This is a genomic window from Alloacidobacterium dinghuense, from assembly GCF_014274465.1.
GTDB lineage: Bacteria > Acidobacteriota > Terriglobia > Terriglobales > Acidobacteriaceae > Alloacidobacterium > Alloacidobacterium dinghuense.
The window spans coordinates 807400-865070 of record NZ_CP060394.1 but is presented as its reverse complement, the minus strand read 5'-3'; the positions used below and the strand labels follow the sequence as shown (position 1 = coordinate 865070).

Sequence of the window (57671 nt, the reverse complement as noted above, 5' to 3'; positions counted from 1 at the left end):
CCCATCCAGGAATATCGGGGAATGAGCCAGAGATTAATGACAACGTTAAAGAGCGCCACGCCGGCCTGAATACCGCTACGCAGCCCCTGGTGTCCTGCGCCGGTGAGTGAATCAGCCAAAAAGTAATGCGTTGCCTTCAACAAAGGCAGCGGCGAGAGCCAACGCAGCGCGACGGTTGTCTCTGCATACTCAGGTCCGAGCACATAGGGAACACCGCCGGCGCATAGAAGCAATCCACAGGCGATGAGCGCCGCGTAACCCATAGCGCGGCCCATCAGCGCCTTCGCATAGGAGTAGCTGGAATTGATTCCTGCGCTTCCCTTGCGAAAAAAATTCGGATAGGCCGAATAGAGCAAAGCCAGCACCGGCGAGAAACTCACATCGATGATCCGATACGCTGCGCCGTAAATTCCCGTCGCACTCAACGTACTGAAGCGCGTTAACATCGTCTTATCGATGTCGTTGTAAATAGTTTGCGCGCTGAGCGTAACCGAAAAATGAAATCCGTGCCACAAGGCGCGCATTGATCGCCGCAACCGCAGTTGCGGAAATCCCAGTCGAAAGCAGGTCATCGCAATGGAGATCGTCGCGGTAACCGCCGTGCAGATCAGATAAACATAGCCCCATTCGAGCGCTGTCGGATGACTGCGCAGCATAACCAGCAGCAGCGCCCCCAGCAGCCGGTTGACGCTAGTGAGCAGGGTGATGAGCGCCAGCCACTTCATATGCTCGAACGACTGAAACGCCTGTCCGGCGATCGTAATCAGGCTGACTCCAGGAATGTCCGCGATCGCGACCACCAGCACCAGGTTCACGGGAATCGTGCCCGGCAGTAAGGTTCGCGAGATCAAGAGAACAAATGCGATCAGCAAGGTACTGCAGATGGCTGTTGTCACCAGGGCGTCTCCCCACGCCGTTGGGAACTCGGTCTTGTTGCGAGCTACTGACCGCACCAGCAGATGACCACTGCCGAGCGCGCCGAAAGGGTAGACGATACCCACCAGCGCCGCCACGCCCACAAACGACCCGTAGTAATTTGCGCCAAGCGTCCGGGCGATAATCGTGAAATACGTAGCCTGAACTAAAAGTCGAAGCCCCTGTCCCAGGGACATCCACAGCGTATTTCTCCCAAGCTTGCTCTTGATCAGCGCCCTCAACATATCCTTCCGCCGGTCGGATGTATTCTGCCGTCCGCCTGTATCCCATCATCCGGCAAGAACCTCTTCCACCGGTAGTGTTCCCTCTGTGGCAAAACGCGACAGCCGTGATGCCTGGAGTGCAACAAGAAAAAGATACGCTGGATTCAGATAAAGATAACGTCGCCACAACCGTTTCGGCTCTGCGCAAAGGCGGAATAGCCATTCCAGGCCACGGTCCTGCATCCACGCTGGCGCCTGCGCCAAACGCCCGGCAATGAACGGAAATGCCGCACCAACCGCCAGCACCGGCATGGAAAGCGCGTCGCGAAATTCGTAGGCAAAAATCTCTTGCCGTGGGCAGCCCATCCCCACAAAGGTGATTGCGGCACCCGAACCCACAATGCGCTCAGCGATCTCCTCCTTTTCTTCCGTCGTGAGTCGCCGAAACTTTGACGGCTCGCTGCCCGCGATCCGAATTGCGGGAAACCGTTCCTCGAGCGATTTCCTCAGCGCGGCCAGCACCTCTGCCGTTGAACCATAGAGATAAATTGGCAAACCCTCAGCCGCGGCACTCACGCACACCCTGAGAGTCAGATTGGGGCCGTAGACCCGATCGTCGAGTTTGGTCTGGTGCAGCCAGTTCAACACCCAGCGCACAGGCTGGCCGTCAGGGACGAGCAGATCGAAATGATTGAGACGGAATTTCTGGGCGGGATCGAGCACCCCTGTCATCACGCCGTGCACTGCAAGCGCGGAAACCGCTGCAGGTCGCCGTTCATGCGCGGCGCGCAGAATGAAATTCACACTCGCTTCGTAATCGACGGCGTCAATCAGGATCCCAATGACATTTTTCTTCCCTAACTGACGCATAGCTCACTCCAACGCTCCACGTTCAACTGATAGATCTCGTTCAGTATTCTGGGAACGTCAAAAGTGACTTTCCATTCGGGATAATGAGACTGAAACCGGCGCAAGTCACTGACCCACCAGATGTGATCGCCACGCCGGTTTGCTTCGACATATTTACAGTTGAACTGTTTTTGCGAGATCTGCTCGCACAGCGAAATCGCCTCCTGCATCGAACAGTTGCTATGCCGGCCCCCGCCGATGTTATAGACCTCGCCGGGGCGCGGATTCCTGAATACACTGTCGAATGCCCGCACCAGGTCTATAGCATGGATGTTGTCGCGAACCTGTTTCCCTTTGTAGCCGTAGATCGTATAGGGAGTTCCTGTAACGGCGCATTTCATGAGATACGCCAGAAAGCCATGGAGCATGGTTCCAGAGTGATTCGGACCCGTAAGACAGCCGCCGCGGAAACAGATTGTCTTCATGCCGAAATAGCGCCCGTATTCCTGGACAAGGATGTCGGCCGCAATCTTCGAAGCGCCAAACAGGCTGTGCAGCGTGCCATCGATCGACATCGTCTCCGGAATTCCGCACGCGTATTCGTGGCTTGGATCGATCTCCCACCGCGTCTCCTGTTCGATCAGGGGCAGTTCGTTGGGCCGGTCTCCGTAGACCTTGTTTGTCGACATGTAGATGAAAACCGCGTCGGGCGCGCACATACGCGTCGCTTCCAGTATCGTCGAAGTGCCGTTCGCGTTTACGCTGAAGTCCGTGAAGGGGTCTCCGGCCGCCCAGTCGTGCGAGGGCTGAGCCGCCGCATGAATGACGAGTTCGATGTTTCTGCCGTATTCCTCGAAGATGCGGTTGATGCTCTCCACATCACGAATGTCCGCATCGTAATGCCGGAATCTGGGCAGATCCTTCTTCAGCCGCTTCGTCATCCAGTGCGTGGATGCCGAATCGCCGAAAAACTTCGCTCGCATTCCGTTGTCTATTCCAACAACGTCCAGTCCTACTGATGCAAAACAGCTGACAGCCTCTGATCCGACCAACCCCGATGATCCGGTTATGATGGCGACGCTCATGAAAGCTCCTTTTGTTGTTTTTCGATAGGAAGCCGACAAAGACCTTGCGTGTCAGCTTTGGCGCAAGAACATAGAAGACCACGAGGAGGCGCGGAAGAATCGCCTGCGGGATCAGGCAGCCCCGGCTCCCCGAAAAACGGCGGGAACGGTACGAGTCAGAATTTTAAGATCGAGCCACAGCGACCATTCGTCCAGATATTTCAGATCAAGCTCCATCCACCGTTCGAAGGACAGATCGCTGCGACCCTGCACTTGCCACAGGCACGTGATGCCCGGTTTAACACTGAAGCGCCGGCGCTGCCAGTCTTCGTGAAATCCGTCAAAGTCGCGCACGGGCAATGGGCGGGGCCCGACAAGGCTCATATCGCCCGCCAGCACATTCAGCAGCTGCGGCAGCTCATCGATGCTGCTCCGGCGCAGCAGCTGGCCAACCGGGGTGATCCTGGGATCGTTCCTGATTTTGAAAACTGGACCGCTGGCTTCATTCCACTTCTCGAGCGCCGGCATCAGCGCCTCGGCATGGTGAACCATCGAGCGGAACTTCAGCATTTTGAATCGGCGCTTATTCAACCCGATGCGTTGCTGGCGAAAGAAAATCGGCCCGGGCGAGCTTAGCTTCACCGCGACCGCTGTAAGCGCGAAGACCGGGAGCAGGGCGACAAGTGCTAAGCTAGCGACCACGATATCGAAGACGCGTTTCAAAGTTCGTGGCCAAAGTTCGCTTGCCGAGGTGTAGGTCGCAATGTATTGGTCGCCTTCAAAATCCTCGGGTCGCCAGCGGGTGGACTTGACTCCAAAGATGTCGGCGTGGATCCGCATCGTAATTCCGTGCTGCTGGCAAAGATTGGCCACATGGGAACAGTGCTTATAATATGAGCCCAGTGGTAAATAGATCGCGACTTCGTCTACCACGTTTCGACGCAAATACTCTTCCAAGCCTGTATAGTCACTGACTACCGAAAAACCGACTCTTTTCAGCGCATCGAGTCCCGGCCAATCATCGTCCACGAATCCAAGCAGGCGATATCCGCGTTCGCGGCTGACAAGGATGCGGCGCGCAAACTCGATCGCGCGCCCGTTGGTACCCAGAATCAGCATGTGGCGCTGATCGCGTCCCTGTGTCCGCACATGATCGCCCACAATCCGCAAAATGAATCGGGAGGCGACCAGGAAGCATGTTGTCAGGACCCAGAACTCCGCCAGGAATGCAATAGTGATCATCCGGATCGAAAACACAACGCTTAGAGCCAGAAAAAAAGGGATGTACGTTGTCGTAGCACGCAATAGGTCCAGCGCTTCGCTCTTGCGACCGGTCAACCTGCGCGACTGGTACAGTCCGTACATCGTGAAGATTACGTGGCAAACGACAACGGCGAAGAGAATGATGGCGAGATTCGATATCTTGGCGCGCATTGAGAGGAACTCGCCGAGTGTTACTGTGTGCTCGGCTTTCACGCGGCTTATCGTGGTCAATGCAAACGCCAGCACGACCAGGACGAGATCGAATACCTTCAGAAGTCCAATTATCAGCCTATGGTGATCATTCATGCGAGTTCTCCGCGGTTTTCTGAGGGTGGGGAGTGCGATGGCGCACGATCAACGACAAAGAAAGTGAAGCTTGTAAGACGGGGAACGAGATTGGCTACGAATTACGAGGCCGAATTGAGAGATTAGGCTCACAACACGAGCGTTTCATTCAAGCTGGCTTGCGCAGAAGGTGGGAGAGTTCGTGGGCGTTTTTTAGAGGATCTTGTAGATGGGCTCAGGAATGGGGAAAGTTCGTTTGTTTAGCACCGCGGCCAGAATAGGCACTTTGGCCGCCTGCAGATTCTCTGTTACCGCGGCTGCTGCCTCACGCCGGGTTGTGTTGGCTTCAATGACCAGGACAAGACCGTCGGAGAGCTGTCCGAGCACGATCCCGTCCGAATAGCGATTCAGCGGGGGCGCATCCACAATGACGAAATCAAACTCCTGCCTCAGTTCGGCGATGCGTGTGCGCAGTTGCACTGAGGAAAGCAGACTGGGCGAATCCACCGCCAGCGTGCCGGACGAAAGCAGCCAGAGATTCTGTTGGGGAAGAGGCTTGGCGAACTGGCTTACTGCTTCGTCGCGCAGCAGAGCCTCGGTCAGGCCGAAGTGGTTCGGCACGCCGAACATTCCCGGCAATGCCGGAGAACGGAAGTTAGCTTCGACAAGGCACACGCGCCCGCGCTTGTTCTTGGCTAAGGTCTCGGCGACGTCTGCGCAAATGCGACTGCAGCCATTGCCGTGATCAATTCCCGCGAAGGTCACCACCTGCGGCGGTTCTTTAACTTGGAAAACGAACAATTGCTGGACCAGACGCTGCGCTTCGTCGCTTGCCCAAAGGCTCTCGGAATGATTGCCATTCCGCGTGAAATCCGAGAACGGAATCCGGGAGTCGGACACCTCTTGAACCCGTTCCTTCTCGATCTGCTGCATCAGTTCAAAGTGCTTGCTCATAACTTCCCTCTTTCCCCTGAGGCTGATGAGTCTATCCGCCGCTCGGCTTTTGACGGTCGACTTCCGGCGAGGTTGCAGCTTCGGGCATGATGATTATGTTGCCTTGCTTGATGTGGTTGGGATCGGCGAGTAGCAGATTGAGCTCGATGATTCGCTTCAGAAGTGCGGGCTCGCACCGCCCAAATTGTTCGGTGCACAAGTCGATCAGTGATTGTGTTCTGTGCGCTTCTACGAGGCGGATCTTGTTGCCCGCAGTCACCGGACGATCCACGAAACCGGCGGCGGTTCTCTGCATATGAGTGTCCTTGTTCCCACGAGCCAGAGGTGCCGGAGAGGATCCTTTCTGTTTGTCGACCTGGGTGGGCGGCGTGGCTTTCGCCGGGTCGGCGGCAGGAGTTGAAACTGGCATCTGCTTCGGGGTTACGGTTGGAGTTGCCTCTGGAATCTTGGTACCGGTCGAGGGCGGCGCAACGACTGGAACAAGCTTCTGAAGGTTGGCATGGGTCGAGGGCGGGTGCGTGCTGATCGTAGCATCACGGTGAATTTTGTCTGTCCCCGCGTCGCCGGAACTGGCTAGAACCAATACGTAAGCCATGACGGATACAACGAAGAACACAGCTGCGAATCCAGCGACGCGCAAACCAAGACCTCCTTCGCGCTTGGGCAGTGGAATGATCGGTCGTGCGTCGGTCGCTTGGGTGATGGTGATAGGCTCGCTCCGTTCCGCCTTCTGCACCTTGAGGTCGCCGATCACCTCGCGAATGATCTCTGCCTCAATGCATCGTTTGCCTAAAGCGCACCCAATCGTAAGCGCGTTGAAACAGATGTTGTTGATGTTTCGCGGAATTCCGCCACTATGCCGGGCAATCATTTCCATCGCACCGTTGGTGAACAGCGGTTTTGCGTTCTCGTAGCCCGCGACCTTAAGCCGATGCTGAATGTAATTCGCAACTTCGGTTGTCGAAAGCGAGTGGAGACTGGCAAAGATCGAGATCCGCTGACGAAGCTGCAAAAGCTGCGGTTCGGCGAGCCGGTCGCCGAGCTGCAGCTGTCCGCAAAGAACGATTTGGACCAATTTCAGGCTCGGCGTTTCGAAGTTGGACAACATGCGTACAGCTTCGAGCACCGCGAAGTCGAGATTCTGCGCTTCGTCCAGGACCACAATGAGCTTCTTGCCTGTCTTGTTTTGCTGCAGCAAAATCTCGTTGAGGCGGGTTTCGAGGTCGACCACACTTCCCTGCGGATTTTTCTCACCCAGATCGATCAGCAAAGCACGAAACAGGTCGAGGGGAGTCTGAATCGACTGGAACAGGAAGACGGTTCGCGCCGTATCGCCTAGCTGCGCTAGCGCTTCGAAAAGAATTGTCGTCTTGCCCATCCCCGGGTTCGCAATCAGCGATACGAATCCTAAACCCGCTTCGATTCCGTACCGCAGCGCAGCCAATGCTTCACGATGGGTCGCTGTCGCATACAGAAAGCGTGGATCCGGCGTAACGCCGAACGGCTGCTCGCGAAGATTGAAATGGCGCAAAACCATGGTCTTCCTAAGCGGTTTTCTTTGACATGGGAACGACCACCGGGATTCCCAGCATGTCCACCACCTCGGCTGGCGAATGGAACGAAGAATCGAAGTGGTCGAAGGCGAAGGCAGTCATGATGCTCAAAAATGCTGCGACCACAAACGCCAGTAGTACCACCATCACTGGTGACATGATCGGGAGGACTGGAATCGTCGGCGGGATGGCGATGTCGACGTTTTCAATCTTCGTCTTATCCAGCGCCTCTGAACTCCTTGCCTGTTCGCGCTTGGCCAGGTAGAGCAGATAATTATCCTCATTGGTCTTCTGGTCCCGCGCCAAATCAGTAAGATCCAGGTTTTTTTCGGCCAGATCGCTCATCTTTGACTGCAGGTTGTTGATGCTTGCCTCGTTCGCGGCGAGACTGGCCTTCTGTGCAGCAAGATCGGACTGCGTCTTGGCCGACTCTTCACGTAACAGTTCGTAGGTCGGGTCCATATTCGTAGCCTCGGTTACGTATTTGGTGTTCTCCGCCTTCTCGAACGCTGCCTTAGCCTGTGCAACCTCATCATCCGCTTCCTTTACCAGTGGGTAACTCGGGTCGTATTTCAACAGCAATTGCGTTCGCTTCGTTTCCGCTGCCAGCAGCGCCGTGCCGAGATTCTGCAACAGCATGTCCGGTGGAGCAGACGACAACTGTGTCGTTATGCGCGGCGCGATCGTCTTCATCTGGGCTTGATCGTTGCGGATGCGCATTTCATCCGCAGCAATAGCCTGCTGCGTAGCATGCAGTTGGCCGATAGAAGTGGTCAGTTGTTGATCGAGGTCGGCACGCTCGACGTCCGGAGCGGCACCGCCAGAGGTTTGCACAAAGGTGCGCAGCTTCGCCTCCGAATCGTCGAGGGCCTCTTTGTAGCTGTTCGTTTGTGCGGCGAAAAACTCGTAGGACCCCTGCGGGCGATGCACTTCCGCGTGTTTCTCGAGGTAAAACCCGGCCAGCGAATTCAACACGGCATAAGAGAGCTTCGGGTCGTGCGAGCTGTACGAAACGTCGATGATGTTCGCCTTGGTGGAGGGCCTCACCTTGATCTTCCGCGCCAGCGTTTTCACTGCCTGAGCAATGCGGTAGGACTCGTCATGCCCGGGAACAAGATTACTTAGCGAGAAGCCTCTGTCCTGCAGGTGATTGGCGATCACGACTTTTTCTAGAATGTCCCGGCTGAGGAGAAGTTCGGCCTCGGAATTGATCTCCTCCTCGGCAACTGCGATCTGCTCGGTGATTGTCTGGTTCGGCACGCCTGTGGTGACAGGTGAATCAACGCGCTCGTGATTGACCAGAATTCCCATCTGCGACCTGTACTTGTAAAGGAAAAGCAGTCCCAGCGGAACCAGTACGACAAATGAAGCCACGAGCGTGATAATGAGAATCCGATTTTGTCGGAAAAGAGGCGCGACCAAATCGCGCAGTGAGACACCTTCTTCTTCCGGAGTCGGACGGCGTCGAGCGTTGATCCTTTGCATGATGCAACTCCTTTTTTATTACCAGCGGAGCGCCGGACGGCGATTAGAAGTGCGCGACTACGGCACCCCATACCAGCCGGCAACCGCGTTAACCGAGTACGGGACGTACTTCTTGAACTTCGCAATGAACTTCTCCGGCACATAGATCATGTCGCCGGGCATAATCATTGCATCCTCGTTCACGTTCTTTCCGTTCAATACGTCCTTGAGATTTACTTGTTTCACTTCCATCCAGTCCTTGGAGGTACGGTGAAACAGAAAGACCTGAGCCTTTGCGGTTGGCATCGTCATGCCTCCGGCCACAGCGATCGCCTCTGCCACCGTGATGTCGGAGCGCAACTCATACTGCCCCGGCTTGCCAACCTGGCCCGACACGGTGAAAAGCGGCTTCTGAAAATCCTGCACGTCGATATTCACGATCGGGTCATGAAGAATTCCTGCGTAACCCTTCTTGATGGCCTCGACTAGTTCCGGAGCCGTAAGCCCTTGCGCGTATACGCTACCCGCATTTTGTAGGTTGATGTAACCGTCCGGTTGGATCGTGACCGTCTGGTTCAGCTCCGTCGAAAGCGGAAAGCTGACCAGCAACACATCTTCCCGCTGTAGGATGTAGCGCGGATGCCTCTGCTCGAGGACCGGGCCTGAACCGGCCGTGCTTTGCGCCTGGCAAACTGCTTGTCCCGCGAGCAGACCAAACACTATGGCGCAGAGCGCGAACACAACGCTCGAAAGAATTTTCCGCATCTTCATCGAATACTCCTTTTCAAAGCTCCGAACTGATGAGCGAAAGCCCGAACCTACGCCGGCACTTTCCCCCAATGACCACGCTCACGAGGCTACCGCGCAATCTTCGAATCGCTCCACGTCGTCCCGATCCACGTGTGCCGCGAGGGAACGATGGATCATGCTGATCGAGATCACTAGCCGCGCTACGGAATTCATTCGGACCAGTCGCCCTTCTATACCTGCAAGCGGCCCCCGAATCACGCGCACCCGGTCTCCTTCTTCAAGAAGCGGGTGGATTGTGCACTCAACCCTGCGCTCGACCACGGTGCGAACCGCCTCGATTTGGTCTTCCGGAATGGGCGATGGTCCATGGCTATTGCCCACAAAGCCCGCTACTCCCGGTACCTGGAGAACCAGAAGCTTGTTACCATCCGAAAGGCTCATTCTTACGAAGAGGTATCCACTGAAAAGCGGCACATTGACCGTTTGCTTTCGATCACTCCACTGGCGCGACTCCGATTTCAGCGGAAGAAAGTTTGTAATACCGAGGGACGCAATCATCGCGGCCACAGTCTTCTCCTGGCGCGACTTTGTCCACACAGCAAACCAGTGGGTTCCGCAAAGGTAGTCGCGCGACGAATTCTCAATTGCGCTCGTCCTTTCGATTACGCGAGAAAAGTTTCCCCCGGGTGGAAATACGCCGACAGACATAGCTTCGCCTCTTCGGTCACAAGTCCGATTTTTTAAAGTGGGTTATCGATTTCAAGGTTCCGTGGGAACGGAAGGAGGGATATCCAAACTCTTATAGATAATCAACAAGCCCTCCTGGGAAACAAAGCACTCGAAGCATTCAACTATCGTGATTCAGCGCGTGAGCAATCGTGCAGTCTCTCTTGGGAGAGTAATTGAAACATTTTCAGTGTGAGGATAGCAATGGTGAAATAAGCGTAGCCTAGAAAAATTACAAACTAGAACGACCCTTCTGATCTTGTAGCACGCTGCAACAAGTTGTTGTTACGGAGGTATTGCGAGGATCCTTCGACGGTGACGTTTGATCAATGCGGCACTTGGAATCCAACCTGTGCGATTTCGGTTCCCTGCAGGTGAAGAGCCCGGATTATCTGTTTTGCATCAGCTAGATTTTGGAACCAGTGCGCAGCCGGACACTCGGCCCGGAAAGTTCCATTAAACGACTCGACGAAGGCATTATCTGTCGGCTTACCGGGCCGCGAGAAGTCGATTTTGGCCCCGTTGCTGTAAGCCCAAAGATCCATCACTTGACTGGTGAACTCAGCTCCGTGTCACAGAACAACACCCTCGGCACACCACGCTCCAGCTTCAGCCGATTCAACACTCGCACCACGTCTTCTCTCTTCAGGCTTTGTCCCGCTTCGATAGCAAGGCTTTCTCGGGTATAAACATCGAGGAATAGTCAACGCACGGAAGCGTCTTCCATCGCTGAGTTGATCGGAGACGAAGTCTATGGCCCACGCCTGATTGATTGAGGATGTGCGATGGTGTCAGCGATGATCCTCTCATCATCAGCAACGATCACCTTTTTCCACTGCTCGAGCTCAGTTTTTTGGGCTTGGCATTCGGATAGAGTTCACCGCTTCGCGTATGCCGCGCGTGATGTCGTAAAATGCGGTGTCTTGGTCTCTCCAGTGAGTCACCGCCTGTCCACCCGTTGGCAAGGCTTGAAGCTGCGAGAACAGGGCTCGGTGCCATTCGCACGGTCTGAGGATGATGGGGATCACGCGCACCTTGCCGGACTCGTGGAGTTCTAGAGCGCGTTTGACCTCGATGTCATAGCAATATTGTGAAGAGAGGAAGTCAGAGCTTACAAGCAGAAGAACGACGTCTGCTTTATCGAGCACGTCATGGATTCTGATGACCTGCAAGATATTGAACAGTGCGTAAGTCGACGCCAGCCTGCACAAGACGTGTTATGAAAGTATGACGAAGGCAGTGCCAAGTGAAATCCTCGATCTTGGCTTCTTTTAAGGCGTTTTCGAATGCCTTCTTGATGTCGGCAATGGGCCGTTTTTTGTATCGATCTGACCGAAACACGCGGTCGTCATCGGGACGACTCTTGTTAAGGTTTTCGATAACTGCGAAGCAAGTTTCGTTCATTGTGATCTCTCGCGATCGATTGTTTTTCGGGTGCGGAACAATGATCACTTTACGGTTCATATCAACATCGCCCCAGCTCAATCCGAATTGTTCCGACTTGCGCAGGCCGGTGTGCAACGCGAAGACCAACGCAGGCATGTGCCCGGGATAACGTCGTGCGATTGCCACTTTGAGCCTGACTTCTTCCTCAGGTCGCAGATAACGTATTCGACCGTCTCCTTCATTTCTGCGCTCAACTGAGCGGACCGGATTCCGGCTGACTCTGTCGCCACCAAGTCCAAGTTGGTACGCTTTACTTAATACGGTCTTGTATCTATTCTTGGTGGCCGGACTCCACTCCGAATGACCGCTTAGCCAGTCGTCGATCTCCTTAGGCTTTACGGAGTCTGCTGGGCGACTCCCTAATTCTCTGATGATCAGGTCCATCCGACCGGTGAAAGTTCGAAGATCTCGTTTGCCGTGGTCTCTGTACCACTTCTTCGCATCCTCTCCGAGTTCGAGGATGCTGACACCAGCTTGATTTTGTGGAGAAATTTATCTGCTTAAGTGATTGATTTTATGGTGACCCTGGGAAGATTCGAACTTCCGACCTGCGGTTTAGGAAACCGTTGCTCTATCCACCTGAGCTACAGGGCCACTCCCACATTCTAACCTGCTCTCTAAATGCTTGAAAAATGCCACAAAATCGCGCTTAACCCCGCCTTGAACGCCACAAATTGCCGCTTAAAAGCTACTGTCATCCTGAGCGGAGCGCATTAGCGCGGTGTCGGAGAGCCTGTCCTGAGCTTGCCGAAGGAACCCGCACGAGCAGAGCGAGTGCGAAGCCTTTGCAAGCAAGGCCGTCTTTCCTGAGCAGCAGCACGACGAAGGGTGTGCCATCTTTTCCCAAAAGAGACCGCCTGAACTCGCCAAAGGGGGTGAGAAAGCACAATCCAACCCAGCTCGACCGAAAGAGGACACCATGAAAAAGGGTCGGAAACCACGACCTCCAACCTAGCCAAACCGAAAGAGGTGCGAAGCACCTCCAGGTAAAAGCACCGGGCTTTAGCCCGGTGAATAAGATCAATACAGAAAGAGGGGGCTTAGCCCCGGGCTTTGTCGCTGTCAAGAGGGTAAGCCGACCAAATATTCCTAAAGCCAAGACCGCCAAAGATATTCGTTGCAACGACAAGTGGCGTACTATTCCTCGAAAACTGTTATTCTGGAGATAGAGAAAAAAGGCCCGCAATGAGCGGGCTTTTCCCTTTTTGACAAATGCGGACCCCCCAGCTAAGCCATTGAAAACACTCAAACGACCTTAACCAACTGCAGAATCAATAAGATAGCGGGGGATGATCCCCCGCTATCTTATTGAAAACACATAAAGGCAAGCCCAACTCCCAAGGGGGAGGGGGATCCGGCCTATGGCACGTTCAGCGGCCGCATCCCGGTAATCGGGAAGAGCCCTGTCGGACCGTTCTCTTCGAGCATCGGTTGCGGACGGAAGAGGTACCGCACATAAAAGCCGCCCTTGCTGCTGGCATAATCCCGCGTGTTGTTGAAGCTCATGTAGCCGCCAACGTACCAGTGCTCGGCAATGGCGTAAGCGCCCTCACCCTCGAAGCTGTAGTTGGCGCTGACGCTCGTGGCCTCGCTGTAATAAGGATTATTCCTCGCGTACTGAATCGTAGGATCGAGCGGATAGTAAGGTGTCGCGGCCTCGTCGAACGCCTGCAGACCGAAACTGCCGAGCACCCGGTAATGAAACCGCGCGCCATGATGCCCATTGAAGGTCACAGGCACGCCCGCAAGGATGTACGTATCGGGACTGAAATAGCCACCCTGCCCGTAGGTGAAGTACCGCAGGTTGTGATCGTAGTGCATGCCGAAAAAGTTCATGCCCACGGTCAGGTTTCCGTAATCGGGATGATGCACCACCGCCCAGTAAGCCCCGGCGTCGCCGTCCAGGCGCGTGTTGTCCTGAACGTGGCGGCCGCTGATGTATTGCCCTCCGCCCTGGATGTACCAGCCGGATTGCGCGCTGCCAAAAGCCAATTGGAATTCTCCAGCATTGGTGACGACGCCTCCCCAGGTGTTGCCCTCATAGGTCGGCCCCCTGCTGCCGAGATCGCGCAAACCGGCATAGGAAAGCTGCGTGTCCGTGATTGGATCGCGCGCGAACGTCAGCGTGAAATGCGAGGTTGGAGGATGGACATAGATTCCGCCAATGATGTTCTGAACGAGGAAATCGTAAGGCGTATAGCCAATGTTGGCGGCAAACGAAGCCGTCCGCAACTGGAACTCGCCGCCAATGCCCGCCGCCGACTGCAGGTACGGTGTCGCGCCAGCCGGTAATGTTCCCTGCTGGAAGGTAGCCGTCGTCGTAGCTGTGCCCGAATCAAGCAGTACCGGACGCGTGATGACCGTGCCTCTCACGCCTGGCCCAAGCATGCTCGAAGCCTCAATCTGCCCCGTGTAGGCGGAGAGCTTGTCGTATCCCGGCTGACCGCTGCGGTAGTCGATGCCGGCATTGCCGCCAACCCATGGGCTCGATGCCCCCTGGATGATGGCCAGCTGATCCTCAATCTGCTCGCGCGGGGTCTTCGCGCGCACCACGTGCACACCCGGCCCGGTGAGCGGCGGTAACGCCGGCGCCTCAGCCCGCGCCGTCTCCGGCAGCGCATTCAGCGGCACTGGCGGTGGCGTAGCATCCCGGCTCCCCTCCCCGATTGGCGGCAGCCCGGTATCCGTCGACTGCGGATCCTGCACTCGACCGTTCATTTCGCGCACAGCCGATTGCAGCCTGCTCGCCGGATTCAAATCGTTCGCGTCAAGAAAATGCGCCGACTTGGATGTTGGTGCGAAAGAAACCGGCGGGTTTTGCGGCGCAGGTGTGGTCAGCGGTCGCGCAGGCACTTTCATCGTCACCGGTTCCAGATAGTCCATCGGTGCCGAGACCTGATCCTGCTCGACCGCCTGCTCGACTGGAGGAGCAGAGTGTCGCCGCGTGACCTTCGTCGGTCGCACATAAGCCTCGGTCGGAGGCACATAGCGATCATTGGTTGGAGTCAACGCATCATAACGACTTCCGTAGTCACCTAGGGCCGAAGTTGACGGCTGCCTCAGCGCAGCATCATCACCTACACTTCGCCCCGAACCGCCTTCTCTGGACTGCGCAAAGTCGCCGAGTGTCGGAACACTCTTGCTGGGAGCGTCCAGCCAGGAGACATCGCCGGCGCTGCCGCTCTCAGACGAATCGACCGGAGCGTTCAGCCGTGCGGTGCGCCCTGCGGGCGCAAGCAGCTGCATCAACTGCTGCATAGGAGACAATGTTCCGGGAGCACCCGTATCGCTGCCAGGCTGCGCAAAGATCCCTCCAGGCCCGGCTGGCCCCATAGCATCGAGCGCAGCCCGATAGTAAGCTGCCGCACGATCGGAATTTCCGCGTGCCTGTTCGTATTGAGCAGCGAGCCGCAAAATCGAAGGATTGCTCTTGTATTGATCGAGCGCGTCTTCGAGCCACGTTTCTGCCTGCTTCATGTCGCGCGCCGCCATCGCCGCGCCAATAGCACTCTCATACAGTTGGCTGGTCGCGTGAGTCATGTCCAGCGAAGCGTAAATTGCAACCGCCTGCCTCGGCTGCCCGATCTTGAGGTAGACACCGGCAAGCGCGCTGTAGACTTCAGCGTTTCCGGGAAAAGCTTGCGCAGCTGTCGTAAGAATTGCCACAGCACGATTCTGATCGCCTACAGCCAGCGCGCTGTTCGCGCGACGCACACTCCAGCTGGCTCCAAGGCGATTGAACTCGGCCTGCTGATCGTCCGTCATATCAGCCGAATTGGAGAGAGTCGTAACCAGAGCGTAGAGCTTCTGGTCGTCGCCAGTTCTCAGCAGCACCCAGCCATATTGGATCAGCACGTCAACTGGCTCGTCCGTGTTGCGATCGCGATAGATTTGCGTCAATTGCGCAAAGGTCTTCAACGCAGCCTGATTCTGTCCGGTCGCAGACTGGATCGATGCCAGCGTCTGCAAGTATGAAGGGTCCTGTTCCAAGCGAAGGCGCACAGACTCAGGCATTGCGGCAATCTGCCGCAATGCCTCGCGGTCGTGATTTCCCTGATGAAGAGCATTCAGCATGCCGCGCCATGCATCCGTATTCTGCGGATTCCTGTCGAGCTCCTCACGATAGATTGTGTACGCCTTCTGTTGATTGCCATTCGCCGCATACACATCGGCAAGCTGAAGTTCGATTCCTGTCTGAGGAGGTGGTGCAGCAGCGAGCGCTTGCTCCAGATACTTCTGAGCGCGATCCCACTCGTGACGCGTCTGATAGATGGATCCAACGAGAACGAGGAAGCTGGGATCACTTTGCTCCTTGTTCAGGATTGCCTGCGGCATGCTACCCATGGTGGCAAGAGCATCGTTATCACGACCGAGTTGATGCTGCGCGGCGATAAGCGCTCGCCACGCTCCGGCATTCCCCGGGTCTTCTGCAACGATCTGCTGGTAAAGCTGCAGCGCCGGCTCATATCTGTTGGCCATCATCAGCAACGCCGCATACTGCATCTGCTTATCAAGAGGCAGATCTCGCCCCTCATTCGGGAACGGCAAAGCCAGCGCTCGCTCGATGGCGCGGTCCGCTTCAGCTTTGCGGCCCAGCGCGAGGTTATCCTGTGCTAACGCTCGCAGATATTCGGGATCAGAGTTCAACTGAGCGCGAACATTCTTGGGCATACGGTCGCCGGTATTCAGCGCTCCCTGAGAATTGCCTGCTGCCGACTGGGCCAGAAAGAGGCCGCGCCAGGCGGTTTGGCGGTCAGGGCTGACGCGTACTGCACGTTCAAAGGCATCGATCGCCTCTGCGTTGTTTCCCGCCTGAACATAAGCTCCTCCAAGACCTTCCAGCGCGTCAGGACTCGATGGCTTGAGTGACAACGCAGCCGTATAGGACTCGATGGCGGCATCCGAATCGCCCGCCTGCAACGCGGCTCCTGCCTGCGACATCTTCTCCCAGAAGCGCGAGGTAGCAATCGCGCTTTCCAGTCCCCGTGCTCCTGCGGCGCGAGCACGTTCAAGATAGTCCGATGCATCCGCGAAGTCCTGCTGCTTCATGTACACGTAACCCATTCCGCTCAGGGCTCGCGGGTTGTTTGGCTGCTTCGCCAGCAGTGTCTCGAACTGCTGCCGAGCCTCATCCAACCGACCGCTATTGAGGGCGCGATACGCCGATGCCTCCAGCGGGTTCCCAGCGGGAGTGCTGGCTTTTGGCTTGGCCTGGGTGTCCACTGCAGTCGGAGCAGCGTTGGCAACCGCATTCCACGACTCAGCTTGCTTCAGGGCACTCTGCGCAGCCGGGACATTATCGTATCTCTGCAGGATTGCGATCCCTTCTGCGCGCGTCTTCGGTTCATATGTGAGGACGCGCCCGAGCGTGATCGAGTAACGGGAATCCGCCGGGAATTGCTGCGCGAGCTTCCGTAATCCTGCAACGGCATGAGGCCGGTCCGCCGGGATGGCAGCCTCGGTGTCATAGTAGGCGAGCGCGTAGTCTCCCGCAGGGGGATTATTGCCCAAAACGTCGCGGTAGATCCGCATAGCGTCTGCATACCGGCCACTCTGCGCAAGACTGGCCGCCTGATCGAGGCGCACATTCTTCGGCGCAACACCGGGCATAGCTTGGATCTTTGCGATATCCGCAGGATTACCCCCGGCAGCGCGCAGACGATCGAGATATCTTCTGGCTTCATCCGTATTTCCGAGCTGCATGTCAGCCTTGGCGATTCCAAGAAGCGCCTCTCGACTGTTCGGATCGGCGAGTAGTACCTGCTGCCAAGTCTGAACCGCCATATCCAGGTGTCCATTTGCAGCGAGGGATTGCGCCTTCATCAACAGGGCGCGTTCCGCCGTGGATTGACCCCATGCGCCTGGCGAGATTCCGAGAGCCAGCGCACAAGTGGCCACGAGAAGAAGTGTTCGGCAAGCGTTACGGTTCACTTTTTCCATTGGACCCTCAGCGTTCCATCGGGAGCGAAGCGAAAGCGTTGTTCCTGCCAGCCCAGCGCGAAGAGCGCCAGATTCTGGTCATAGTAGTGCGGCGGATCTCCAACTAACCCAGTTGACGGCTCAATTTGAGCCAGTACATTTCGAAGCTGGAGAGTGGCCGCGGCCTTTTCACCGGATGTCATGAGCAGCGGCATCACCGCAGCTGAAAATCCCGGCGGAGCCGTAGTACTCACAACCGTCCCATCGGGATTAACTACCTCAGGTGGCGAAAGGTGTGTCTTTACATAGCTGGACATGGGGGCAAACAGATGCAGGAGGCTCGCAGCTCCCGGTGAGTCCTGCGCGGTAGTGCCCACCCAAAGATACACGCGGATTGCATCATAGCTGCCACAGGCAGGCCTTGAACTTGTTCCTGGCTCGCTGACTGCGGAAAAGCCTTTGCCGCTTGTGTATTCAACCCAGTCCATGGCAAAACCGGAAGGGCTCGCCTGCTGCAGCCATGCAGGCAGAGCGGCGGCCATCGCACTCCACGGTCCTTGAGGATCAACATGTCTCGCCGCGAGCAACAACGGCAGCGGCATGTAGCTCGGATTAAAGACCCAATGATCTGCATCCGGATGAAAGCCATTTGGGCCGGGCAACAAAACAGCACCTGCCTGCGGCACTGTAGCGCTCTCATTCTTTGCGATCAACGACAGCATAGCCTTTCCGGTTCTGCTGTAGCCTGGCTTTGACCAAAGTTCGCCTGCTTCAATCAGGCTGTAAGCGACCCAAAGATCAGAGTCTGATGCCGAGTTCTGATCGAGTACCCCCCACGAACCATCGCTCTTTTGGCCCCAACTCCAAGCAGGCAATTTCTTAGCAAGATCACCTTGCGCGAGATTGTCTTGCGTCCACTCCTGAATGCGATCAAATGAGTTGTTATCTCCTGCGACAAGCGCGAAAAACATGGCATAGCTCTGTCCTTCTGAGGTAGTCATCGAATTCCGCGACGGATCAACAACTCGGCCTTGAGGACTGAGGAAATGCGCAGCATAGTGGTCCCACAACGGCCAGGAGCTGGCTCTCGCTGCAGACTGGCAGCATAAACCGAGCGTTGCAGCGAGCAAGATCGCGGCCTTCATGTCTGCTGTGCCTCCAGGCGTGCCTTTGAACGCTGATCGAGCCATGCCCTCGTCCATGGGACTACGAAAAGACCGAGGACAAATGTCAGAACGACGATCATCCAGGGGAAGGCTCGCAGCCAATAGCGAATGCGGGCCCACCACGGTAGATACCCAACATGGTAGTAGCGATCGCCCAGTCGGTAGGATGTGAATTCACTTCCGTGCAGAACGCTCACCGATTCGCTGATATCGCCAGACGTAGAAAACTTTGTGAAGGCTGCAATAAATGGGCCTGCAAGGGAATCATTTTTGATGGTGATGCTGACAATGGAACGATTCGAAGCCCAGGGCGATTCACTTCCCTGAATCAGCGCATCCGGGAATTGACCCAGGCTCTCAAGTAGCCCATCCCGCTCCTTTGCCTGCCGCAGCTTCCACCACCAGTTTGGCCGCATTTCGGCAACCTGCCACCAGGCGTGTTCCACTGATGCAAAGAACCCGCCTGTATCGTGAATAGAAAAACCCTGCTCCTTCACTTCGACCGGCAACTGCTGACTCAACCGTTCAAATGCTGGCTCGTCATCCGGCGCTCCGAGAATTAGATAGTCGGCATCGGCCCCGAGCAATGAGGAATCGCCAACCGAAACCCGTAGTGCCGGATAGCCCGTCTGCTCGCCAAAATTTGCAAGTAACGCTAGATAGATTCCGAGTTCCTGTGGGCTGGGGCGCGGTGGAAGCACAATTTTGGTCTGGGAAAGATCGGCAAAGCGCGTAAAAGGAAATCCCGCATTGGAAAAAAGTTCAAGATTAGGCATGGCAGCCCAGTGCTTCAGGCCACGTATGTCCAGATAGGAACTGCGAAGTATTGCACCCTGCAGGTTGATGGGAGCTGTATCCTGGCAATTCCCAGTCTTCGCCATCTGGAAATAGAAGGTGAAGAGAAATGTGTTAGCAGACGGCCGCATATTCGATACTGGGACCGCAAGATCATATGCCAGCGTCTTCTTGGGATTGTTGTCATGCGGTAGCGCCAGCTCATTTACCAGCGATCCGTTTGCACTCACGCGCAACGTCGATGCATTCGCGAGTGGAATGGAGTTGTACCGGTAATCCATGTGGAGGGGGATATTTTGCCGGTCGCCGTAGTAGATGTCAGGTGGCAGCCTGAGGTAAATCGGCAGAGGTCCTGAACCATCGCTTTGCAGCTCCGGGTTTCCAGAATAATCCCAGAAAGGAGAGAGGCGATCAGTCTTCAACCACAATGGCGCATCGTCAGCTTCGCGTGCTTGAGGCAGGCGATATTCGCCTATACGGGTTGTAGTACCCTGCAGCATCATATTGCCGGTTGCAACTGCACGGGCTGCTGTCACCAATTGATCAGCATCATCACCTGCAACGATGAGTATCTTGCCGTAAGGATCGACTGGGTTTGTGCGGACAGCAACAACAGGACCACCGCTGCCCAGATCAACTCCTGCGGGAAGACTCGAATAGCCTTCCACGAAAACAACGAGGTTGCCCGATGGTAGTGTGCTGCCGACTGTCACAGGAAAGGTTAGCGGTCTCGACTTTGCCGCGACTCCAAACCATGATGCCAGGATGCCTGCAGCCTCAAATGCATTATTGCTGGGCTGGCTGCTGGTGAAAGCAATCGGTATTGAAGCGGAAGAGCTGCTGATTGCCCCGTCATAGAAAGGCAGGGGTAGTATCTTCAGGTCGTCAGCCAGCGGAAGCAGCGATCCGGATACTTCGACGCTTGAAGTATTCTCAACCCGTCCCCACAACACGGTGTTTGCCGGGTCCTCGCATTGCTGAGTGTAGTGCCCGATAAACTCCAGTCTTAATACGTTGTTGCGAACTAACAGATCAGAAGGAAGCGGCAGGTCCGCCTTCAGAGAATCCTGCACATCCTCAACCTTTGCCGGGACGGGCAGCGTCGACACCAACGCACCGTTCAGATAGACGTTCAGGTGGCTCATCTGAGGAATAAGTGAAGGCGAAAATGCGTAACGCAGATGCAGCGTAGACTTTTGCACGACCTCGGTCTGAGGCAAGGCAAAAGGGGCGTCACGAGATGCTGCGACTCCGCGGAACACAATCGCCTCCGGTATCCCAATATCTTTCAACGTGAACGTCGACTGGAACGTTCCTCCAGCAGAAGTCGCAGCTTGAGAATCGCGGGCTGGAGCAGATTTGCCGCGTTTCTGGGCCCGCAAAGGGGTACATGCACCTGCAAGGATCATCGCGAGTACAAGAATCGCTGTTCCAGCGCGCACGGCAGCGGGCAACTCGGCGTCTTTCCTCTTGGGAATCAGGGTTCCAAGAGCATGTCCAACACCCCTAATAGACAAGCGAACGAGACGCGCAAAACTGCGCCAGGGCTTGTCTGCTTCACGACGCTCGCTCCTGCTCAGCCATGAATCGGCGCGGGAATAAAGAACGAGCGTCAGCAATTCTTCTTCCTCAAGCGACAAATCTTCGTACCTGATGCGTAGATTCAAACCGTTCGTCGCAACAATTGATGCCGGGAATACCGTCTGTTTTCTGCGTAAGGGATAGATCACTTCGACTCGGGAAGCTTGCGGGAGATTTAGCTGTTCTTCAAGATCGATTGAGGCGCCGCCGAGAGACATGTTGACGGACTCACCAAATACGCTTTTCCCGCCCGGCAGGCGAATTTCCACGGGCATATGCGTATCGATCCGCACGTCTGTTCTCAGCTGACGGGACTCGAATGCGACCGCATTCGCGGTGCCCACAATAATCAGGTTGAAGAGTATCCAGAAGACGTTCATCGCGATGGTCCCCGGATGGTCAGGGTTCCAATAAAAGAAGCGAATGGGCGCAACCACCAGGCCAGCAACATTGAGAAGAATCAAGGCGATATACGGACGGGCAATCCGAGCATCGAAATAGCTCTTCTTCACGATTCCGCCCTTGGCTGTCACATTGAACTTACCCAGCTTTGGATTAATGAGTGCGAGCAAAGTTGGCCCAAGAATGTATGGGGCAAGAACTGTTTCGTACACCTCGTTCCAGAAGGAATGACGATATTTGCCCTGGATGCGGAAGTTGGTGAGGTTTGACAGAAAAAGGTGGGGCATCGCATACGCCAGGATTGCCAGCCAATATCCCGGGATATTGATGCGCCCCAGCAACATATATACGAGCGGGGCCGTGAGGAATACGAGTCGGGGAACGGCGTAGAGGAAGTGAATCATCGCGTTGAAGTAACACAGCCTCTGAGGCCATTTAAGCCCGCGCGCAAAGAGAGGATTGTCCGTCCGCATCACCTGGATCATGCCGCGCGCCCAACGGATTCGCTGCCCTACGTGACTGGAGAGGCTTTCCGTGGCAAGACCCGCAGCTTGCGGGATGTTGATATATGCGGTGTTCCATCCCCGTGTCTGCATACGCAGAGACGTGTGCGCGTCTTCTGTAACTGTTTCGGTGGCAATTCCTCCGATCTCATTCAGAGCCGTACGACGTAGAACAGCGCAGGAACCGCAGAAGAATGTGGCATTCCAGAGATCGTTGCCGTCCTGAAGAACACCATAGAACAGTTCACCCTCGTTGGGGATCACCATGAACTGGTGTAGATTTCGCTCAAACGGATCAGGAGAATAGAAGTAGTGCGGCGTTTGCAGCATGCCCAGCTTGGTGTCTTTCAAAAACCATCCGAGCGTGACCTGTAGAAAGCTACGCGTTGGGACGTGATCGCAATCGAAGATCGCAACATACGGCGAATCGAGCACGGTCAACGCATGATTTATGTTTCCAGCCTTGGCATGCTTATTATCCGTTCGCGTGACGTAGCCGATATCTGCCTCTTCACAAAATCTACGGAACTCTTCGCGCCTGCCATCGTCCAGCACGTAAACATGAAGTTTTTCACTTGGGTAATCAATATTCAGCGCAGCAAAGGCGGTTGACCGGACCACGGACAACGGTTCGTTATATGTAGGAATAAGAACGTCGACATGCGGCCAGTCTTCCAGGTTCTTCGGCATTGGGTAGGGTGGTCGCCGGAGAGGACGAATGGTCTGGATATAGCCGAGAAACAGGATCACAAATGCGTAGCCCTCAGCCGAGAGAAGAATGAGCATGAAGATGATGTTGATCACACCCAGCTTCGAACCCGAGGTTGCAAGTGCCTGCCCAACGGTGAAACAGCGCCAGTATGCATATCTGGCAGTAGCCAGCATTGAGGCAAACATGAGTGCCAGAGTTACAAGCTCGGAGGCGGACGTGCGGTGGATCGCAAATGCAAGGACGATGGTCAGGATGCCAAGCACCGCCTGTTCGGGCCATCTGAAATCAATCGTGACGCATTCAAAAGCGAAGAAAAGAAGCATTCCATAAACAAGAATGCGAGCCAGGCTTGCCCATGGACTGGATCCGGTTCCGAGCAATCTCCAGTGGGTAAGGATTCGCTTCATCGCTCGCTCCAGCGCGCCTGCGTTCTAGACGCGGCGCGGACCGGACTTCGCTTTCTCACCCAGGATGCCAGTTCCAGGTAGTCGTGGGTCACTGCCGATCCCGGAGCGTGATCGGCAACTGTCATTCTGGAGGCAATCGCTTTGGCCACCTCAGCGCCATCGCGGATCGTAAGCGGCAGGAGTCGGTCACCACACTGCCTCTCCACCAACGCTCGCGCCCGATGGTCGATCGTATCTTGATCATCAAACCGATTGAATAGGTAGAAAACTTCAGGAACTTCTATCCCGGAAGACTCCATTGCTTTGAACGAGGCCTCGATTCGCGAAACAGTAAGGATGGAATTCAGGTCGGGCAACAGAGGCACAAGAACTGTGCCGCACATACCAAAGATTTCTGGCAGCAGACTCATGGATGCCGGCCCGAGGTCGAAAATGGTTCGCTGTGCTTTGCGCATTGCGACCTTCACCTCTTCCAGCCACGGCTTCGTAATCTCATTCGTACCGAACACTTGGAGCGGTGGGTAATTCACATCAGGAGCGACAAAAGTACGCAATCCTGGACGCAGATCCGTAGCTCCAAAGTAAAAAGGCAGCAATCCGCTCGCTGATGCATCAACCAGCAGGACTTTCTCCTTCGTGGCACAGAAGATTCTGCCGAGGTTGGCACAAAACGTAGTCTTACCTACCCCACCGGCGAGAGAATAGATCGCCAATGCGGGCGACAGAGTTTCAGCGGGCGCTGTCAGGCCCGGCTCAAAAAAAGTTGTGGGAATCAATTCAGGCAAATCAACCAACTGCGGCGTTGGCGCTGCTGCCGACGTCTGGGCGCTCATTGGAACCGAAGGTGTGGAATTCTCCTGGATGGGTTTCCCAATGATGGATGGCTCCGCTATGGGTGCCGCAATGGAGGATTCAAAGACCTGCGCCTCACTTTCAATACTCACGTTGGGAGCAGAAGGCACTTCACTTTTCCGAATGTCTACATCGGTAGTATGTTGAATATGTCGCGCTTTTCGCTGCCTGGAGAAATCGAGGTAGGTTGCGTCTTCGACATTCGCCCATGAATAGAGATTCGCAACGTCTTTTGCCAGGTCAGTATCTATTTCTGCCGAGGCGTGCTGTTTACCTTCGCCGTTTACCATCGGTCAAATCCATTTCTCCCAAAAAGCTTGCTATCGATCTCGTACTCTACTGCCCTATTTCCTTTGGTAACTGCGAACTAACCAACGTAACCAACAAATACAGCCAAAGGTAACAAACTTCGATGGGCTATCTCTACAACTTTCGCGGTAGAAAAACAATCACAGACTTAGGGACGAAAGGGGAGCTCCGGACAGCGCGACTGGGGAAGCTGTTAGAGCACTAATTCTATTTGGTTTATTAAAGTTGCCTCATCATACTGTACTTAGCTGAGGTCTGCCTACGAGAATTTGCGCCAGAGAATCAGACAATAACCACTCTTCTTATTTAAGGGATAGAAATTTCACAGGTATCTGAGGCACTAGGAAAAGCAAGCGACGAAGAATGCCCCTTCATTTATCTGCTATCTGGATCATTTCCTTTCTCACTATCGCGCTGATGTTGCTTCGCCCCTGGAGAATTCCAGAGGCGATTTGGGTCTGCGGCGGCGCAGGTCTATTGATATTGTTCAGGTTGGTTCCTCTCAACATCGCTCGGCACGCTGTTTTCGAGGGCACGGATGTCTACTTGTTTCTTGCCGGGATGATGATTCTGGCCCAATTGGGGCAGGCGCATGGAGTCTTCGATTGGCTTGCAACCGTAGCAATTCAGCACGCCAAAGCGTCCCGTGCTCGCCTGTTTATATTGATTTACGTAGTCGGCACCGTAGTGACAATTTTCATGTCGAACGACGCTACGGCTGTCGTACTCACACCCGCCGTTCTGGCGGCGGTGAAGAAAGCCAAGACTGAACCCCTCCCTTGCCTTCTAAGCTGCGCCTTCATCGCAAACGCCGCAAGTTTTGTACTCCCCATCTCCAATCCCGCTAACCTGGTCGTATTTCATCTGGGAATGCCGCCCCTCGCTCAATGGCTCCGGATGTTTGCTGTCGCGTCAGTGCTGTCGATCGTCACAACCTTTGCTGCCCTGTTCTGGTATTGCAGAGAATCTCTTCGGGGTGAGACGGAAACCAACATCGGGAATGGCCATCTTTCTCAAACGGGCAAACTGGCACTCATGGGAATTGGACTGGTTGCAGTCGTGCTGCTGACTGCTTCAGCGCTAGGCAAAGATCTTGGATTGCCAACCTTCGCTACATCAGTGGTGGTCGTGATGGCTATTAGCGCTAGAGAACGCCGCAATCCAGTTGCCATCATTCGAGGCATCTCGTGGAGCGTTATTCCTCTAGTGGCTGGACTCTTTATCCTGGTTGAAGCTGTGAACCGTGCCGGTGCAGCTCACCTTTCGCAAGCCGCGTTGCATGCAGTAGTGAACTGGCCACCCGTAGCGGCCGCCCTCGCTACCTCACTCACGATCGGTGTGGGTACGAATCTCATCAACAATCTTCCTCTTGGGCTGATTGCAGGAGCGTCTGTCCATCAGGCGCACATCGTTGGGAGTCTGCGGAATGCAGTGCTGGTGGGTATTGACCTCGGCCCAAACCTCTCCGTCACAGGATCGCTCGCAACGATTCTTTGGCTGATCGCCATCCGCAAAGAAGGCTTACACGTGAGCGCATGGAGCTTCCTCAAGGCTGGCATTATCGTAATGCCTTCGGCACTGCTGCTGGCAACACTGGCTGTCTGCCTGACGCGCTGAACTACTGCGAAAACGCCTTTTCAAAGAATTTGACCATGCGCTGACGAGCATCAAAGCCGTGCCAGGGCTCCGTACTCGGGTTACCGAATATCCCGCCCGCGAGTGGGCCGTGATCTTCGCGTGGATAGCGGACAAGATCGACCGGAACGCCGACCTGACGCAGCGCTCGATACATCTCAAGGCTCTGCCCAAGTGGGTCAGTAGTATCGCCGTCACCCTGCAATAGAAGAAAGGGAGTCTTAGCGTGCCCAATCCCGGAAAGCGGGCTTTGTTTCCAGGCGTCGGCATCATGCTCCCAAGGCTTGCCGTAGAACCAGCGGTCATACCATGAACTGCTCTCGGTGCCGTACTCGCTGTATTGATCAATCACAGGAGCACCGCTAACGATCGCCTTGAATCGGTTGGTCTTTCCTTCCGCGAAACCGGCCATCTCGCCGCCGTAGCTATAGCCCATCAACGCAAGCTTGTCAGAATCTATTGAGTTATGAGCGATGACCGCATCGACTCCGGCCATGATGTCCCGGAAATCGGCTCCGCCGAGGTCATTCTTGTTTGCAGCTGCGAACGCAGCGCCATAGCCTGTGCTTCCCCGTGGATTTGGCCGGAGAACGGCCCATCCATGCCCCAATAGAAACGGAATGAGCGGAGAATATCCGTCTTCCCATGCACCGGTTGGGCCGCCGTGCACATCGATAATCAGCGGCACCTTGCGATCTTTGGCTTGCGGCGGCAGATAAAGCAAGCCGTCGATCGTTTTCCCTTCGTTCTGCCACTGGATGAGTTGCGATGGTGTTTCGGTCCATTCTGCGGGAATCACGGAAGGCAGGTTGAGCGCTCGCGGCGTGTGCCCAAGCTTCTCGACAAAGTAGAGCGTTTGTGGCTTTGTGCTGCTCGCCCCGATCCAAACCCATCCACTTCGCCGCGCGTTCGTATCGAGATTTGTAACAACCGATGTATCAAATTTCTCGAGTTCAGGTGAACTGCCGCCAAATCGAGCGACGGATATCTTCGTGCCGTTCTGCACCGGCTGCAGTACCTTGCCATCGAACGCGATTGGCTTTTCGTGAGCAATCGATCCTACATAACCCTGGCTAAGGCTCTTTACCGATGCATCGCTAAATTTGAACTCGTAGAGATCGTTGTAGCCCGGCGGTGAATCCGGCTCTGATTGCGATAGAAAATAAAGCCGCTTACCGTTCTCCGACCATGTAGCTTGGGCTACCGATGGCGGAATCTCCTTCGCCTGCTCCGCCTGATCAGGGCTTGCTATCTTTAGGAGCCACGCCCCCTTCGCTGGCCCAAGATCCCCAACATTGCCAGGCTTCTCTGCAATCACCAGAAGTTTGTCGGACTGCGCGCTCCATGAAGCAGACTCGACATCAGGTGTTATGGCCGTCTTCGCCAGCTTGCCGGTTGCTGGATCGAGCAGATAGAGCCTTGCGCCATGTGGATTGTGATCAACCCACTGAGCATCGGCCTTCTCCGTCTCCTCTTTCTTTTCTCCCGGAGTCTGTGGATCCTTTGCGATGATCGCAATCCATCTTCCGTCAGGAGAAACAGCGAACCGCTCTACATCGATCTCAACCTGCTCTTGCTTCTGAGTTGATTTTTCCTGGCTCGGCGGAATCGCATCCGGCTCCTGCGACAAATCGACACGCGGGTCTACTTTCAACGAATAAGGATGCGCCTCGCCACCCTCCATCGGCAGGCGATATAGCTGCGTATGCTCTCCGCGCTTGGCCAGGAATAGAACGGCGCTCCCATCCGGCATCCACTCTCCGTTATGCTCGCCACGCTTGTCAGACTCGGGAGAATACGTGAGCTGGCGTGAAGAATTCTGTTTGATGTCGACCAGCCACAGATGTGTGCGGCCCCCATCGGCAGTCGCATCTGCAACCTGCACGAGCACACTTTGCCCGTCGGGCGAGAGCCGCGGCTGACTAATGGCACGCGTATGGCGCAAATCTTCATTGGTTGGAAAGCGCGTTTGCTGCGCGACTGAACCTGATGTCGAAACCCCAATAATCACAGAAGTGAGCAGGATGAGAGCGTGCCTTGAACGCATGCCTTTGAGCATACCGTGAGACTGTAACGAATTTGACCAAGCCGTCACGAATTACCTGTACACTCGCTGGAAGGTTTGTCGGTTCACGGCCGCACAGAAAACGCCGATTGCGCCAGCACTCGGACTAAAAACATCTATGGACTCCTCCTTCCAACCCGCCACAGAAACCGCCGGTGCTGCGCAACCGTCATTTTGGGCTTCCGTCCGTGAGGCACTTCGCGGTTCGCATCAGGACTACACAGCCGGCAACCTGAACCGGGCAATCATTCTGCTTGCGATTCCCATGGTGCTGGAGATGGTACTGGAATCGCTCTTTGCTGTCGTGGATGTCTTCTGGGTCGGTCGTCTCGGAGCAAATTCAGTGGCAACCGTGGGCCTGACCGAATCGCTGCTGTCGCTAGTGTTTGCGGTTGGCATTGGCCTGGCCATGTCGACTACTGCGATGGTCGCGCGCCGCATTGGCGAGAAAGATCCGGAAAACGCTGCGATCGCAGGCGTGCAGGCAATCTTCCTCGGATTGCTGATTTCTCTGGCGATCGGAATTCCTTCTTTTGTCTTTGCGCCGCGCCTCCTGCAACTCATGGGAGCATCGCCGGAGCTTGTTGCCACGGGTTCAGGCTACGCGCGAATTGCGTTAGGAGGTTGCGGGGCGATCGTCATGCTCTTCCTCAATAACGCGATTTTTCGCGGGGCGGGCGATGCGGCCATTGCGATGCGCCTGCTCTGGGTGTCGAACATTATCAATCTCATTCTCGATCCGTGCCTCATCTTCGGCCTCGGGCCATTTCCAAAGCTGGGAGTGACGGGCGCTGCGCTAGCAACGTTTACAGGCCGCAGCATCGGAGTGCTGTATCAGATCTATCGACTGCTGAAGGGTACAGAACGCATTCATGTGATGATGCGACACATTCGAATTCATCTCGACGTATTGTGGCGGCTGGTGCGTGTATCGATCACCGGGATTTTACAGTTTGCCATTGCACACACGAGCTGGATCGCTATGGTGCGCATCATTTCGTTCTTCGGCGCAAGCGCTCTTGCTGGATACACCGTCGCCATCCGCATCCTTATCTTCATCATTCTGCCGTCGTGGGGATTGAGTAATGCTGCTGCTACTTTGGTTGGGCAGAACCTGGGCGCCAAGAAGCCGGACCGGGCAGAAAAGTCAGTATGGCGCACGGGTCTTTACAATGTGATCTTCCTCGGAAGCATCGGCATTTTCTTTGTCTTCTTTGCGACGCCGGCTGTGAGTCTTTTCATTCAGGACCCCGCAGTGGTCCCGATTGCCGCTACGGCGCTTCGCATATTAAGTTACGGAAACATCGGATACGCCTACGCCATGGTGATGCTGCAGGCATTCAATGGCGCCGGAGATACGATCACACCGACCATTGTGAACTTCTTCGGTTTCTGGATGCTGCAAATTCCGCTGGCCTGGTGGCTTTCGTTTAGAGTTGGCATGCACGAATTCGGCGTGTTCCTCGCGATCGTCCTCTCGGAGTGTTCCATTGCTGGCGCAAGCGTGCTTCTCTTCCGTCGTGGCCGCTGGAAGCAACAGAAGATCTGACGCCATTACACTGGATCTATGGCGCATGAACCAAAGCCCATTCCTGCGGACAAAATTCGACTGATTGTTTTTGATCTTGATGGCACGCTCATCGATTCGCGCAAAGACCTCACCAACTCCATCAACGCAATGCTCACGGAGTTCGATCGCCAGCCGCTCCCGGAAGAGATTATCTCCGAGTACATTGGCGATGGCGCCGGGATGCTGGTCCGCCGCGCGCTCGGCGATCCTGACGATGAGAAGTTCGTAGAAAGCGCACTGACCTCCTTCCTGAATCACTACCGGATACACAAGCTGGATTACACGTACGTCTACGACGGGGTGTTTGCTGCGCTCGACGTCCTGAAAACAGGGCGGCAACTCGCGGTGCTAACCAACAAGCCCGTTCGACCAGCCGAAGCCATCTGCGAGGCCCTGGGATTGAGTCCTTATTTCTTTCGGATTTACGGCGGAAACAGTTTTGCGACCAAAAAGCCGGACCCCGAAGGACTGACCACTCTAATCCGTGAAGCGAGAGTACAGCCTGAAGAGACCGTCATGGTTGGCGACTCCGACGTGGATATTCTGACGGCGCGGCGGGCCAGAACCTGGGCAATCGGCTGCCGCTATGGTCTCTCCTCTCACACGGTGGAATCCATACCATCCGATTATTTGGCCGATTTTCCGAAAGACTGGATTTCTGCGCTGGATACTGCGAAGATGGAAAAATAAATCGTTTTCGGAAGTGAAACGTCTATTTAGCATTCTGAAAACGGACTCGCACTGGTTCGACCACTGGCAAATTCTGCAAGTCCTATTTTCGCTTGAAGGAGATTCCGCCTTGCTGCGCACTGCCTTTCTTTCTGCCCTTCTTGTCTCGCCAATCGCCCATGCCGCGGTCGATACTCCTGCGGCCCCAGTTGCCAGTTCAGCGATCGCAACGATCAGCGGAACGGTGGCGGACACCACAGGAGCGATCATCCCTGGCGCCCAGGTGCAGCTCACCGATGCAACAGGAGCGGCACTGGTTACCGCAACCACGGACTCGACAGGAAACTTTCGCATTCAACCTCCGCAGAAGGGCGATTATTCGCTCGTTGTCAGCTTGCAGGGATTCCAGACCGCTACGCAGCATATCCACGTAGGAGCAACGGCCGGATCTCCGCTAAGCTTCGCCCTTTCTGTCGCCGCCGCTGTGACCCAGGTTGAGGTAAATGGGAATACGGATGTGGATTTGACGGCCTCCGATGAAAACGGCGACACCGCCGTTTTGAGCGCGGACGACCTGAAAGCGATGCCCGTTTTCGATAACGATTATGTGACTGCAATGAGCAACTTCCTAGACGCGGGCCAGGGTTCGACTGCTGGAACAGGTCTAATGGTGGATGGTGTCGAAGCAAACCGTGCATTAGTCTCTCCTTCAGCCGTGCAGGAAGTACATATCAATCAGGATCCGTACTCGGCGCAATACTACCGCCCAGGGCGGGGACAGATTGAGATCATCACCAAGCAGGCCGCGGACGCGTATCACGGCCAATTCAATTTTCTGTTTCGCGATGCCGCTCTGAATGCGCAGAACGATTTCGCCCCGAGCAAACCGCCAGAACAGCGCCGCATCTACGAGGGCAACCTAACGGGACCGCTCTGGCATGCGAAGAATTCATCGTTCCTCTTTTCGTTCAATCGCGCTGAAGAAGATCTTTACGCAGTCGTGAACGCAAACGTAGTCCCGACACAGGACAACCCCAACGGCATATTCAACGAGAACGTGGCTGCTCCCACGCGAGACACGGAATTCTCCTTGCGCGTGGGACACCAGTTCAACGACAAGAACTCTGCATCCATCATGTACGCCTTTCAGGATGCAACAAATACCAACCAAGGTGTCGGCAACCAAACACTACCCGAAGCTGGGTACAACACAGAAACGCGTGAGGACGACGTCATCCTTCATGACGACTACATCGCTTCCCCGTCGATCCTGAATCAAGCGTCGATCGTGTTGGAGCGAAGTTACGATCCGATTTCAAACGCTACAGACGCGCCCAAGGTCAGCGTGCAGGGTAACTTTACCGGCGGCAGCGCGCAGGATGAGCAGGTGCGTTCCGAATACAACCTGCGCGCCAACGAAATGGTCTCCTGGACAAAGGGACCGCACAACATGAAGTTTGGCATCAACCTGCCGCACTTGAGCCGTCGCGTCCTGGAAGACCATACCAATTCCGCAGGTACTTATACTTATGGTCCAACCTATGCGGCAGACGGAACGCTCATCGCTACCGCCATCCAGAACTACCAGGCTGGAATTCCTTCGGGCTTCTCGATTCAGCAGGGCCAGACTCGCTTTGTCTATCACCAGCAGGAGGTTGGCGGCTTCTTTCAGGACCAGATCAAGCTGACGTCGAGGTTCTCGCTCACTCCGGGTCTTCGCTACGACTGGCAGAACTTTCTCGGCAGTGACGTGAACAACTTTTCGCCCCGTTTGTCCTTTGCGCTCGTCCTCAACAAGGAGCACGAGATGGTGGTGCGTGGCGGCGGCGGCATCTATTACGACCGCACCGGTTCCGGACCACTGGCCGACCTTGCGCGCTATGAATATGCTGCGCTGCGGTTGCTGCAGGTCTCCTCGAAGCAACAGCCGCTCTGCAACCCCATCCAAGACTGCGCCAATCTGGCTGCGCTGCCGCCATCGCTCGTCGAACGCGCGCCGAATCTGAAAACGCCTTACCAGATCAACTATGGTCTTTCCATTGATCGAAAAGTCGGCGAGAAAGGTACGATTTCGATCGGTGGCCGCGTCAATCGCGGGGTGAACCTCTTTCGTTCGGTGGACATCAATGCTCCGCTGCCACCCGACTACACAGAGCGTCCCGATGCTGACGTATCGCAGCTGCGGCAGATTCAGTCCGAGGGCGAACAGAACGGCACGGCTCTGGACATCAACTATCGTGGACGTTTTAACAAATACTTCACCGGCTTTGCCTGGTACACATGGAGCCATTATGGAAATAACACCAGCGGCATCTACTGGTTTCCGCAGAACCAATATGAGCCGAGCGCGGAATGGGGCCCGGCGGATTGGGAACAGCGGCATCACTTCGGCTTCTATGGCATGTTCAACCCCGAGCACTTGCTGAATCTTGGCGTAGGCATCTTCGCCAATACCGGCAAGCCGTGGACCATTACGACTGGTGAGGACGCCTACGGCACAAACCTCTTCAACGCTCGTCCCGATGGCGTGCCACGCAACTCTGAGATTGGACCGGATTATGCCGATCTAGATTTGCGCTGGGGATACGATTTCAAGCTGCATCCGAAGGAACTGGACAAGAGCCCGACGATTGGTCTCTCGGCTTCAGCATTCAATGTGCTGAATCATCCAAATGGATCGTTCGTTGATACCGTCGAAGGCAGTGAAGACTTTGGCCAAGTGACGAGCGCGTATCCTCCGCGAAGGATGCAGGTGGCCATGCGGTTTAACTTCTGAGCATTCTTTTGGGGTGAGAGACACCCCTATAAAATGGTTAAATTCTTGGAAACAAAGGATTTAGCCGTTTATGCATTCGACAAATTCTTGATTCTAAGGAATTTACGGGAATCAATGGACCAAGAAAAGAGGCAAGCTTCCCGAAGCTTGCCTCTCTATTTCTATTGTAGCTGGTTTGTGAGGATAATACGCCAGATTTACGCGGGAAGATTGCCTTTAAAATCAGCGAGTTATAAGAAATATTTAGCCTTGTGGGCTTGACAGGTATTTCTTTGTGCCTGCCGGGACAAGAAGCAGGCCCTGCCCCTTCGTTCCACTCAGGGGCAGGATCACAGTCGTGTGCGGTTGACTCGGCGGCTACTGTTTGCCGTCCTTCAGTAGCATCAGGGCGCGGTCGAGTGAGGAACGGTAGGCCTGAGCCCGCTCTTTTGTTGCGCCGTTGCCGTGGTGTTGCATGAGTTGCTGGAGGAGTTCCTCGTCCGGGATGCTGGCTTTGGTGACCAGATCCTGCACCTGCGCCATGCCCTCGGCGTAGACCTGCGGGAAGCGGCCAATTTCCTGTTTTGCGGTTTGCGGCTTGTAGCTAAGGCGGTCACCGGTCTGGCATGCGTCGATGAGCTGATTCGGAGACCAGGTGAAAGGCGACAGGCTGTTGAGCGTGTCATAGGCGGCGCGGAGACGGGTTTCCGCTCCCGCGAACCCGTCTAATTGAGAACGCGATGCTAGCGATCCGGCAGCGCGGTAGACGTGGATAGTAACGCGCTGGTCGACCGAGTAGCGCGGCGCGGTGATGACCGTCGTCAGTGTATTGCCTTCGTAGTGCCAGCTCGGCTTGTCGCTGTACATGGCGAAGGACAGATTTGTGCCGTTGACGGTGACAGATTCCGGAGGCCAGTCACCGGGCAGGCGGATTTCGTAAGCGCGCTCACGCAGCATGCCGGGGTAGCTTCCGCGGATGGGTGCGACTTCGATGGTGAAGTCGTCTCCGGACTGCTTGGCGTCGACATCAGTCCAGGCGCAGATTCCGCGTTTGTAGTCCTCGCCTTTACTCGAATCGTCATAGACGGAGTAGCTGGACTTCGCGTTGTCGGCGAGCGGCTCGACTTCGAGGATGAGCGGGTCTACTGGCTTCTGGCCGGTGTACTGCATCGGCGGCTGCATGGGCACGATGGCTCCCGCGCGGAGGTAGACGGGAATCTGGTTGATGGCGAAGCTGCGCTCTACTGTTTGGGGTCCAGTGAAGTGCTTGCCGGTGGGCTGCTCGATCCATTCGCCCTGCGGAATCCAGACACTTTCCTGAGCAAGTTGCGAGTCTTTGTCGACGGGTTTGACGACGGGCGCGACGATCATCTGCTGCCCGAAGATGTACTCGTCCTTATTCGTGTAGGCTTCGTCGGCCTCGGGCCAGTCATAGTAAAGCGGGCGCAGGAAGGCTACGCCCGTGTCGTAAGTCCGGCGGCCTTCCGTGTAGATATACGGCTGCATGGCGTAGCGCTGGTGGAAGCTGTCGCGCATGATGCCGGAGTACGGTTCGGGATAGGCCCAGATGCGGCGCTCGGAGTCGGGATTCTTTGTTGTGTGTGTGCGCAGAATGGGGCTGTAGATGCCGAATTGAATCCAGCGCATGTAAAGTTCGGGATCGACGGCGCCCGGCATGTGGCCGCCGATGTCGTGGCTCCAGTAGGCGTAGCCAACATTCGCGGCCGTGGCGGTGAACCACGGCTGGAAGGCGAGCGAATTCCACACGGAGATGGTGTCGCCGGAGAAGCCGATCTGGTAGCGATGGTTCCCGAGTCCGCCCCAGCGATGGAAGAGCAGTGGACGCTTGCCTTCACGCTCCTGATCGGTGAAGTGGACATAGTTGAGCCACCAGGTCGGGCTCACCCCTGGAGTCTGCGTGTTGGCTTCCTGCTGCCAGTCCAGCCACCAGAAATCGATGCCCTGCTTTTCGAGCGGGTGGTGAAGCAGGTCCATGTAGTTCGTCGCGAACTTCTTATTTGTGATGTCGAAGGGCACGTATTTCTTCGTTGCGGGGTCGATGCCCATCGCCTTTGCGATTGCGGGGTAGGCTGCTTCCCACGGCTGCACTCCGGAGGCGGGATGCAGGTTGAGCGTGGCTTTCAGGCCTTCGTCGTGGAGACTCTTGAGGAATGCGCCTGGATCGGGAAAGAGGAGCGGGTTCCAGGTATAGCCGCTCCAACCAAGGCGGTGGCCGGACTGATCGGTCTCGTGCATGGCCTCGAGCTGCACGTCGCTCAAGTGCCAGTCCATGTCGATGACGAAGACGTCGAGGGGCACGTCGTTCTCGTGGAAGCCGCGAACGAGGTCGTCGAGTTCCTGATCGCTGTAGGCCCAGTAACGCGACCACCATGCTCCGAAGGCGAAGCGTGGTGGCAGCGGAATGCGGCCTGCGACTTCGACGTAATCATGGAGAGCTTGCTTGTAGTCGTGGCCGTAACCGAAAAAGTACCAGTCCTGGCGGTCACCAGCGGGACGCAGCATTACCCACGGCCACGGGCTGTTTTCGCCTTGTGTGAAGTTGAAGTTGTCGGAATCGAAGAGCGGGCGCGTTGAGTCGTCGACGAGTGTCCAGCCGTCGCGGGAGATGAGGCCCGGGTCGATGGGCTCTTTCGTCTTGCTGCCGAATGCGCCGTCGAGGGTGCGTGTTGTGCCTTGCAGGTTGCCGGTGTCAGGCATGCCGGGATGCCAGGTGACCTGCTTGCCGTCGAGGGTGAAGGTGATGCTGAGATTGTCGGCGGTGAATTTGCCTCCTCTCGAACCGTCACTTGGACCATAAACCAGCTTCAGCGCCCCTGTGTCAATCGTGACGCCTCCGCCAAGACCATTCGTCTCCTGCCCAGTTGTAAATTTGGGCACGGGCAGGCGGCGGTTGAGGAAAACGAAGGATGGTTTGTCTTCGAACTTGCCATCTGCGGCCCACTCCATGCGAATGAGTTGCGGTGTGAGAACCGTGAAGCGGGCGTTGCCGTACGTGACGATGGCTTGCGGGTCGGCGACTGGGTTGTAGCTGGCTTCAGGCGGTGTCGTCGATGTCGGCTTTGCTGTTTGCGCGAGGGAAGAAAAAGCGAGGAGGGGCAGAAGGCAGAGAAGCACGCTTTTTTTCATAACTATTCAGAATAAATTGCCTTGTTGAGTTGGTGCCAGGTCACGGAGGCTGGTTTATTTCCCACCGTGACTGAGTCAGGATGGGGCACCTTTTCGTTCTGATCGATGCAAAAAGCAGATCCTTCCCCTTCACTCTGTTCAGGGTCAGAATGACAAGCATTTTTCTTTTACCATGAAGAGTTGAGGGTTTAATGGATTTTCAGTTAGTGAGTGATTACAAGCCGCGCGGCGACCAGGGGCGGGCGATTGAGGAACTTATTTCCGGCATCGGCGCTGGCGAGAAGCACCAGGTGTTGCTTGGTGTGACCGGGTCGGGCAAGACCTTTACGATGGCGAAAATCATCGAGGAGCTGAACCGCCCGGCGCTGGTGCTGGCGCATAACAAGACGCTGGCGGCGCAGCTCTATCACGAGTTCAAGCAGTTCTTTCCGTCGAATGCGGTTGAGTATTTTGTCTCGTACTACGACTACTATCAGCCGGAAGCCTATATACCTTCGGGCGATCTGTATATCGAGAAGGAAGCGACGATCAACGAAGAGCTGGACAAACTGCGGCTCTCGGCTACGCGGTCGCTCTTTGAGCGGCGCGATGCGATTATCGTCTCGTCTGTCTCGTGCATTTACGGCCTCGGCGATCCGGATGCTTATTACGGCATGCTGCTGCTGCTCGAAAAAGGGCAGAAGGTCCGGCGCGAGGACATTACCAAAAAGCTCGTTGAGATTCTGTATGACCGCAACGAAGCTGATTTCCGGCGCGGAACGTTTCGGGTGCGCGGCGATGTGATCGAGGTCTTCCCTACTTACGACGAGATGGCGTATCGCATTGAGCTCTTCGGCGATGAGGTGGAGTCGCTGGCGCAGATCGATCCGCTGTTTGGGACGGTGAAGCAGAAGTTTGCGCGGCTGCCGATTTATCCAAAGAGCCATTACGTGGTGAAGCCGGAGAAGAAGAATACGGCGATGGCGTCGATTCTGGAAGAGCTGGCGTGGTGGGAGAAGGAACTTGAGTCGCAGGGACGGCTGGTGGAGTCGCAGCGGATTCATCAGCGGACGCGCTTTGATCTGGAGATGATCAAGTCGGTGGGGTACTGCCACGGGATTGAGAATTACTCCCGGCATTTTTCCGGACGACTGCCGGGCGAGCCTCCGCCGACGCTGCTGGATTATTTCCCTCGCGATTACCTGCTCTTTATTGATGAGTCGCATGCGACGGTTCCGCAACTGCATGGTATGTGGCATGGAGACCGATCGCGCAAGCAGAACCTTGTGGATTATGGGTTTCGGCTGCCTTCGGCGGTGGATAACCGTCCGCTGAAGTTTGATGAATTTGAGGTTCGGACGAACCAGCTGATTTATGTTTCGGCGACGCCGGGGCCGTATGAGTTGACGAAGTCGGCGGGGGTTGTCGTCGAGCAGATTATCCGGCCTACGGGGCTGGTTGATCCTGAGGTGGAGATCCGGCCCGTGCGCGGACAGATTGACGATCTGCTGGCAGAGATTCGCGACCGTGCAACCAAGAATGAGCGCGTGCTGGTGACAACGCTGACGAAACGCATGTCTGAAGACCTGGCTGGCTATTACGCGGAGGTTGGCGTGCGCTGCCGCTACATGCATTCGGAGATTGAGACGCTGGAGCGCGTGCGACTGCTGCGCGATCTGAGGAAGGGCGAGTATGACGTGCTGATCGGGATTAATCTGCTGCGCGAGGGGCTCGATCTCCCGGAGGTATCACTGGTGGCGATTTTGGATGCGGATAAGGAAGGGTTTCTGCGCTCGGCGGGGTCGCTGATTCAGACAATTGGACGCGCGGCGCGGCATGTGAATGGACGCGCGATTCTGTATGCCGACCGCATTACGGATTCGATGAAGCAGGCGATGGGTGAGACGTCGCGGCGGCGCGAAGTGCAGCGGACTTACAACGAGGAGCATGGGATTACGCCGACTTCGATCATCCGAGCGACGGAAATGTCGCTGGCGCAGATTCTGAAGGCCGACTATGCCGATTTGACCGAAGAAGACGACACGATGCCGGAGTTCAAGTCGCAGGAAGAGCTGGAAATTTATATTGGCAAGCTCGAATCTGACATGCGCGAGGCGGCGAAGAAGTTTGAGTTTGAGAAAGCGGCGAAGCTTCGCGACACGGTGAAGGAATTGCGGACGAAGGAGTTTTTATTCAGCTGAGGTTGCAGGACATGGGCTGCGGTCATTGCGGTTTCTCCAGCGATTTCGACACATAAAGATCGCAGGACCATGTCCAGTTCTTGGACATGAGCTTTCGATGCAGAAGGGTCACACTCACCGACGGAGATCCTGAGTCAAAGAGTTTAAACTTTGTTGGATTCACACCCTCCGGCAAGGGCTTTGTTCCGGGTATGAAGAATGGGGAGGCAGTATCGCAATTGGCAATGGCGACTACCTGGCTCATGTCATGCTGTGATGAGAGATAGCTCGGGTTATAGAGATTGGGAAATGCCTCTTTATACAGGTAGTAGTGCGTAGAAGGCGCCAACACTACATTATTCTGAGCGGTATGTGAGGTCAGATAACTCTTGAGTAGCGCTACCTGCTTCTGCGCTACCAGATAGCTCTCCCGGCCCTCCAGGCGCATAAGTGAGACAAGAAGAAGTCCAGGCAGCAGCACTATCAGATTTAGAACCGTAACTATCTCAATTACTTTTTCAGTGCGTAGCGCACCTCTACAGCCAGCCCAATCAAACAGCAGGACAAATGGAAACAGCGAGCGCGTCAAGACAAGATAATTTGGCTGCAGGGGGAAGACCCCGAACACAGCCACGAAAAGAACGAGGCCTGCGAATGCAAGTGCCGCAATCGACCAGCGATTGCCCTTCGATCGGACGAGCAGAACCAACCAGATCAGCACGACAATCATGGCAGATAGCTCTACGCCCTCTTGCAGGGGGCCGAGAGCCTTGATAAAGCGCAACGCATCGACATACTTGTCTGCCGCACCAAGCCGATGTGTCTCATCAGTTGGGGCCACTGAACCATTATTTAAGTCTGCAGAATGTATTCGGCCATCATCCGTTTCTTTCCGCGACAACCCGCCGACCTTAGCCTGATGAATAAATCTGGCAACGCTTGCGTGATCCTTATGCTGATAAACGCCGACGACAATTCCGATAGGGATCAGGAAGGCGATTGCTGAAATTGCCAGACGTGAGACAACCCCTCCGACGCTCTTTCGTTGGAGACCATTCCTGCCTAAAACAATCGCTCCGCCGATAAGAGCCGATCCAAAGACTCCACCAATAGGCTCAGCGAGGAAGGCCAGGCTTGCGATGATGCTGCACCCAACGAGCCTGCCGAGGGGCAACGGAGAACGCAACGCGATAAGCAATAGAAGCAGCAGCAGAAAGGTGATGTATTCAGGACGCTCGGCCTGAATACCCATATATCCGACCGGAAGAGTTACTGCGATCAAAACAATTGCAACTGTTCGCATCAAACCAGGCTGCATGCGTCTTACGATCAGACCAAGCACGGCAAGATCGATGGCTATCGCTATTACAAAGTTGTAGAGCGTTGCCGTTGCCGGACGACAATGCCAGAGAGCCGCAAAAATCAGAAACGTCCACTGGGTCAGTGGCGTATAGCTGGCATAGAGAAGAGGCCGAAAACTGTGAGAGTGCTCGAAGGATGCGGTGCTGAATCCCTGACCATGAAGAAGATTGCAGGCAGCATCACGAAAAAGAAAAGTATCAGTACCGCCAAATACAGGTGCGGCGTAGATACTGAAGGCAAGCCAGAAAAAAAGGCCCAGGAGAAGCACAATCTTCTCCCCAAAACTGAATCGTTGCCACATAAGAACGCCAGCCACTTCCCATGGAAATAGAATTGAATCTGAACCGCAAGCCGGACGCTTGCCTGCAGAAGCTGCAATGCCAGTTCTTGGCATGTGCAAGAAACTCTTCCTTGGGAAAGGATACTAGAGCGTTTTCGAAACGCAGCACGCTTGGCACAAGTTCAACACTTCAGTGCAGAACTTTTCGTTTTAAAATTGACTCATCGCCTAGTAGCTTAGCTGCAAAGATTGCCTTTCATTCGAGTGCGGGAAAAATCGCGCAACAACGATCTTCCGTCTCATACCGGAATCAGATGGGCAGCTGTTTTGGTATTACGCCAACTGCGGACCCACACTTTATGAACGCCAACTTGGGTTTGAGGAGCCTTTGCATGCCGCCGTTATCACTTCCCACATCCAGCAAGCCCATAACTCTGACGGGCATCCTCAAAGCGCACCTCGCTATCATGCGGTTGGACCATTCACTAAAGAATATTTTTGTCCTGCCGGGTGTGGTTGTACCTATTACGCTTTTGCACCTGCCGATCTCGATCGCCTTCTGGAAGAGGCTTGCGATCGGTTTCGCCGCGACTACATTGATCGCCTGCAGTAATTATGTAATTAATGAAGTCCTGGATGCTCCGTTCGACCGGCTTCACCCCACGAAAAAGAACCGGCCTGCCGCGCTTGGATTGGTGAGCGTACCGTTGGCTTACGTTCAATGGTTGGCCATGATGGCGGCAGGTATAACACTCGGCCTCACGATTTCGCATGCCTTTACTGTTGCGCTCGCGTCGTTGTGGATCATGGGATGCTTCTATAACATTCGTCCGTTTCGCACAAAAGACGTGGCCTATCTCGACGTCGTGACAGAATCGGTGAACAATCCGTTACGCATGCTGCTTGGCTGGTACATGGTTACATCGACAATCGTACCTCCGGCATCACTTCTTATTTTCTACTGGATGATCGGTTGTTATTTCATGGCATTGAAGCGGTTCAGCGAGTATCGAGACATCGGAGACAAGGCCGTTAGCGGGGCATACCGCGCTTCTTTTCGACATTACGATGAGCGCAACCTTCTTTGCTCAATTACTTTCTATGCCGCGGTTGCCATGCTCTTTTTCGGGGCATTCGTTATGCGCTACAAGTTAGAGTTGATCGGCGCCTTTCCGTTTATCGCCATCATGATGGCTACCTATTTCAATATGGCATTTGAGCCTGAGAGCGCTGTGCAAAACCCGGAGAAACTTTACCGTCATCGCTTGCTCATGGTCGAAGTAATTGTCACCATTTGCGTCATCTGCGCTCTGCTATATTTTCGGATTCTGTGGATAGAGCACATTTTTGCGCCCACGCTTCCTGCTCTAAATTGAGAGTTGAATTCGCTATCGCACAAAGCGCTCGACAGACTGACGTGAAGTTAGCTTGTAAATGGTAAGCAGGAATGAATACTGACGCCTCACCGCAGAACGTCTCTCGTAACAGGTTCGAGTTCGAAGAAGAGGGCGAAACTGCGTATCTGGAGTTCGATCTCGATGGACAGGGATGGATCACGCTCTGGCATACCGAAGTTCCGCCAAAGTTGCGCGGGCGCGGCATTGCCGGGATGCTCGCGCAAACCGCGTTTGAATATGCGCGTGATAACAATCTGAAAGTCGATGTTGTCTGTCCGCTTGCGCAGGGCTTTCTTGCGAAGCATCCGGAATTCAAGGCGCTGGTTGGAAAGTAAGCCACACCTTACTTCAGGGGATAGAGTTCAATATTGCGAAAGAATACTTCAGCGCCTTCCGATTGAAAGAGGATTTTCCCGCTGGAAGGAAAGGCATCCGTGCCTTCGTTGGCCAGCTTTCCATTGACATATTGCCAGACGTGGCCGTTCTGGTTCACAAGCTCTACCACATTCCATTGCCCGTGCGATTTTTCGACTTCATTCACGGGGTCGCGATAGCCCACGACATTCTTCCAAGGGCCTTTGTTAAAGCGATCAATCTTAAGTGCGCTGCCTGGAGGTCCGGTGACGCGCTGGCCGTCCTTGCCGGTGAGCGCTGCGCCGTCGGTCATCCAAAAGTCGCCGGTGCAGCCTTCGTTGATCTGAAACTCGACGGATCGCGGCCATACTTTTTGCTCGCCTTGTATGTTGTAAAGGATGCCGCTGTCGCGGGCTTGTCCCTCGCGTGGCGCGAAGGTTCCCTCGCCCCATTTGAACTCGGCTCTCAGGTAGTAATTCTGGAATTCCTGCCTGGTAATGATGTAACCGAATTCGGTGCCGGATACATGAATGATTCCGTTCTCCACCTTAAAGACTTGATCGGGATCGTTATTCAACCCTTTGCTCTTGAGGAATATGTCGAAGCCGCTGAAGTCGTGCCCGTCGAAAAGCGCAACGGCCGGGCCGTGCGGCGGAATCCCTTTTGTTGCTGACCAGGCGAGAGGTGCACAGAAAAAGAGGGCTAGGGCAGCCCCAAGGGTCCGGCTAAGATTTTTACTGATCAAATTAATTTTCCTTTCATAAAAATCGCGACATGGGTAAATCTATCAGATAGACGCTGCTTGTCGAAAAATAGATTCGGTCTCAGATACAGCCGGTCGGACACTGCTCGGTTTGCCGCCGTTAATTGGTGGTGCGACAATGAAGGTTACCGGACATTCTTGAATGGGGCGGTTCTGTTAATAGCTATGCCAGCATTTGGAAGCTTCGCTCTGCTGCTTGCCCTGGCCCTCAGCGGCTATAACCTGTTCGCCGGAGCCATTGCCCTGCGTCAGCTCGCAACGGGCGCTCGCGGGCACGTATCTCCGGAGCGGCTGGCCGAAACTGCGCGGCGTGCTGGTATCGGCAGCTTTTTTGCTGTCACCTGCGCTGCATTTGCGCTGGTGTGGGCTGCGTTTACCAACGATTTTTCGGTTTCGTACATCCTGCATCATTCGAACCGGGCGCTGCCGGGGCCGTATAAGTTTGCTGCGCTTTGGTCGGGGCAGGAGGGCTCGCTGCTGCTTTGGGCGTGGCTGCTGGCGGCGTACGGGTTTGTGCTGCGCATCCGGCACAAAGTGGACGTAAAGCTGACGGCGTATGCTTCGACGATTCTTGCCGGGATACAGATTTTCTTTCTGCTGCTGGTGAATTTCGCTGCGCCTCCCTTTGCGCTCGTGGCGGGGACGGTGCCGCAGGATGGGTTTGGGCTGAATCCTCTGTTGCAGTATCCGGAAATGGTAATTCATCCGCCGATGCTGTACCTGGGGTATGTGGGCTTCAGCGTGCCGTTTGCCTTTGCGCTGGGCGCGCTGATGATGCGCTATCCGGGCGAGAAGTGGATCCACATTACGCGGCGCTGGACGATGGTGACGTGGCTGTTTCTGACCTGCGGCATCTTTCTCGGCGCGCACTGGGCGTACTCGGTGTTGGGATGGGGCGGCTACTGGGGCTGGGACCCGGTGGAGAATGCTTCGCTGATGCCATGGCTGACGGGCACGGCGTTTCTGCATTCGGTGATGATGCAGGAGAAGCGCGGCATGATGAAGAGCTGGAATATGTGGCTCATCTTCTCGACCTTCGCGCTTTCGATTCTGGGAACGTTGCTGACGCGGTCGGGGCTGGTGAGTTCGGTGCATGCCTTTGCCGAGTCGCCGATCGGGACGTGGTTCTGGGCTTTTCTTGTCATCGTGCTGGCGGTTTGCCTCTTCACGTTTATCCTGCAGCGCGATCATTTGAAGAGCGAGCACAAGCTGGAGTCGCTGGTTTCTCGCGAATCGAGTTTTCTCTTCAATAATCTGGTGCTGCTGGCGGCTTGCTTCACAGTGCTTTGGGGGACGCTGTTTCCGGTTATTTCGGAATATGTTCAGGGGAACAAGGTTACGGTTGGCGCGCCTTTCTACAATCGCGTGGCTATTCCGATTGGATTGTTCTTGCTCCTGCTGACAGGCATCGGGCCGATTCTCGCATGGCGCAGCACGTCGTTTAAAAGCATTCGCAAGAACTTTATCCTGCCGGTCGTCTCTTTTTTGGTGACAGCGGTGGTGCTGATCGCTTGCGGCGTACGACCCTGGCAGGGTCAGGGCGCGCTCTATTCTCTGATGGCGTGGTCGCTCGGTGCGATGGTGGTGACGGCTGTCGGCTCGGAGTTTTTGCGCGGCGCTGGCGTAATTTCCCGGCATACGGGGCAGAATCTTTTCGCTTCGATAGTGCAGCTGACGCGACGCAACACGCGGCGCTACGGCGGATACATCGTTCACTTTGGGGTTGTCGTTATCTTCATCGGGCTTGCGGGTTCGGCGTTCAATCAGAGTCAAGAACAGGAACTGAGCTTTAAGCAGAGCATGAGGATGGGGCCGTACCGGCTTGAGTGCCAGTCTTACTCGCAGGACACGAATGCGAATTACGATACTGAGTTTGCTCTTCTCGACGTCTACCGCGGAGATAAGAAGATTACGCAGCTTGCCCCGGAGAAGCGCTTTTATCAGGCTAGCCAGACAACATCGACGATTGTGGCGAACCACTCCACGCTGGCATGGGATTTGTATGTCGTCTACGCGGGTAAGGATCCGGATAGTGGCCAGCCAATTATCAAAGTGTTCCTGAATCCGCTGGTGGCATGGATCTGGATTGGCGTGATCATTGTGATTCTGGGAACATTCGTGGCGCTGACCCCGAATATGACGGCGGCGTTTGCAGCCAGCCGCAGCCGCGTGCCCGTGGGTGAAGCTCCAGCGATGGCGATGAGCAAGGGCGGCGATTGATGCGGAAGCTGTTTCGTTTTTCGCAGGTCGGGCTTGTCGTCTTGCTGGTGGTCTTCACCATGGGTTCAGCCGATACAGCTGTGCGCTACAACGATCTTGGACACAAGATGATGTGCGTGTGCGGCTGCGGGCAGATTCTGATTGAGTGCAATCATCTCGGGTGTCCGGATTCGGATCGCGAACTTGCAGAGCTGCGCACGGCGCTGAGCCAGGGCAAGGGGGACACCGAGATCCTTGAGGCGTTTCAGTCGAAATATGGGCCGACGGTGCTGGCTGCTCCGATGCTGACGAAGTTCAATCTGGCGGCGTGGTTTGTGCCTCCGGTGGTGCTGCTGCTGGGGATTGTTGGCACGATTGCGCTGGTGCGGAAGTGGAAGCTGCGCACGGTCCCGATGCCCGCTGCTTCGCAGGTGCATGGGTTTGATCGGATTCGCGACCAGATTCGAAAGGAGACGGAAATTTGAGCACGATTGCGTGTGGACTGTTGCTGATTGCGATCTTTGCTTACGTCTTCTATCCGGAGCGCACGGTCGAAGCGCAGGTGCAGAAGACACGGGTCGATTATCTGCGCGAGCGCAAGGATGTGCTGTATGACAATCTGCGCGATTTGAACTTTGAGTATCGCGCGGGGAAGTATCCGGAAGAGGATTATGCGGCGCAACGGGCTTCGCTCGAGAATGAGGCGGCTGAGGTGATGGCTGAGATTGATTTGCTGGAGCGGCAAGTGGTTGTTGGTGTAAGGGCGTCTTAAACATCGTGGCAACTTAGACGAAAAGCAGATCCTTCGCTACGCTCAGGATGACAATTTCTTTGTAAGATGAGCAGATTTTTTGAATTGCGGTTGGAAAGTTACTTAATGACATTGATTTCTCGTTTGCATTTTGGCGCTTTGGCGCTGCTGGTTGCGGTTTGTTCCTCGGCGTTCGCCGCTACTGTAACCGGAACGGTTACGAATAAGACCGTCAACAAGCCGGCCGGCGGTGACGACGTGGTTTTGATCGCCTTCGCGCAAGGCATGCAGGAAGCCGGTCGCACCAAGACGGACGCCAAGGGTCACTACTCGATTGATGTGCCGGACAATGGCATGCACCTGATTCGCGTCGATCATCAGAAGGCGACATATTTTCAGCCTGTGCGGCCAGGTACGACGACAGTCAATGTAGATATCTATGACGTGCTGCCTAAGGTTGAGGGCGTGAGCACTGAGGCCGATGTCATGCGCATCGAAACGGATCAGCAGGGACTGCACGTCATCGAGAACTACTTCGTCAAGAACGACTCCAATCCACCGATGACGCAGTTCAGCAAGACGGCCTATGAGATCTATCTGCCGCCAGATGCCCGCATCGAGGGCTCCGCGGCGATGGGGCCGGGTGGAATGCCGGTTTCGTCTTCCCCAGTTCCGGCGGGCGAGAAGGGCTACTATGCATTTATCTTTCCGGTGCGGCCGGGGGAGACGCGCTTCCAGGTGAGCTATCACCTGCCTTACAACGGCAGCTTCAACTTCACGCCGAAGGTCTCATTGCCGACGCAGAACGTCGCAATCATGCTGCCGAAGGCAATGAAGTTTGCCGGCAGCGGATCGGTGGCCTTCCAGCCGATTAACGATGATGTGAACGCGCAGACCTTTCTCGCGCGGAATGTTTCGCCTTCACAGGCGATAGCTTTTACTGTCTCGGGATCGGGCTCGATGCCGCGCGAGTCGCAGGCGCAGGGCGGCGAAAACGATGCCGCTGCCGCTGGTGCTGCCGGGCCTGAAGCTGGTCAGCCGTCGGCGGCAGCAACCGATACTCGTCCCGGAATCGGCCTGGGAGCCCCGATTGACACGCCTGATCCGCTGAACAAGTACAAGTGGTGGATCCTGAGCGGGCTGGCTCTGGTTTTGGCTGTGGCAGCGGCTTTCCTGCTCCGGGCAAAGCCAGTGGCGCCAGCTTCCGCCGCAGCTCCTGTCGCTGTTGAGTCACTGCCGGTCGCGGCACCTGCCTCGGCAGGTCATGGAGATTTGCTGGCGGCGCTCAAGGAGGAGTTGTTTGCGCTTGAGACGGAGCGGCTGGAGGGCAAACTGAGCGAATCGGAGTATGCCGAGCTGAAGACAGCGCTGGAGACGGTTCTGCGGCGAGCTTTGTCACGACAGACAGTTCTAAGCTGATCCGAGGCACTTCTTGTAAATGCTTAGAGACTTAAGGCTTAGCAGCAGTTCCCTGTAATCAACCGCTGCCTGTCCGGTTGTCTCAAATCAGGCCATCAGAAGCCAAAGAACTTTTCGCGAATGGCGTCTTCGTAGGCGCTCTTGGCTTCCTTGGCTTTGTCGCGAGCTTTCTCTTCGCGGAAATGCGCGGCTTCCCACTTATCGACTTCAGCGATGGAATGATCTCCGGATGCCAGGGCTTCCTCCTCACGGATGGCCGCGATCCAGGCTTCTACCGCTGTTTTGTATTCAGTCTGCAACTGATCGAGTTCTTGCGTGTCTGTCGTCATGGAATCCTCTTGCTCTCTGGGGAAGGCCATCATAATTGGGAATTGTGAATAGAACGTTGCAATCGCTGAGAAGTTAACGCGCTCATTGGCTGCCCCGGGTGGGACAACTGAGTGATTTGCCGAGCGATAGCTGTGCAGAGCGATGGCCCCTGCGCAAGAAGCCGACAGGCGATACAATCAGGGTTCGGATCATTCATGGCGTATCAAGTTTTAGCTAGGAAGTATCGTCCGCAGCGATTTGGGGACGTAGTTGGGCAGGAGCATGTCACGCGCACGCTTTTGAACGCTCTCGAACAAGGGCGAATTGCGCATGGATACATTTTCAGTGGGCATCGTGGCATTGGAAAGACGACGATTGCGCGCATTCTGGCGATGGCGCTGAACTGCCGGACAGCTATTGGGTCGACAACCCAATCAGGGTCGCGGCCAACGCCGGAGCCTTGCGGCTTCTGCGATTCGTGCACCGAGATTCGGGCAGGCAATGCCGTCGATGTGATCGAAATTGACGCGGCGACCAACCGCGGCATCGATGAGATTCGCGAGCTGCGAGATGCGGCGCGGTATCGCCCGGCGCGCGACAAGTACAAGATTTACATTCTGGACGAGGCGCACCAGATTACGGATGCGGCCTTCAATGCCCTGCTGAAGACGCTGGAGGAGCCGCCGGAGCATGTCGTCTTTATGATGGCGACGACGCAGCCGGAAGATTTTCCCCAGACGATCCGTTCGCGGTGCCAGCACTTCAGCTTCCATGCGGTGAAGTTCGACGACATTCTGGGGCAGCTGCGGGCGATTGCCGGGCAGGAGAACATCTCCGCCGATGACGCGGCTCTGGCGCTGCTGGCTGAAGCCGGGGATGGGTCGATGCGCGATGCATTGTCGATCATGGACCAGGCGATCGCTTCGGCCCCGCTGGTGGATGGCAAGGCGAAGCTCGATGCGGAGCAGATTCGTGAACTGATGGGGTCGGTTCCGAACACCGTCTTTGAGCGGCTGCTCGAAGCTATCAGCGAGAGCCAGACAGCGGCGGTGATTGAGGAGATCAATACTCTGCTGAACGCCGGAAACAGTCCGGCAGCGTTGGCGCGGCAGTTTGTTCGCTATCTGCGGAATGTTTTGATGGTGCGGATTGCGGGCGAAGGCTCAGATCTGCTGCAGGTTTCGGCTGATGAGCGGGCGCGCGCGGCGCGGTCGGCAGTGCTGTTCTCCGAAGAAGACCTGACGCGCTTTCTCCAGGTGATGCTGCGAACCTTTGATGAGTTGAATTATCGGCAGGAACAGCGATTCCACCTGGAGCTTGGGCTGGTCAAGTTGGTGCACCTGCAGCGGTTGCTTCCGGTTGAGGAGTTCCTGAGCCAGTTGCCGACTGGGACAAAGCTAAGCAGTGGCGGCGGCGCTCTGCCGAAGTCCGCTCCATCTTCCTCTGCTGCGAGTGCGGCTCCTACTTCCTCCGCGCCGCGGCCGGTTGCGCCGGTGCGCGCTGCGGAGGCTGCGAAACCGGCTTTTTCGCCGTTTGAGGCGGACCGGAACCGGAAGGCTTCAAGCGAAACAACGGAAGCTCCATCGATCGAAATGGCCGTTGAGCCGGTTGCTGCTGCTCCGCGGGCGCTGACTCCGCTGGAAGCGGCTTCGCGATCGGTGGAGACGGCTACTGCAAAGGCTCCGATGTCGGTCGCGGCTGAGCCTCCCCTAGAGGCGACTGCAGGCGCCCTGGCGTTGGCTGCTGAACCTGTCGTGGAGGCAAAGGCTGAACCACAGGGTGATGATGCGCTCGATCTGGACCGGATACGTGAGGCGGTTTGTGCGGCTCTCGATGACAAGGAGCATAACACGGCATCGGTGTTGCTCGCGGATGGCAATTGGAGCATCGAGGGAGACACGATCCGCGTCGAGGCTCGCATCAAAAAGATGATGCTCGAACTGACCATGAATATCGAGGCGGAAAAGATCGTCAAGAATGCCTTGCGGGCCCTCGGCGTATCTCAGAAGCTGGTTGTGGTTCCGGGAGAAAATGGCGCTGCCAATACGAATGCAAAGCCACGGGTGGCGGCTAGCGGATCTGTGCAGGCTGCGGCGCTCGATAATCCGCTGGTGAAGCAGGCTATGGATCTGTTTGCGGGTGAAGTGCGCAGTGTTCTGGATTTGCGGGATAAAAAGTAGGTTGTTTCTGAGTGGCGCTTTGATTGAGATGATGTTGTCCCCACACCCTGCTCTATGCCAACTATCGGGCACTTTTTTCGTACACCGCAAGTTCCCACGGCAGGCATTCGGTTCTCCGGGTATGGCTCGCTTAGGATGAGATCAGTTGAGGTTTGGGAATGTTTAATCCATTGAAGATGCAGGAAATGCTGGCTCAGGCTAAGCAGATGCAGGAACAGATGCAGGAGAAGCTTGGGCAGACTATCGTCGAGGCTTCCTCTGGTGGCGGCGCAGTAACAGTGAAGATGAACGGGCAGAAGCAGGTACTGAAGGTGACGATTGACCCCAACGCTGTTGCCAGCCTCAGCGGCAACGCGGCGGATGTGGAGATGCTGGAAGACCTGATTGCGGCGGCCTTCAATGAAGCCGGGCGGCGAGCGGATGAAGCCATCAAGTCGAGCGCTTCGGCGATGCTGGGCGGGTTGAATCTGCCTCCTGGTTTGTTCTAGAGTTTGAGATTCGCCTTCATGTGTGCATAGAAGAACAGGCGGATCGATTGCGCGCATTCCATACTGGCGAGCAGGTGCGCATGCGGGGGCATGATTCGCGCTCCGCGCAGGATAACAATACCGTTGAAAGAAAACTGTATGCAGACGCGAAGAAGTTTTCTGAAGCAGGCAGCGTGGTTCGGGGCGGGAGTGGCATTTGCTCCACGACTGTTTGCGTACTCCACTCAGGCGCAGAGCGGGCAGCCAGCGCAGCCAGCCGCTCCTGCGCCCGACAGACTGCAGCAGTTTCGGACTGCCGGAGCTACGACGCCGATCCAGGTGACGAAGTTGCGGGACACGCTGTTTTTATTGCAAGGCGTGGGCGGGAACATGGTGGCACAGACGGGGCCGGATGGGAAGGTGCTGATCGATTCAAGCGCGGCTACAGCGGCTTCGCGACTGAAAGATACGCTGCGGCAACTCGCTCCTCATCCCATGAAGCTGCTGATCAATACGCATTGGCACTTCGATCACACAGATGGCAACGCAGCCCTGCATGACGACATGGGAGCCTTCATCATGGCGCAGGAAAATACGCGCAATCGACTTGCAACCGCGCAGGAGATTGCGTTTTTTCATCTGAAACTTCAGCCCTCGCCCACCAGCGCCTTGCCGCAGCAAACATTTATCGATAAAGAAAAGATTTTCATCAACAATGACGAGTTGGACCTTGTCAATATGCCGGATGCGCACACGGATACGGATATTTACATTCACTTTGCCGGCGGGAACGTCCTTCATTGTGGCGATGTTTTCTTCAACGGCGTTTACCCGTTCATTGACGCGAGTACGGGCGGCACGATCAATGGAATGATTCGCGGCGCGGACGCCTGCCTCGCTGTCGCAGACGACAAAACGAAGATTGTCCCGGGGCATGGCCCGCTGGGCGATAAAGATGCGCTGCAAAAATATCGGGATATGCTCGCCGCCATCGCTACCAAAGTGGAAAAGCTGAAGAGCAGCGGACAATCGCTCGATCAGGTGATTGCGGCGAAACCAACATCGGACTTTGATGCGGCCTGGGGCAAGGGTTCGCTGAAGCCGGATCAGTTTGTAGAGCTGGTGTACAGCACGCTGTAGTTTGCATCGCGAGATTTTTGCGATTCGCAAGAAATCCCTATTGACTCTCCAGTAACTGGAGACCTTAGAACTGACCTGTGTTCAAGATCGGCGAGTTTTCCGCACTTACGCACATTTCGGTCAAAACGCTCCGGTACTACGACGAGACCGGATTGCTGCGGCCAGCTCACGTGGACAACTGGACCGGCTACCGGTATTACTCCGCTCAGCAACTGCCGCGTCTGCACAGAATCCTGGCTCTGAAAGACCTGGGTTTTTCGCTGGAGCAGATCGGCAGGACGCTCGAAGGAACCATCACGCCGCAGGAGCTTCGCGGCATGGTGGCTCTGCGTCGCGCGGAGCAGGAGGCACGCGTATTCGAAGAGCAGGAACGACTCGCCCGATTGGAGACACTGATCAAATTCATGGAACAGGAGTCGATGATGAGCGCAGATGTGGTGATCAAAGAAGTGGAGCCGCAGTGGATCGTGTCGCTGCGGGAAGTGATTCCCAATTATCCATCTATCGGAATGCTTTACCCCAAAGTCATCAGCCAGATTGGTGGCGGGTGCGAGCTGGGCATGCCTGTGGCGATTTGGCATGACCTGGAACACAAAGAAAAAGACGTGGATGGCGAAGCTGGCTTCCTGCTGAAACAGCCCCTGCCAGCACATGGAACGACGCAGATGTATCAGCTCGGCAGTACCAGGGTCGCGAGCTACATGCATCACGGTGCCTATAACCGCCTGGATCAGGCCTATCAGAATCTGCTGCGATGGGTGGAAGAGAACCATTACCGGCTGGCAGGGCCTTTCCGCGAGCTGTACCACTACTGCACAGCGCCTGTGCGGCAGGATGACGAGTCGTACGTGACCGAGATTCAAATCCCAGTGGAAAAGGCCGCCTGACCTTGGACGTGGCAACGCAGGTCCGACGCCGCAAAGATTCAGGCTTCAGTAATCATTTCGAGGTTGGCCTTCACATAAGGCCAACTTCGATTTTCATTCCGCTCTCAAGATGGATATCCTTCTGGGAATGCAGGACAGCCGAACCGTCTGCTGCCAGCTTGGTGTCAAGCTGAACCCCTTTTACTGAGCTTCCCGATGGCATAGACGAGTTTTCGCCGCGTTCTTCGTTCGCATTCAGGCCCGCTCCAGTTGCTACAGCCGTAGACGCCACGCCGCGTGTCGACGCCTGCGGCAGAGAACCGGATGAGGCTATTTGATCGGATACTGAGGGACGTGGCGCGATTGCGACCAGAACTCCCTGAATCGGTTTCGACTGGCCATCTTTCGTCATCAACCGATCAAAGAGAACAGAAACGGATGCTGTTCCGTTTCCCGCAGCCTTCGATTCAACCTGAGTCACCTTTCCGGACAGTTTCGATCCTTTGGGAAGCGTCGAGCCGTCGTTCATTTTTATGTCCGCGATGGTTTTTGCGGTTATCGCATCACCGGCTTTGGCTGATTTCGTGTCGAGTTTGCTGGTCAACTCCGCAAGTACAGCCTGCTTCGCTTTGCTGGAGGCGTCCTGCTGGCCGAAGGATGGATGGGACTGCGCTAAACCGAAGAGCAGGCAAAAAGATAACGCTATTGAACTTTTCAAGTGATTTCTCATTTTGTTTTGTTTGTTCCCAGAGCATTTTCGATGGCGTTGCATGACTAAGTCAACGGAATTAGCTCGCGAAGTGCGCACAACCGTATATCGCGGACTCTCCTTTCAGCGAACGTGGCGGAGCGTGCCGAATCCTGCTAAAACAGCGAAGAGGTATCGCTTTGTCACGTTTTGCAGAACCTATGGCGCGGCTGATCGAGGAGTTGCGCAAACTTCCCGGGATTGGATCGAAGAACGCACAGCGGCTGGCGTTTCATATCCTGCGCTCGAACGGCGAGGATGCGGAGGCGTTGGCGGATGCGATTCGCAACCTGAAGGCAAAGCTGCAGCTCTGCTCCAATTGCAACAACATTACGGACGTCGATCCGTGCGTGTACTGCGCGAGCCCTACGAGGAATCAGAGGCTGGTTTGCGTGGTGGAGGAGCCTACGAACATTGCCACCATCGAGAAAACACGCAGCTATAACGGCGTCTTCCATGTACTGCATGGAACGCTGTCTCCGCTGCATGGCGTTGGGCCCGAGCATTTGCGAACGGGGAATCTGCTGGCGCGGGTTTCACGCGGCGATGTGGATGAGGTGATTCTGGCGACTTCGCCTACGGTTGAGGGTGAGGCTACAGCGGGGTATCTGGCGGATATGCTGCGGCCAGCACGGGTGCGCGTAACGCGCATTGCTACCGGGGTGCCGGCCGGAAGCGATATTGAGTATGCCGATGAGGTCACCATGTCGCGAGCACTGGAGGGACGCCGGGAAATGTGATGATCCCACACTTCCCTTCGCACAAGACTCTTATGTCAGTTGACTCCTCGACCCACTTCAGCTGCGCAGCTTGGCGAGAAGATCCTGCGGGTGGACGGGCTTGGCGAGGATCTCGAACTCGTGGCCCTGGTTGCGGGCACGGTCGAGGAGGTCGGCGGTAGCCGCCTGGCCGGAGAACAACAGGATCTTGCAAGATGGCAACAAGCTGCGAATCTTGATGGCCGCATCGATGCCGTTGAGATCGGTCATGATGACGTCACTGATGAGCATGTCTGGCCTGAGAGAGCCGGCCATTTCTACTGCTTTTTCGCCACTATAAACGGCGGTGGCTTCAAATCCGCTTTGATTGAGAATGATGGCAAGGGTATCGGCGATGACGCGTTCGTCATCGGCCACCAGAACTTTTGGCTTCGCCTGATTGTTGTCTTGCATCTTTTCTTCGACTCTCTCTACTCCGATTGTATGAACACTTGCGGTAGGCCAGCAGCAGCGAAAAAGTTGCAGCCAAAATGGTGATGCTGATGACTACTAAGATGATACGCTGTCTGCAGGAGGATGCTTCATCCTCCTGCAATCCTACCTAATTAGACTAGACGCAAGGGGCGGGAGCGTCGTTCCAGAAGGATTCTGGCGGTCCGAAAGTAACACTGCCAGGCTGTGGTTTGCCCGTTCAGAGGTTTTAGAGATGTAGACGGAGCCGGGTGATGACGGAAGCGATTATTCGAGCGCAGCAAGTGGAAAAGTTTTACGCTCAGCCGAGCGCCAACCGTATTCAGGTCATTGCTCCTACCGATCTTTCCATTCTTCCTGTCGAAATCGTGGCGCTGCTGGGGCCCTCGGGCTCGGGAAAATCAACCCTGCTGCGCATGCTTTCCGGGCTTTCAAAGCCTTCGGGAGGCCAGGTGTTCTGGCACGAGAAACCGATTGAGACCGTGCATATCAATGTCTCAATCGTCTTCCAGAGCTTCGCGCTCTTTCCCTGGCTTACTGTTTTGGAAAACGTAGAAGCGCCGTTGAAGGCCGTTGGCGTGGAACCTGAGGCACGCAAGGAGCGCAGCCTTAAGATTCTGGATACGGTTGGTCTGGATGGCTTCCAGGCGGCGTATCCCAAGGAGCTTTCCGGCGGCATGCGGCAGCGGGTGGGATTCGCTCGTGCCCTGGTTATCGAACCAGAAGTCCTCTTCATGGATGAGCCGTTTTCCGCGCTCGATGTGCTGACGGCGGAGAACCTGCGCAGTGAACTGCTGGAGTTGTGGCAGAAGAAGACGATTCCGACGCAGGCAATTTTTATCGTCACGCACAACATTGAAGAAGCCGTGTTGCTCGCGGATCGCATTATCGTTCTCGGACGCAATCCGGGGCATGTGCGCACCGATTTCAAGGTTGGAATTGCGCATCCGCGTGACAAGAAGAATCCGACATTCACCAAGCTGGTGGATTACATCTACACCGTGCTGACACGTCCTGACGTCACTCCCGACGTGCCACGTCTGCATACCGATGGCCGACGCGTGCGCGATCAACGGCAGATGCGCTATGAGATGTTGCCGCATGCGCGTCCAGGCGGCATTGCCGGCTTGCTTGAATTCATCATCGATTTTGGCGGGCATATCGATGTGTATCGACTGGCCGATGAGCTTGCCTTCGAGATCGATGACCTGCTGCCGATTGTGGATGCGGCGCAGTTGCTCGGCTTCCTCACGGTGGAGGAAGGCGATGTAGCCATTACCCCCGCTGGGCGTGAATATGCGGAGTCGGAAATTCTGAAGCAGAAGGAATTGTTCCGCGCTGCGGCGGTGGAGCACGTTCTGCTGTTGAGGCAGATCACGCGCGCTCTCAGTAACAAATCAGATCACACTGTGCCGGAAGAATTCTTTCTCGATATGCTCGATGAGCAGTTCAGCGAGGAGGAGACGCAACGGCAGTTGGAGACGGCCATCAACTGGGGCCGCTATGCGGAGTTGTTCGACTTCGACGCTGCGAAGCGGCGCTTTATTCTGCCCGAGGCGGAGGAAGAAACGGCAGCGGCTGTGCAGGAGAACGAAGAGCCGTGAAGATGCGCTACACGCTTTCACGCTCGCTGGTGATCGAGCGTTCCTGGCCGGTTTTTCTCGATCTGACGGTAGCGATGGGACTGCTGGCGGGATTCTACGCCGTACTGCAGATTGCACGTTACTGGCTGAGCGGCGCCGTTCCTGAAGTTGATATATCGCAGTCGCCGACGATGCTGCCGCTGTATGCCTTTTATTCGTGTGTGCGCATCGGCGTCGCCTATTTGTTGAGCCTGCTGTTTGCAGTGGGCTATGGCTATCTCGCAGCGTACAACAAGCGCGTGGAAGCGCTGATGATTGCCACACTCGACATTCTGCAATCGATACCTGTGCTGAGTTTCTTGCCGGGCGTGATGCTGGCGATGATGTCGCTCATTCCGAGCCGGCAGCTTGGAATTGAGTTTGGGGCGATCCTGCTGATCTTTACCGGACAGGTGTGGAACATGGCCTTCAGCTTTTATTCTTCGCTGAAGAGCATTCCGCGCGAACTGCAGGAGGCGTGCACGATCAACCGTTTCTCGCGATGGCAGAGGCTGTGGCAGCTCGAACTGCCGTACGCCACAATCGGCCTGGTCTGGAACTCGATGGTTTCCGTCGCTGGCGGCTGGTTTTTCCTGATGGTCTGCGAGATGTTTCCTGTGGGCTCGCGGAATTTTCGGTTGCCGGGACTCGGCTCATATCTGCAGACAGCTGCCTCTACAGGAAACACTCTCGCCATGACCTACGGCTTGATCACGATGATTGCGATTATCGTGATGACGGATCAGCTGGTCTGGCGGCCGGTAATCGACTGGTCGGACAAATTCAAGTTCGAGAATGTGGAAGCGGCCGATCGAGTGAAATCGCCAGTACTGGCTGCGCTACGGCAATCCAATGTGCTCGGCGTGATTCATCAGCGGACCTTCGCACCTTTAAGCGAGCAACTGTATCGCTCGATTGCGTTGCGGCGCCAGCGGCAGGAAAAATCTCAGGCTCAGAATCAGAAGAAAAGTAATTCTGCTGTCACGATTATTCTCATCATTCTGCTGGCGGGTGTGATCTGCTTCGCAGCTTTTAAGGCAATCCTGCTTCTGCGGCTGGTTCCGCGATCGGATTTTGGAACCCTGCTGGAAGGCGCGGTCACTACCTTTTTTCGCGTTAACATTTCTCTGCTGCTGGCAGCGGCTTGGACGATTCCGACAGGTGTCGCGATTGGCTTCAATCCAAAACTGGCGCGGATTGCGCAGCCATTGGCGCAGATTGCTGCTTCGTTTCCCGCGACGGCGCTCTTCCCTGTCATTCTGCTGGGCCTGATGAAACTCGGGGCAGGGCTTGGTGTTGGATCGATCGCGTTGATGATGCTGGGAACGCAGTGGTACATCCTGTTTAACGTGATTGCGGGTGCGATGGCGATTCCGTCGGAGATGCGTGAAGTAGCTCAGCTATTTCATTTCACGAGCGTGCAGCGCTGGACGACGGTGATACTGCCGGGAATTTTCCCCTTCCTGATTACCGGACTGGTAACGGCTTCCGGCGGCGCGTGGAACGCGTCGATTATTGCCGAGTACTTCCATCTGAAGGATAAGACTTTGCATACGTTAGGGCTGGGCGCGCAGATCAGCGCAGCCAGCGATGCGGGAAACTTCCCGCTACTGCTGCTGGCAACGATCATCATGGCGCTGATGGTGGTGACGATTAACCGGTTGGTGTGGCGGCCTCTCTACAAACTGGCCGAGACAAAATATCGGCTGGATTAGGCAAGATGGCTCGTGCTGCCCGGCTGGTTCGGTTAATTTGCTGGAACGATGAGCTTGCGCAGCAGTATGCAAAAGAAATCGCAAAGCTTGGCTATCAAGTGGAAGCCTCTTCGCTGCGTGGCTCAAGCGCGTTTGTCACACATTTTCGCAGCCTGAATCCCGCAGTAGTTGCGATTGATCTGGATCGTTTGCCTTCGCATGGGCGTGAGGTTGCGATTGTGTTGCGCGGGAGCAGGACAACACGCCATATTCCGATTGTGTTTGCGGGCGGGGTAGATGAAAAGGTTGCGCGGCTGCGCGCAGAACTCCCGGATGCGATCTTTACATCGTGGCAGAAGATTGCGGGAGCATTGAAGAAGGCGATCGTTTCGTCTCCTCTGGAACCGGTGCAGCCTACACCACACATGGAGCGCTGGCACGATTCGGCGCTGACGCGGAAGCTGGGCATTTCACCTAAAATGCAAGTCGCTCTGATTGGCGGGGCGGAAGATGGCATGGAAGAGATCATCGGCGAACTGCCAGAAGGAACATCGCTCAACCATCGAATCGTTGCTGGGACACAGCTAGTCCTGTATGTTGTGCATTCGCTTCGGGAACTGGATGCTGCGGCTGATCATGCACAGGCGCATTTGCCCGAAGGCACTTCGTTCTGGATAATTCATCCGAAGACAACGGCGAAGCTGCGCAGTGATTTCAACCAGAACGATGTGCGGGAAGTAGGACTCGCGCGCGGTTTTGTCGATTACAAAGTGTGCGCTGTAGATGCGCAG

At 55.7% G+C, this 57671-nt stretch carries 41 protein-coding genes, 1 tRNA gene and 1 pseudogene (2 of these 43 only partly in view); 19 read left to right on the top strand and 24 right to left on the bottom strand.

The features are described from left to right. The 17 genes and pseudogenes from H7849_RS03545 to H7849_RS03465 form a co-directional block, all read right to left on the bottom strand. Positions 1-1160, bottom strand: partial view of an oligosaccharide flippase family protein gene (locus H7849_RS03545; protein WP_186744189.1) — the 5' portion only. Its footprint begins 109 nt before the window's first position; only the first 1160 of its 1269 coding nucleotides appear in the window; the start codon lies at positions 1158-1160; the stop codon falls past the left edge of the window. A 45-nt stretch (positions 1161-1205) separates the two neighbouring features. Continuing rightward, a complete protein-coding gene (locus H7849_RS03540; protein ID WP_186744187.1) occupies positions 1206-2009 on the bottom strand; it encodes a WecB/TagA/CpsF family glycosyltransferase in 804 nt (267 codons plus the stop codon). Then, the gene (locus H7849_RS03535; RefSeq protein ID WP_186744185.1) at positions 1997-3073 is read right to left on the bottom strand and encodes an NAD-dependent epimerase/dehydratase family protein; all 1077 of its coding nucleotides are present in this window, start codon (positions 3071-3073) and stop codon (positions 1997-1999) included. The genes H7849_RS03540 and H7849_RS03535 overlap by 13 nt, the downstream gene beginning before the upstream one ends. Positions 3074-3184: 111 nt before the next feature. After that, complete coding sequence (locus H7849_RS03530) at positions 3185-4621, bottom strand: sugar transferase (protein ID WP_186744183.1); 1437 nt, start codon at positions 4619-4621, stop codon at positions 3185-3187. A gap of 192 nt (positions 4622-4813) precedes the next feature. Beyond that, positions 4814-5554, bottom strand: a complete 741-nt coding sequence (locus H7849_RS03525) for a CpsD/CapB family tyrosine-protein kinase (protein WP_186744181.1) — start codon at positions 5552-5554, stop codon at positions 4814-4816. A 31-nt stretch (positions 5555-5585) separates the two neighbouring features. Beyond that, a complete protein-coding gene (locus H7849_RS03520; protein ID WP_186744179.1) occupies positions 5586-7091 on the bottom strand; it encodes an ExeA family protein in 1506 nt (501 codons plus the stop codon). 7 nt (positions 7092-7098) lie between these two features. Next, entirely contained in the window at positions 7099-8592 is a 1494-nt protein-coding gene (locus H7849_RS03515; protein WP_186744177.1) for a GumC family protein, read from the bottom strand. A 57-nt stretch (positions 8593-8649) separates the two neighbouring features. After that, on the bottom strand, positions 8650-9342 hold the full coding sequence (locus tag H7849_RS03510) for a polysaccharide biosynthesis/export family protein (RefSeq protein WP_186744175.1): 693 nt from the start codon (positions 9340-9342) through the stop codon (positions 8650-8652). Between the two features lie 78 nt (positions 9343-9420). Continuing rightward, entirely contained in the window at positions 9421-10029 is a 609-nt protein-coding gene (gene nusG / locus H7849_RS03505) for a transcription termination/antitermination protein NusG (protein ID WP_186744173.1), read from the bottom strand. A gap of 404 nt (positions 10030-10433) precedes the next feature. After that, a pseudogene (locus H7849_RS27290) lies at positions 10434-10619 on the bottom strand (integrase core domain-containing protein); the annotation flags it as partial. A gap of 273 nt (positions 10620-10892) precedes the next feature. After that, positions 10893-11195: a TIR domain-containing protein gene (locus H7849_RS27285; RefSeq protein WP_186744169.1), complete on the bottom strand. Its 303-nt coding sequence runs from the start codon at positions 11193-11195 to the stop codon at positions 10893-10895. A 1-nt stretch (position 11196) separates the two neighbouring features. Then, positions 11197-11877: a tyrosine-type recombinase/integrase gene (locus H7849_RS03490; RefSeq protein ID WP_186744167.1), complete on the bottom strand. Its 681-nt coding sequence runs from the start codon at positions 11875-11877 to the stop codon at positions 11197-11199. 133 nt (positions 11878-12010) lie between these two features. Continuing rightward, a tRNA-Arg gene (locus H7849_RS03485) sits at positions 12011-12087 on the bottom strand. A 765-nt stretch (positions 12088-12852) separates the two neighbouring features. Continuing rightward, a complete protein-coding gene (locus H7849_RS03480) occupies positions 12853-17433 on the bottom strand; it encodes a cellulose biosynthesis protein BcsC (protein ID WP_186744165.1) in 4581 nt (1526 codons plus the stop codon). After that, positions 17421-18602 (bottom strand): cellulose synthase complex periplasmic endoglucanase BcsZ, encoded by a 1182-nt coding sequence (bcsZ, locus tag H7849_RS03475; RefSeq protein WP_186744163.1) that lies wholly within the window; start codon positions 18600-18602, stop codon positions 17421-17423. Before bcsZ ends, H7849_RS03480 begins: the two co-directional genes overlap by 13 nt. Beyond that, positions 18554-22978, bottom strand: a complete 4425-nt coding sequence (gene bcsA / locus H7849_RS03470) for a UDP-forming cellulose synthase catalytic subunit (protein WP_186744161.1) — start codon at positions 22976-22978, stop codon at positions 18554-18556. Before bcsA ends, bcsZ begins: the two co-directional genes overlap by 49 nt. After that, a complete protein-coding gene (locus H7849_RS03465; protein WP_186744159.1) occupies positions 22975-24120 on the bottom strand; it encodes a nucleotide-binding protein in 1146 nt (381 codons plus the stop codon). Before H7849_RS03465 ends, bcsA begins: the two co-directional genes overlap by 4 nt. 382 nt (positions 24121-24502) lie before the next feature. Between H7849_RS03465 and H7849_RS03460 the strand changes: the two genes are divergently transcribed. Further along, positions 24503-25756 carry an arsenic transporter gene (locus tag H7849_RS03460; protein ID WP_186744157.1) on the top strand — a complete coding sequence of 418 codons (1254 nt, stop codon included), beginning with the start codon at positions 24503-24505 and terminating at the stop codon, positions 25754-25756. Position 25757: 1 nt separating this feature from the next. Here the strand turns inward: H7849_RS03460 and H7849_RS03455 are convergent, their stop codons facing one another. Further along, a complete protein-coding gene (locus H7849_RS03455) occupies positions 25758-27821 on the bottom strand; it encodes a S9 family peptidase (RefSeq protein WP_186744156.1) in 2064 nt (687 codons plus the stop codon). 136 nt (positions 27822-27957) lie between these two features. Between H7849_RS03455 and H7849_RS03450 the strand changes: the two genes are divergently transcribed. From H7849_RS03450 to H7849_RS03440, 3 genes are all read left to right on the top strand, one after another. After that, complete coding sequence (locus H7849_RS03450; RefSeq protein WP_186744154.1) at positions 27958-29388, top strand: MATE family efflux transporter; 1431 nt, start codon at positions 27958-27960, stop codon at positions 29386-29388. A gap of 18 nt (positions 29389-29406) precedes the next feature. Then, positions 29407-30099 carry an HAD family hydrolase gene (locus tag H7849_RS03445; RefSeq protein ID WP_186744152.1) on the top strand — a complete coding sequence of 231 codons (693 nt, stop codon included), beginning with the start codon at positions 29407-29409 and terminating at the stop codon, positions 30097-30099. A gap of 109 nt (positions 30100-30208) precedes the next feature. Next, complete coding sequence (locus tag H7849_RS03440) at positions 30209-32854, top strand: TonB-dependent receptor (RefSeq protein ID WP_186744151.1); 2646 nt, start codon at positions 30209-30211, stop codon at positions 32852-32854. A gap of 357 nt (positions 32855-33211) precedes the next feature. Here the strand turns inward: H7849_RS03440 and H7849_RS03435 are convergent, their stop codons facing one another. Beyond that, the gene (locus tag H7849_RS03435; protein WP_186744149.1) at positions 33212-35980 is read right to left on the bottom strand and encodes a glycoside hydrolase family 31 protein; all 2769 of its coding nucleotides are present in this window, start codon (positions 35978-35980) and stop codon (positions 33212-33214) included. 191 nt (positions 35981-36171) lie between these two features. Here H7849_RS03435 and uvrB point away from each other — a divergent pair, with 191 nt between their 5' ends. Further along, positions 36172-38160 (top strand): excinuclease ABC subunit UvrB, encoded by a 1989-nt coding sequence (uvrB, locus tag H7849_RS03430; protein WP_186744147.1) that lies wholly within the window; start codon positions 36172-36174, stop codon positions 38158-38160. A 22-nt stretch (positions 38161-38182) separates the two neighbouring features. Here uvrB and H7849_RS03425 read toward each other — a convergent pair whose 3' ends face one another. Continuing rightward, entirely contained in the window at positions 38183-39895 is a 1713-nt protein-coding gene (locus H7849_RS03425) for a hypothetical protein (RefSeq protein WP_186744145.1), read from the bottom strand. Between the two features lie 278 nt (positions 39896-40173). Here H7849_RS03425 and H7849_RS03420 point away from each other — a divergent pair, with 278 nt between their 5' ends. Both H7849_RS03420 and H7849_RS03415 read left to right on the top strand, forming a co-directional pair. Continuing rightward, positions 40174-41157: a UbiA family prenyltransferase gene (locus H7849_RS03420; protein WP_186744144.1), complete on the top strand. Its 984-nt coding sequence runs from the start codon at positions 40174-40176 to the stop codon at positions 41155-41157. Between the two features lie 71 nt (positions 41158-41228). After that, positions 41229-41513 carry a GNAT family N-acetyltransferase gene (locus H7849_RS03415; RefSeq protein ID WP_186744143.1) on the top strand — a complete coding sequence of 95 codons (285 nt, stop codon included), beginning with the start codon at positions 41229-41231 and terminating at the stop codon, positions 41511-41513. An 8-nt stretch (positions 41514-41521) separates the two neighbouring features. Here the strand turns inward: H7849_RS03415 and H7849_RS03410 are convergent, their stop codons facing one another. Next, positions 41522-42277 carry a 3-keto-disaccharide hydrolase gene (locus tag H7849_RS03410; protein ID WP_251106585.1) on the bottom strand — a complete coding sequence of 252 codons (756 nt, stop codon included), beginning with the start codon at positions 42275-42277 and terminating at the stop codon, positions 41522-41524. Between the two features lie 183 nt (positions 42278-42460). Here H7849_RS03410 and H7849_RS03405 point away from each other — a divergent pair, with 183 nt between their 5' ends. From H7849_RS03405 to H7849_RS03390, 4 genes are all read left to right on the top strand, one after another. After that, on the top strand, positions 42461-44515 hold the full coding sequence (locus H7849_RS03405) for a heme lyase CcmF/NrfE family subunit (RefSeq protein WP_186744142.1): 2055 nt from the start codon (positions 42461-42463) through the stop codon (positions 44513-44515). Then, positions 44515-44979 carry a cytochrome c-type biogenesis protein CcmH gene (locus H7849_RS03400; RefSeq protein WP_186744141.1) on the top strand — a complete coding sequence of 155 codons (465 nt, stop codon included), beginning with the start codon at positions 44515-44517 and terminating at the stop codon, positions 44977-44979. The genes H7849_RS03405 and H7849_RS03400 overlap by 1 nt, the downstream gene beginning before the upstream one ends. Beyond that, positions 44976-45266 carry a hypothetical protein gene (locus tag H7849_RS03395; protein ID WP_186744140.1) on the top strand — a complete coding sequence of 97 codons (291 nt, stop codon included), beginning with the start codon at positions 44976-44978 and terminating at the stop codon, positions 45264-45266. The genes H7849_RS03400 and H7849_RS03395 overlap by 4 nt, the downstream gene beginning before the upstream one ends. Positions 45267-45371: 105 nt before the next feature. Beyond that, positions 45372-46664 carry a carboxypeptidase-like regulatory domain-containing protein gene (locus H7849_RS03390; protein WP_186744139.1) on the top strand — a complete coding sequence of 431 codons (1293 nt, stop codon included), beginning with the start codon at positions 45372-45374 and terminating at the stop codon, positions 46662-46664. Between the two features lie 95 nt (positions 46665-46759). Here H7849_RS03390 and H7849_RS03385 read toward each other — a convergent pair whose 3' ends face one another. Beyond that, complete coding sequence (locus tag H7849_RS03385; protein WP_186744138.1) at positions 46760-46993, bottom strand: hypothetical protein; 234 nt, start codon at positions 46991-46993, stop codon at positions 46760-46762. A gap of 195 nt (positions 46994-47188) precedes the next feature. Here H7849_RS03385 and dnaX point away from each other — a divergent pair, with 195 nt between their 5' ends. From dnaX to H7849_RS03365, 4 genes are all read left to right on the top strand, one after another. After that, positions 47189-49153 carry a DNA polymerase III subunit gamma/tau gene (dnaX, locus tag H7849_RS03380; RefSeq protein ID WP_186744137.1) on the top strand — a complete coding sequence of 655 codons (1965 nt, stop codon included), beginning with the start codon at positions 47189-47191 and terminating at the stop codon, positions 49151-49153. Between the two features lie 158 nt (positions 49154-49311). Beyond that, entirely contained in the window at positions 49312-49641 is a 330-nt protein-coding gene (locus H7849_RS03375) for a YbaB/EbfC family nucleoid-associated protein (RefSeq protein ID WP_186744135.1), read from the top strand. A gap of 138 nt (positions 49642-49779) precedes the next feature. After that, positions 49780-50760: an MBL fold metallo-hydrolase gene (locus H7849_RS03370; protein WP_186744133.1), complete on the top strand. Its 981-nt coding sequence runs from the start codon at positions 49780-49782 to the stop codon at positions 50758-50760. Between the two features lie 77 nt (positions 50761-50837). Then, positions 50838-51647: a MerR family transcriptional regulator gene (locus tag H7849_RS03365; protein WP_186744131.1), complete on the top strand. Its 810-nt coding sequence runs from the start codon at positions 50838-50840 to the stop codon at positions 51645-51647. A 70-nt stretch (positions 51648-51717) separates the two neighbouring features. Here the strand turns inward: H7849_RS03365 and H7849_RS03360 are convergent, their stop codons facing one another. Next, complete coding sequence (locus H7849_RS03360) at positions 51718-52344, bottom strand: hypothetical protein (protein ID WP_186744129.1); 627 nt, start codon at positions 52342-52344, stop codon at positions 51718-51720. A gap of 170 nt (positions 52345-52514) precedes the next feature. Between H7849_RS03360 and recR the strand changes: the two genes are divergently transcribed. Beyond that, positions 52515-53114 (top strand): recombination mediator RecR, encoded by a 600-nt coding sequence (gene recR / locus H7849_RS03355; RefSeq protein ID WP_285288929.1) that lies wholly within the window; start codon positions 52515-52517, stop codon positions 53112-53114. Positions 53115-53171: 57 nt separating this feature from the next. Here the strand turns inward: recR and H7849_RS03350 are convergent, their stop codons facing one another. Next, positions 53172-53546 (bottom strand): response regulator, encoded by a 375-nt coding sequence (locus H7849_RS03350; protein WP_186744128.1) that lies wholly within the window; start codon positions 53544-53546, stop codon positions 53172-53174. Between the two features lie 272 nt (positions 53547-53818). On the opposite strand from H7849_RS03350, the gene H7849_RS03345 reads away from it, so the two are divergent. The 3 genes in view from H7849_RS03345 to H7849_RS03335 are tightly spaced (at most 5 nt apart) and all read left to right on the top strand, a layout consistent with a single transcriptional unit that may run on beyond the window. Beyond that, on the top strand, positions 53819-55168 hold the full coding sequence (locus H7849_RS03345) for an ABC transporter ATP-binding protein (protein WP_186744126.1): 1350 nt from the start codon (positions 53819-53821) through the stop codon (positions 55166-55168). 2 nt (positions 55169-55170) lie between these two features. Further along, positions 55171-56901 (top strand): ABC transporter permease, encoded by a 1731-nt coding sequence (locus tag H7849_RS03340; RefSeq protein WP_186747156.1) that lies wholly within the window; start codon positions 55171-55173, stop codon positions 56899-56901. 5 nt (positions 56902-56906) lie between these two features. Then, positions 56907-57671, top strand: partial view of a PleD family two-component system response regulator gene (locus H7849_RS03335; protein ID WP_186744124.1) — the 5' portion only. 36 nt of this gene lie beyond the right edge of the window; 765 of the gene's 801 nt are visible here — the first part of the coding sequence; it begins with the start codon at positions 56907-56909; the stop codon falls past the right edge of the window.

Excerpts from the sequence above, each read along its gene's own strand:
- H7849_RS03435 (WP_186744149.1), bottom strand. The coding sequence starts at position 35,980 with ATGAAAAAAAGCGTGCTTCTCTGCCTTCTGCCCCTCCTCGCTTTTTCT.
- H7849_RS03405 (WP_186744142.1), top strand. The coding sequence starts at position 42,461 with ATGCCAGCATTTGGAAGCTTCGCTCTGCTGCTTGCCCTGGCCCTCAGC.
- bcsZ (WP_186744163.1), bottom strand. The coding sequence starts at position 18,602 with ATGGCTCGATCAGCGTTCAAAGGCACGCCTGGAGGCACAGCAGACATG.
- H7849_RS03350 (WP_186744128.1), bottom strand. The coding sequence starts at position 53,546 with ATGCAAGACAACAATCAGGCGAAGCCAAAAGTTCTGGTGGCCGATGAC.
- H7849_RS03390 (WP_186744139.1), top strand. The coding sequence starts at position 45,372 with ATGACATTGATTTCTCGTTTGCATTTTGGCGCTTTGGCGCTGCTGGTT.
- H7849_RS03385 (WP_186744138.1), bottom strand. The coding sequence starts at position 46,993 with ATGACGACAGACACGCAAGAACTCGATCAGTTGCAGACTGAATACAAA.
- dnaX (WP_186744137.1), top strand. The coding sequence starts at position 47,189 with ATGGCGTATCAAGTTTTAGCTAGGAAGTATCGTCCGCAGCGATTTGGG.
- H7849_RS03450 (WP_186744154.1), top strand. The coding sequence starts at position 27,958 with ATGGACTCCTCCTTCCAACCCGCCACAGAAACCGCCGGTGCTGCGCAA.
- H7849_RS03520 (WP_186744179.1), bottom strand. The coding sequence starts at position 7,091 with ATGGTTTTGCGCCATTTCAATCTTCGCGAGCAGCCGTTCGGCGTTACG.
- H7849_RS03460 (WP_186744157.1), top strand. The coding sequence starts at position 24,503 with ATGCCCCTTCATTTATCTGCTATCTGGATCATTTCCTTTCTCACTATC.
- H7849_RS03490 (WP_186744167.1), bottom strand. The coding sequence starts at position 11,877 with ATGGACCTGATCATCAGAGAATTAGGGAGTCGCCCAGCAGACTCCGTA.
- H7849_RS03480 (WP_186744165.1), bottom strand. The coding sequence starts at position 17,433 with ATGGAAAAAGTGAACCGTAACGCTTGCCGAACACTTCTTCTCGTGGCC.
- H7849_RS03465 (WP_186744159.1), bottom strand. The coding sequence starts at position 24,120 with ATGGTAAACGGCGAAGGTAAACAGCACGCCTCGGCAGAAATAGATACT.
- H7849_RS03400 (WP_186744141.1), top strand. The coding sequence starts at position 44,515 with ATGCGGAAGCTGTTTCGTTTTTCGCAGGTCGGGCTTGTCGTCTTGCTG.
- H7849_RS03375 (WP_186744135.1), top strand. The coding sequence starts at position 49,312 with ATGTTTAATCCATTGAAGATGCAGGAAATGCTGGCTCAGGCTAAGCAG.
- H7849_RS03530 (WP_186744183.1), bottom strand. The coding sequence starts at position 4,621 with ATGAATGATCACCATAGGCTGATAATTGGACTTCTGAAGGTATTCGAT.
- H7849_RS03510 (WP_186744175.1), bottom strand. The coding sequence starts at position 9,342 with ATGAAGATGCGGAAAATTCTTTCGAGCGTTGTGTTCGCGCTCTGCGCC.
- H7849_RS03445 (WP_186744152.1), top strand. The coding sequence starts at position 29,407 with ATGGCGCATGAACCAAAGCCCATTCCTGCGGACAAAATTCGACTGATT.
- H7849_RS03425 (WP_186744145.1), bottom strand. The coding sequence starts at position 39,895 with ATGCCAAGAACTGGCATTGCAGCTTCTGCAGGCAAGCGTCCGGCTTGC.
- H7849_RS03370 (WP_186744133.1), top strand. The coding sequence starts at position 49,780 with ATGCAGACGCGAAGAAGTTTTCTGAAGCAGGCAGCGTGGTTCGGGGCG.
- H7849_RS03525 (WP_186744181.1), bottom strand. The coding sequence starts at position 5,554 with ATGAGCAAGCACTTTGAACTGATGCAGCAGATCGAGAAGGAACGGGTT.
- uvrB (WP_186744147.1), top strand. The coding sequence starts at position 36,172 with ATGGATTTTCAGTTAGTGAGTGATTACAAGCCGCGCGGCGACCAGGGG.
- H7849_RS03420 (WP_186744144.1), top strand. The coding sequence starts at position 40,174 with ATGCCGCCGTTATCACTTCCCACATCCAGCAAGCCCATAACTCTGACG.
- H7849_RS03540 (WP_186744187.1), bottom strand. The coding sequence starts at position 2,009 with ATGCGTCAGTTAGGGAAGAAAAATGTCATTGGGATCCTGATTGACGCC.
- H7849_RS03515 (WP_186744177.1), bottom strand. The coding sequence starts at position 8,592 with ATGCAAAGGATCAACGCTCGACGCCGTCCGACTCCGGAAGAAGAAGGT.
- H7849_RS03345 (WP_186744126.1), top strand. The coding sequence starts at position 53,819 with ATGACGGAAGCGATTATTCGAGCGCAGCAAGTGGAAAAGTTTTACGCT.
- H7849_RS03535 (WP_186744185.1), bottom strand. The coding sequence starts at position 3,073 with ATGAGCGTCGCCATCATAACCGGATCATCGGGGTTGGTCGGATCAGAG.
- H7849_RS03415 (WP_186744143.1), top strand. The coding sequence starts at position 41,229 with ATGAATACTGACGCCTCACCGCAGAACGTCTCTCGTAACAGGTTCGAG.
- nusG (WP_186744173.1), bottom strand. The coding sequence starts at position 10,029 with ATGTCTGTCGGCGTATTTCCACCCGGGGGAAACTTTTCTCGCGTAATC.
- H7849_RS03455 (WP_186744156.1), bottom strand. The coding sequence starts at position 27,821 with ATGCGTTCAAGGCACGCTCTCATCCTGCTCACTTCTGTGATTATTGGG.
- H7849_RS03340 (WP_186747156.1), top strand. The coding sequence starts at position 55,171 with ATGCGCTACACGCTTTCACGCTCGCTGGTGATCGAGCGTTCCTGGCCG.
- bcsA (WP_186744161.1), bottom strand. The coding sequence starts at position 22,978 with ATGAAGCGAATCCTTACCCACTGGAGATTGCTCGGAACCGGATCCAGT.